This is a genomic window from Herbidospora galbida (genome assembly GCF_005233835.1).
In the GTDB taxonomy this organism is placed as follows: domain Bacteria; phylum Actinomycetota; class Actinomycetes; order Streptosporangiales; family Streptosporangiaceae; genus Herbidospora; species Herbidospora galbida.
Genome location: NZ_SZQA01000050.1, coordinates 1 through 42547, shown reverse-complemented (window position 1 = coordinate 42547; position 42547 = coordinate 1). Strand labels below are relative to the sequence as shown.

Annotated in this window: 42 protein-coding genes; 24 read left to right on the top strand and 18 right to left on the bottom strand. The window is 71.8% G+C overall.

The features are described from left to right. The 3 genes from FDA94_RS34550 to hisG all read left to right on the top strand — a co-directional run. A partial coding sequence (locus tag FDA94_RS34550) for an aminotransferase-like domain-containing protein (protein WP_137251262.1) occupies positions 1-991 on the top strand: 991 nt, incomplete at its 5' end. Positions 992-1143: 152 nt separating this feature from the next. Continuing rightward, entirely contained in the window at positions 1144-1407 is a 264-nt protein-coding gene (locus FDA94_RS34545; RefSeq protein WP_030452281.1) for a phosphoribosyl-ATP diphosphatase, read from the top strand. Positions 1408-1466: 59 nt separating this feature from the next. Next, positions 1467-2312: an ATP phosphoribosyltransferase gene (gene hisG, locus FDA94_RS34540; protein WP_137251261.1), complete on the top strand. Its 846-nt coding sequence runs from the start codon at positions 1467-1469 to the stop codon at positions 2310-2312. A 21-nt stretch (positions 2313-2333) separates the two neighbouring features. On the opposite strand, the gene FDA94_RS34535 is transcribed toward hisG, so the two are convergent. Further along, complete coding sequence (locus FDA94_RS34535) at positions 2334-3575, bottom strand: EAL domain-containing protein (RefSeq protein WP_246060313.1); 1242 nt, start codon at positions 3573-3575, stop codon at positions 2334-2336. A gap of 121 nt (positions 3576-3696) precedes the next feature. Between FDA94_RS34535 and FDA94_RS34530 the strand changes: the two genes are divergently transcribed. The 5 genes from FDA94_RS34530 to FDA94_RS34510 all read left to right on the top strand — a co-directional run bounded on the left by FDA94_RS34530 (position 3697) and on the right by FDA94_RS34510 (position 9421). Next, the gene (locus FDA94_RS34530; protein WP_137251260.1) at positions 3697-4434 is read left to right on the top strand and encodes an acVLRF1 family peptidyl-tRNA hydrolase; all 738 of its coding nucleotides are present in this window, start codon (positions 3697-3699) and stop codon (positions 4432-4434) included. A gap of 136 nt (positions 4435-4570) precedes the next feature. Further along, complete coding sequence (locus tag FDA94_RS34525; RefSeq protein ID WP_137251259.1) at positions 4571-6169, top strand: ABC-F family ATP-binding cassette domain-containing protein; 1599 nt, start codon at positions 4571-4573, stop codon at positions 6167-6169. A gap of 114 nt (positions 6170-6283) precedes the next feature. Further along, a complete protein-coding gene (locus FDA94_RS34520) occupies positions 6284-6499 on the top strand; it encodes a helix-turn-helix domain-containing protein (RefSeq protein WP_030452286.1) in 216 nt (71 codons plus the stop codon). Between the two features lie 142 nt (positions 6500-6641). Further along, positions 6642-7460: an enoyl-CoA hydratase/isomerase family protein gene (locus tag FDA94_RS34515; protein ID WP_425460192.1), complete on the top strand. Its 819-nt coding sequence runs from the start codon at positions 6642-6644 to the stop codon at positions 7458-7460. A 77-nt stretch (positions 7461-7537) separates the two neighbouring features. Beyond that, complete coding sequence (locus FDA94_RS34510) at positions 7538-9421, top strand: ABC transporter ATP-binding protein (RefSeq protein ID WP_137251258.1); 1884 nt, start codon at positions 7538-7540, stop codon at positions 9419-9421. On the opposite strand, the gene FDA94_RS34505 is transcribed toward FDA94_RS34510, so the two are convergent. Beyond that, positions 9399-10274: a sulfotransferase family protein gene (locus FDA94_RS34505; RefSeq protein WP_137251257.1), complete on the bottom strand. Its 876-nt coding sequence runs from the start codon at positions 10272-10274 to the stop codon at positions 9399-9401. The genes FDA94_RS34510 and FDA94_RS34505 overlap by 23 nt on opposite strands. A gap of 73 nt (positions 10275-10347) precedes the next feature. Here FDA94_RS34505 and FDA94_RS34500 point away from each other — a divergent pair, with 73 nt between their 5' ends. Continuing rightward, positions 10348-11223, top strand: a complete 876-nt coding sequence (locus tag FDA94_RS34500; protein ID WP_246060312.1) for a S66 peptidase family protein — start codon at positions 10348-10350, stop codon at positions 11221-11223. 84 nt (positions 11224-11307) lie between these two features. After that, the gene (locus FDA94_RS34495) at positions 11308-12165 is read left to right on the top strand and encodes a hypothetical protein (RefSeq protein WP_246060311.1); all 858 of its coding nucleotides are present in this window, start codon (positions 11308-11310) and stop codon (positions 12163-12165) included. A gap of 115 nt (positions 12166-12280) precedes the next feature. Here the strand turns inward: FDA94_RS34495 and FDA94_RS34490 are convergent, their stop codons facing one another. After that, on the bottom strand, positions 12281-13480 hold the full coding sequence (locus FDA94_RS34490; protein WP_137251255.1) for an MFS transporter: 1200 nt from the start codon (positions 13478-13480) through the stop codon (positions 12281-12283). Continuing rightward, the gene (locus FDA94_RS34485) at positions 13473-14114 is read right to left on the bottom strand and encodes an HAD-IA family hydrolase (RefSeq protein WP_212735641.1); all 642 of its coding nucleotides are present in this window, start codon (positions 14112-14114) and stop codon (positions 13473-13475) included. Before FDA94_RS34485 ends, FDA94_RS34490 begins: the two co-directional genes overlap by 8 nt. 80 nt (positions 14115-14194) lie before the next feature. Between FDA94_RS34485 and FDA94_RS34480 the strand changes: the two genes are divergently transcribed. Further along, a complete protein-coding gene (locus FDA94_RS34480) occupies positions 14195-15394 on the top strand; it encodes an ROK family protein (RefSeq protein ID WP_212735640.1) in 1200 nt (399 codons plus the stop codon). On the opposite strand, the gene FDA94_RS34475 is transcribed toward FDA94_RS34480, so the two are convergent. Together FDA94_RS34475 and yczE are read right to left on the bottom strand one after the other, a co-directional pair. After that, positions 15395-17152 (bottom strand): glycoside hydrolase family 15 protein, encoded by a 1758-nt coding sequence (locus FDA94_RS34475; RefSeq protein ID WP_137251252.1) that lies wholly within the window; start codon positions 17150-17152, stop codon positions 15395-15397. It lies immediately after the preceding gene. A gap of 4 nt (positions 17153-17156) precedes the next feature. Beyond that, on the bottom strand, positions 17157-17720 hold the full coding sequence (gene yczE / locus FDA94_RS34470) for a membrane protein YczE (RefSeq protein ID WP_342778560.1): 564 nt from the start codon (positions 17718-17720) through the stop codon (positions 17157-17159). Positions 17721-17823: 103 nt separating this feature from the next. Between yczE and yczR the strand changes: the two genes are divergently transcribed. Continuing rightward, positions 17824-19209, top strand: coding sequence for a MocR-like transcription factor YczR (yczR, locus tag FDA94_RS34465; RefSeq protein ID WP_137251250.1), 1386 nt, complete (start codon positions 17824-17826; stop codon positions 19207-19209). Here the strand turns inward: yczR and FDA94_RS34460 are convergent. Then, complete coding sequence (locus FDA94_RS34460) at positions 19193-19807, bottom strand: trimeric intracellular cation channel family protein (protein ID WP_137251249.1); 615 nt, start codon at positions 19805-19807, stop codon at positions 19193-19195. The two genes, yczR and FDA94_RS34460, sit on opposite strands and share 17 nt — an antisense overlap. A gap of 79 nt (positions 19808-19886) precedes the next feature. Between FDA94_RS34460 and FDA94_RS34455 the strand changes: the two genes are divergently transcribed. The 3 genes from FDA94_RS34455 (at position 19887) to FDA94_RS34445 (ending at position 24490) form a co-directional block, all read left to right on the top strand. Then, positions 19887-21710 (top strand): AMP-dependent synthetase/ligase, encoded by a 1824-nt coding sequence (locus tag FDA94_RS34455; RefSeq protein WP_137251248.1) that lies wholly within the window; start codon positions 19887-19889, stop codon positions 21708-21710. A 159-nt stretch (positions 21711-21869) separates the two neighbouring features. Continuing rightward, positions 21870-22826, top strand: coding sequence for a hypothetical protein (locus FDA94_RS34450; RefSeq protein WP_137251247.1), 957 nt, complete (start codon positions 21870-21872; stop codon positions 22824-22826). A 167-nt stretch (positions 22827-22993) separates the two neighbouring features. After that, positions 22994-24490 (top strand): PQQ-dependent sugar dehydrogenase, encoded by a 1497-nt coding sequence (locus FDA94_RS34445; RefSeq protein ID WP_137251246.1) that lies wholly within the window; start codon positions 22994-22996, stop codon positions 24488-24490. 45 nt (positions 24491-24535) lie between these two features. Here FDA94_RS34445 and FDA94_RS34440 read toward each other — a convergent pair whose 3' ends face one another. Beyond that, on the bottom strand, positions 24536-25147 hold the full coding sequence (locus FDA94_RS34440) for a TetR/AcrR family transcriptional regulator (RefSeq protein WP_137251245.1): 612 nt from the start codon (positions 25145-25147) through the stop codon (positions 24536-24538). A gap of 79 nt (positions 25148-25226) precedes the next feature. Here FDA94_RS34440 and FDA94_RS34435 point away from each other — a divergent pair, with 79 nt between their 5' ends. Beyond that, a complete protein-coding gene (locus FDA94_RS34435) occupies positions 25227-26177 on the top strand; it encodes an alpha/beta fold hydrolase (RefSeq protein WP_137251244.1) in 951 nt (316 codons plus the stop codon). Here the strand turns inward: FDA94_RS34435 and FDA94_RS34430 are convergent. Beyond that, positions 26140-26913, bottom strand: coding sequence for an alpha/beta fold hydrolase (locus FDA94_RS34430; protein ID WP_170991250.1), 774 nt, complete (start codon positions 26911-26913; stop codon positions 26140-26142). The genes FDA94_RS34435 and FDA94_RS34430 overlap by 38 nt on opposite strands. Positions 26914-27067: 154 nt before the next feature. On the opposite strand from FDA94_RS34430, the gene FDA94_RS34425 reads away from it, so the two are divergent. Further along, positions 27068-27775, top strand: coding sequence for a class I SAM-dependent methyltransferase (locus tag FDA94_RS34425; RefSeq protein WP_137251242.1), 708 nt, complete (start codon positions 27068-27070; stop codon positions 27773-27775). Here the strand turns inward: FDA94_RS34425 and FDA94_RS34420 are convergent. Genes FDA94_RS34420 through FDA94_RS34410 form a run of 3 tightly spaced genes read right to left on the bottom strand, consistent with a single transcriptional unit; the run spans position 27772 to position 30343 of the window. Continuing rightward, positions 27772-28788: an NAD(P)/FAD-dependent oxidoreductase gene (locus tag FDA94_RS34420; protein WP_137251241.1), complete on the bottom strand. Its 1017-nt coding sequence runs from the start codon at positions 28786-28788 to the stop codon at positions 27772-27774. The two genes, FDA94_RS34425 and FDA94_RS34420, sit on opposite strands and share 4 nt — an antisense overlap. Beyond that, complete coding sequence (locus FDA94_RS34415; protein ID WP_137251240.1) at positions 28785-29300, bottom strand: isoprenylcysteine carboxyl methyltransferase family protein; 516 nt, start codon at positions 29298-29300, stop codon at positions 28785-28787. The genes FDA94_RS34420 and FDA94_RS34415 overlap by 4 nt, the downstream gene beginning before the upstream one ends. Beyond that, positions 29300-30343: a type III polyketide synthase gene (locus FDA94_RS34410; protein WP_137251239.1), complete on the bottom strand. Its 1044-nt coding sequence runs from the start codon at positions 30341-30343 to the stop codon at positions 29300-29302. The genes FDA94_RS34415 and FDA94_RS34410 overlap by 1 nt, the downstream gene beginning before the upstream one ends. A 91-nt stretch (positions 30344-30434) precedes the next feature. On the opposite strand from FDA94_RS34410, the gene FDA94_RS34405 reads away from it, so the two are divergent. Next, positions 30435-31205: a UbiA family prenyltransferase gene (locus FDA94_RS34405; protein ID WP_246060310.1), complete on the top strand. Its 771-nt coding sequence runs from the start codon at positions 30435-30437 to the stop codon at positions 31203-31205. On the opposite strand, the gene FDA94_RS34400 is transcribed toward FDA94_RS34405, so the two are convergent. Genes FDA94_RS34400 through FDA94_RS34390 form a run of 3 tightly spaced genes read right to left on the bottom strand, consistent with a single transcriptional unit; the run spans position 31202 to position 33475 of the window. Beyond that, positions 31202-31972, bottom strand: a complete 771-nt coding sequence (locus FDA94_RS34400) for a hypothetical protein (RefSeq protein ID WP_137251237.1) — start codon at positions 31970-31972, stop codon at positions 31202-31204. The two genes, FDA94_RS34405 and FDA94_RS34400, sit on opposite strands and share 4 nt — an antisense overlap. After that, positions 31969-32289 (bottom strand): PadR family transcriptional regulator, encoded by a 321-nt coding sequence (locus FDA94_RS34395; RefSeq protein WP_212735638.1) that lies wholly within the window; start codon positions 32287-32289, stop codon positions 31969-31971. The genes FDA94_RS34400 and FDA94_RS34395 overlap by 4 nt, the downstream gene beginning before the upstream one ends. Before the next feature lie 31 nt (positions 32290-32320). After that, positions 32321-33475, bottom strand: a complete 1155-nt coding sequence (locus FDA94_RS34390) for an RtcB family protein (RefSeq protein ID WP_137251236.1) — start codon at positions 33473-33475, stop codon at positions 32321-32323. Between the two features lie 136 nt (positions 33476-33611). On the opposite strand from FDA94_RS34390, the gene moaA reads away from it, so the two are divergent. From moaA to FDA94_RS34375, 3 genes are all read left to right on the top strand, one after another. Further along, positions 33612-34595 carry a GTP 3',8-cyclase MoaA gene (gene moaA / locus FDA94_RS34385; RefSeq protein ID WP_137251235.1) on the top strand — a complete coding sequence of 328 codons (984 nt, stop codon included), beginning with the start codon at positions 33612-33614 and terminating at the stop codon, positions 34593-34595. A gap of 29 nt (positions 34596-34624) precedes the next feature. After that, complete coding sequence (locus tag FDA94_RS34380) at positions 34625-34858, top strand: DUF6457 domain-containing protein (RefSeq protein WP_137251234.1); 234 nt, start codon at positions 34625-34627, stop codon at positions 34856-34858. Between the two features lie 62 nt (positions 34859-34920). Beyond that, positions 34921-37116: a serine/threonine-protein kinase gene (locus tag FDA94_RS34375; protein ID WP_170991249.1), complete on the top strand. Its 2196-nt coding sequence runs from the start codon at positions 34921-34923 to the stop codon at positions 37114-37116. A 219-nt stretch (positions 37117-37335) separates the two neighbouring features. On the opposite strand, the gene FDA94_RS34370 is transcribed toward FDA94_RS34375, so the two are convergent. Then, positions 37336-37653 (bottom strand): DUF3099 domain-containing protein, encoded by a 318-nt coding sequence (locus FDA94_RS34370; protein ID WP_137251232.1) that lies wholly within the window; start codon positions 37651-37653, stop codon positions 37336-37338. A 54-nt stretch (positions 37654-37707) separates the two neighbouring features. Here FDA94_RS34370 and FDA94_RS34365 point away from each other — a divergent pair, with 54 nt between their 5' ends. After that, a complete protein-coding gene (locus FDA94_RS34365) occupies positions 37708-37923 on the top strand; it encodes a dodecin (RefSeq protein WP_030452318.1) in 216 nt (71 codons plus the stop codon). A 53-nt stretch (positions 37924-37976) separates the two neighbouring features. Here FDA94_RS34365 and FDA94_RS34360 read toward each other — a convergent pair whose 3' ends face one another. Then, on the bottom strand, positions 37977-39344 hold the full coding sequence (locus FDA94_RS34360) for a metallopeptidase TldD-related protein (protein WP_137251231.1): 1368 nt from the start codon (positions 39342-39344) through the stop codon (positions 37977-37979). Continuing rightward, positions 39341-40834 (bottom strand): TldD/PmbA family protein, encoded by a 1494-nt coding sequence (locus FDA94_RS34355; RefSeq protein ID WP_137251230.1) that lies wholly within the window; start codon positions 40832-40834, stop codon positions 39341-39343. Before FDA94_RS34355 ends, FDA94_RS34360 begins: the two co-directional genes overlap by 4 nt. Before the next feature lie 118 nt (positions 40835-40952). Between FDA94_RS34355 and fabG the strand changes: the two genes are divergently transcribed. Together fabG and fabI are read left to right on the top strand one after the other, a co-directional pair. After that, complete coding sequence (gene fabG / locus FDA94_RS34350; RefSeq protein ID WP_137251229.1) at positions 40953-41657, top strand: beta-ketoacyl-ACP reductase; 705 nt, start codon at positions 40953-40955, stop codon at positions 41655-41657. A 2-nt stretch (positions 41658-41659) separates the two neighbouring features. Continuing rightward, positions 41660-42424 (top strand): enoyl-ACP reductase FabI, encoded by a 765-nt coding sequence (gene fabI, locus FDA94_RS34345; RefSeq protein ID WP_137251228.1) that lies wholly within the window; start codon positions 41660-41662, stop codon positions 42422-42424. The last annotated feature ends 123 nt before the right edge of the window (positions 42425-42547 follow it).

Genomic DNA, 42547 nt, shown 5'->3' with positions numbered 1-42547 from the left:
CGAGTGGCGGGCGGCCTGGCGCCGGGCCAGCCACCGCGTGCCCAGCGCCGCCGAGCCGCCGCCCGGCGGCCTGCCCGAGCTGCGGTCGGCCATCGCCGCCCATCTGCGCGACACCCGGGGGCTGGTGCTCGACCGGCACGAGATCGTGGTGACCACCGGCTGCGAGACGGCGCTCCAGCTCGCGATTCCCGAGGGCCGCCCGGTCGTCGGGATCGAGGACCCGGCGCTGCCCCGCCTCAGAGCGGCCCTGACGGGCCACACGGGGCACGTCGTGCCCGTCCCGGTCAGTTCCACCGGGCCGCAGGTTCCGGCCGGTGTGGACGCTCTGGTGCTCACGCCCGACCGCAACGAACCGCTGGGCTACCGGCTGCCGACCGAGCACCGCCGGGCGCTGGCGGCGTGGGCGGCCGACCGGGGGACCTACCTCATCGAGCCGGCCTTCGACGGGCTGTTCAACGCGAGCCTGAACCCCTGCCCGTCGCTGCTGGCCCTGGGCGACCCGGACACCACGATCATGCTCGGGTCGTTCCGCGAGCTGCTGACGCCGGGAATGCGGCTGGCCTACCTGGTCGTGCCGCGCCACCTGGCCGACGGGGTGCGGGCACGGGCCTGCGCGGTGCCGGAGACCTGCCAGCGGGCCGCCGCCGACCTGCTGGCCTCGGGCGCGGTCACCCGGCGGGTCGACCGGCTGTCGGCGATCTTCGCCCGGCGCCGGACGATGGTCCGCCAGGCGCTGGCGGGGGTCCGGCGCGACACCAGGGTCATCGGCACCGAGACCGGCACCACCGCGACCCTGCTGCTGCCCCGGGCGCTCCCGGCCCCCGCGCTGGCCGAGCAGCTGCGGGCGCGCGGGGTCAGGGTGGCCACCCTGGCGGCCTTCCACCACCCGGCCGGCCGGGCCGGGAACGGCGTGGTGTTCGGCTTCGGCCACCTCGAGGAGCCGGCGCTGCGCCGGGCGCTGCGGATCATGGTCCGCACCCTGTCGACGTGACTTTCCCACGCCTTCGATGGAAGCGGTCCCGGGCCGCGAAGCCGAGCGCCACTGACCGGCGTTCCGCCTCGTGAAGTGGCCCGGGGACGACACGGTCTCGCTGAGTGGACGCTGCCGCGATCCAGGCGGTGACCCCCATTAGGCTTGGGCGAGTGACGACGTTCGATGAGCTCTACGACGTGCTGTCCGAGAAGGCCCGCACCCGTCCCGAAGGGTCGGGGACCGTGAAGGCGCTCGACGCCGGGGTCCACTCGATCGGCAAGAAGATCGTCGAGGAGGCCGCCGAGGTCTGGATGGCGGCGGAGTACGAATCGGCAGACCGGACCGCCGAGGAGATCTCGCAGCTGCTCTACCACCTCCAGGTGCTCATGCTGGCCCGCGGGATCGGGCTCGACGAGGTCTACAAGCATCTCTAGGGCACCCCCGGGTGCCCGGACCTCGCTCATCTCAGAGGCCATCCCGAAAGGTTCCAACAATGCTTCGCCTTGCCGTACCGAACAAGGGCGTGCTGTCCGAGGCCGCCCAGGTCATCCTGAAAGAGGCGGGTTACCGCCCCCGCAAGGACAGCAAGGAGCTCGTGGTCGTCGACCCGGAGAACTCCTGCGAGTTGTTCTTCCTCCGTCCCCGTGACATCGCGGTCTACGTCGGCGAGGGCACCCTCGACGCCGGCATCACCGGCCGCGACATGCTGATCGACTCCGGGGCCCCGGCCGACGAGGTGGTGCCGCTCGGCTTCGGCCGGTCGACCTTCCGCTTCGCCGCGCCTCCCGGCGCCTTCTCCAACGTCAAAGACCTCAACGGCAAGCGGGTCGCGACCGCCTACGCCGGTCTGCTGACGAACTACCTGGAGGAGCAGAGCGTCGACGCCCGCGTCATCAAGCTCGACGGCGCGGTCGAGACGGCGATCCGGCTCGGCGTGGCCGACGCCGTCGCCGACGTCGTGGAGACCGGCACCACCCTGCGCAACGTCGGCCTGGAGGTGTTCGGCGACCCGATCACCACGTCCGAGGCGATCCTGATCAAGCAGGTCGGTGCGCCGGAGAACAACGGCTTCCAGCAGCTCATCCGGCGCCTGCAGGGCGTGCTGGCGGCGCGCGACTACGTGATGATCGACTACGACATCCGGGTCGAGCGGATCGACGAGGCCATCGAGGTCACTCCGGGCATGGAGGGGCCGACGGTCTCGCCGCTGCACCGCGAGGGCTGGGTGGCGGTCCGCGCGATGATCCGCCGCAAGGGCCACCAGCAGGTCATGGACAGGCTGTGGGACCTGGGCGCCAAGGCGATCCTGATCACCGACATCTACGCCTGCCGCCTCTAGGCGGCCCGCCGGCCGGTCCCGCTATCTCGGGGCCGGCCGGTTGGCGACGTGCCTGATCAGGTCGCTGACGTGGACCGTGCCCAGGCAGCGGCCCACCTCGTCCACGACCACGAGATCGTCGTAGACCCGCTTGGCGTCCTGCCCGGCGACCTGCATGGCCGCGATCGCCGGCGTCGTCTTGGGCACCAGCCGGGCGGTGTCGGCGATCCGGTGGGCGGGCTTCTTGGCGTGCAGGGCGTGGCCGTACGCCCCCGCCATGTAGAGCAGGAACCGGCTGCGGTCGACCATCGACTGCGGACGCTGGTATTCGTCGACCAGGATCACGCTGGTGATCGAGGCCTCGTTGCCGAACGCCTGCACGACGTCCTCCGAGGTCGCCGTGATCGGCAGCGTCACGGCCGGCATCAGGAACTCCTGCACCCTCGGCCCGAGCACCTGGGCGAGGTTCGGCGAGGTCTCGGTCGCCGGGACCGGCACGTGCACCCGCCCGTCGGCGGGCCGCCAGTCGCCGGGCGCCAGCAGCGGCCCGGTGGCCAGCCTGACCCCCCACGCCCGCACCGCCGCGAGCTGGATCTCGTCCTGGACGCCCGGCGCGAGGATGTGCGCCGCCACGCCCTTGGCCACCGTGACCAGCGCCTCGGCCACGGCCGCCCGGCGGGCGTCCTTGGGGGCGCGCTCCACCAGGTCGGGGGAGATCAGGATGACGTAGGGCGAGGCGTCGGCCACCACGTCGAGGGGGATGTTGCGGACCCCGACCCCGCCGAAGGCGATCAGGTAACCGGCCGCGCGCAGCCCGTCGACCCCGGCCAGCAGCCGGGAGCGGTCGGCCGGGTCGAGGTCGCCCTCGATGGTCAGGATGATCTCGCGCGGCCGCCGCCCGGCGACCCGCATGGCCTCGTGCAGCGGGGCCAGCCCGGCCGAGCCCGCCGAGACGGCGGCGATCGGGATGGGCAGCACGAGGGGGAGCCGCGCGTCCTGCTCGGCGGCGGCGCGGATGCCCGCGACGGTCCCGCCCACGTCGGCCCGCTCGGCGGCGGGCGTGCTCGCGCTGACCTGTATGGCGATCACGCCGCCGGTGTCGAGGTCGACCACGGGGGTGAAGCTGGCGACGGGGCCGAAGGCGCTCGGCGGGCCGCCCATGGGGGTCTGGGGCGCGGCGGCCCACGCCGGCACGTACCCCGACACGGTGAACGGGCCGGTCGTCGAGGACTGCTCACCTGGTGAGACGGCGACCGGCGCCGGATAGGGCATGGGAACCGACACACCACGATTCTCATGGGCCTGTCCGTGGTTGCCGGGACCGGTGATGCGAAATTCACCCACATTTCCCCCTATCGACAACCATGGACGCCCTGCTCAGCCCCAGCCGCTACTCTGGGCAGCCATGAGCGCACGCCCGGCCGCCGGGGGCGGACGGTGGGTGTCGATCCCCCCGTCCCGGCTGCCCCGCTGGCTCACCAACTTCGCCGCCCGCCACGGCGGCCCGCCGTCCGAAGAGGGCGGCCCCGACCTGGTCGTCCTCACGGCCCCCGACGGCGCGGTGGCCGAGTGCCACGTCCCCTTCGGCCCGCTGGCATCCGGCCGGTCCGGGGATCCGGGGATCTCCGGTGCCGACGAGGCCGGTCTCGCCACAGGAGACGGTTCTCCGGGGCCCGGTCCGCTCGCCGGCGCCCTGATCTCGCACGTCTCGCGGGAGCGGCGGGTCGCGGTCCTGCTCGTCCGTCTCGGGGGGTACGCCGCCGGCGTCTTCGAGGGCGACCGGCTCCTCGTGTCCAAGGTGGGGTCCCGGCTCGTCCACGGGCGGAGCGCCGCCGGAGGGTGGTCGCAGCAGAGGTTCGCGCGCCGCCGGGAGAAACAGGCCGACGAGGCCCTGGGCGCCGCCGCCGACGTGGCCGCGCGAGTGTTGCTGTCGGCCATCGAAGAAGGGCTGGCCGGGTTCGTCGTCGGGGGAGACCGGAAGGCGATCGACGAGTTGCGCGGCGACCGGCGCCTCGGGCCCCTGTTCGCCTTGGAGGCCGGGCCGTTCCTGACCGTTCCCGATCCCCGGCTGGCCGTGCTGGAGAAGACGCCCGAGGAGTTCCGGGCGGTGAGGATCAGGGTCGTCGATCCGCCGGAGGTTTGAGAAGTCGGGGATTTCGCCGGGCCCCCATACAATCGAGGCATGCGCACTCCCGATTGATCTCTTCCGTGTGCCCACGGTCCTGAAGTTCTTTCTATCGAGGCAGCGTTTCGCCACTCAGCGGGAGTGTCCCCCAATCATGATCATCGCTACAGACATCGAACTCCGCGTCGGATCGCGGCTCCTCATCGAGGGAGCGTCGTTCCGGGTCAACCCCGGCGACAAGATCGGCCTCGTTGGCCGCAACGGAGCGGGCAAGACCACGCTCACCAAGACCCTCGCCGGCGAGGGCCAGCCCGCGGGCGGCACCGTCACCATCACCGGCGCGGTCGGCTACCTGCCGCAGGATCCGCGCACCGGCGACCTCCAGGTGATCGCCCGCGACCGCATCCTGTCGGCGCGCGGCCTCGACGAGGTCATCCGCGACCTGCGCCGGGCCGAGCTCGGCATGACCTCGGCCGACGTGCGCACCCGCGACAAGGCCGTGAAGGCCTACGGCCGCCTCGAAGACCGCCTCCACGTGCTGGGCGGCTACGCCGCCGAGTCGGAGGCCGCCTCGATCGCCTCCAGCCTGGGCCTGCCCGACCGGGTGCTCGGGCAGCCGCTGGAGACCCTCTCGGGCGGTCAGCGCAGACGGGTCGAACTGGCGCGCATTCTTTTCTCGGGATCGGAGACTCTCCTCCTCGACGAGCCGACAAACCACCTCGATGCGGACTCCATCGGCTGGCTTCGTGATTTTTTGCGTTCCCACCAGGGCGGCTTGATCATCATCAGCCACGATGTTGGTCTACTTGAAGCGACGGTAAACCGGGTGCTCCATCTCGACGCGAACCGGTGCGTGATCGACACGTACAACGTCGGCTGGAAGGCCTACCTGACGCAGCGCGAGACCGACGAGAAGCGCCGCAAGCGCGAGCGGGCCAACGCCGAGAAGCAGGCCGGGGTGCTGATGGCGCAGGCCGACAAGATGCGCGCCAAGGCCACCAAGGCCAAGGCGGCGCAGGACATGCAGCGCCGCGCCGAGCGCCTGCTGCGCGGCATCGAGCCCGAGCGCCGCTCCGACAAGGTCGCCAAGCTGCGCTTCCCGTCGCCCGCGCCCTGCGGCCGCACGCCGCTGTCGGCCGTCGACCTGTCCAAGTCCTACGGCTCCCTTGAGGTCTTCACCGACGTCGACGCCGCCGTCGACCGGGGGCACCGGGTCGTCATCCTCGGCCTCAACGGCGCCGGGAAGACCACGCTGCTGCGCATCCTGGGCGGCATCGAGAAGCCCGACACCGGCGAGGTGCGCCCCGGCCACGGCCTGAAGATCGGCTACTACGCCCAGGAGCACGAGACCCTCGACCCGACGCGCACCGTCCTCGAGAACATGCGCTCGGCCGGGCCCGACCTCGCCGACGTCGACCTGCGCAAGGTGCTCGGCTCGTTCCTGTTCACCGGCGACGACGTCGACAAGCCGGCAGGAGTGCTGTCGGGCGGCGAGAAGACCCGGCTGGCCCTGGCCACGCTGGTGCTCTCCAGCGCCAACGTGCTGCTGCTCGACGAGCCCACCAACAACCTCGACCCGGCCTCACGGGAACAGGTGCTGACGGCTCTGCGCTCTTACACAGGGGCGATCGTCTTGGTCACCCACGACGAAGGGGCCGTGGAGGCGCTGCAACCCGACCGGGTCATCCTCCTGCCCGACGGCGTCGAAGACGCGTGGAGCGAGGAATTTTCCGATCTCGTCGCCCTCGCCTGATCATAAATTTACCGGGTACGGATCTTTTCCCTGGGAGTAGGTAGCCGATCGAGCCGAAATGACTGATCATGGCGTGAGTAACGCTGCGGAAGTCTGGCACTACAGGAGGTACTCGTGGCCGAGACTCTGAAGAAGGGCACCCGGGTGACCGGGGCCGATCGTGAAAAACTGGCCAGCGATCTCAAGAAGCGCTATGCCGCGGGTGAGAGCATCCGCGCCTTGGCCGCTTCCACCGGCCGGTCGTACGGATTCATCCACCGCATCCTCAGCGAGTCGGGCGTGACTCTGCGGGGACGCGGCGGGGCGACCCGAGGCAAGACCAAGCGCTAGTTCCGCCTCGCCGACGCGCGACCGCAGCCGCTCGTGTACCTCAGATCCAGAGCGGTCCGCTCCCGAGCCGACCGGCCGGGGTCGGACAACCGAACAGGGTTCGGTAGGCTCGGGCGTGACCGCCAGGAAGGGGTTGCGGGCTGTGAACGACGCTGTGGAAGCGACACCAAGGGGGAGAGCGGAGCAGATCTCGGCGAGCGCGCTCGCTGAGGTCGGACTGCGCTACGAGGTGGACGGCGAGATCGCGACGATCACGCTGAACCGGCCGGACAAGCGGAACGCCCAGACGTTCGCCACCTGGTCGGCACTGGCCCGGATCGGGGACGACCTCCCCGAAGCCGTGCGGATCGTCGTCGTGAAAGGCGAGGGGCCGTCCTTCTCCGCAGGCATCGACCTGCGACTGTTCACGCCCGGGGGAGTCCCCGGTGAGGGCTCGTTCGCCTCGGTGCTCGGTGAGGGCTTCGAGGAGCGAATCGCCCAGGCGCAGAAGGCCTTTCTGTGGCTGCGTCGTCCGGAGATCATCTCGATCGCGGCCGTCCAGGGCCACGCGATCGGGGCCGGATTCCAGCTCGCACTCGCGTGCGACCTGCGGATCGTGGCCGACGACGTGCAGTTCTGCATGAAGGAACCGGCGCTCGGCCTGGTGCCCGACCTGACGGGGACCAAGCCGCTGGTCGATCTCGTGGGGCTGCCCAGGGCCCTGGAGTTGTGTGTCACCGCCCGGAAGGTCGGGGCGGAGGAGGCCTTGCGCCTCCGGCTGGCCGAGCTGGCCGTACCGGTTGAGGAGCTGGATACGGCCGTGGCCGACCTTGCGGCGGCGCTGCTCGCCACCGAGCGGTCCGCTGCGACGGCGACCAAACGGCTGCTGCAGGGTGCGGGAGGCCGCACACTGGAGGAGCAGGCCGCCGCGGAGAGAGCCGAACAGGTGGTCCGCATCCGGTCGCTGTTCGCCTCGGGCTGACCATGAGACGCGTAGGTGATCTGTTCGCCTCGGGCTGATCCTGGAATCGCCCCCTGCGGTAAAGGGTTGGGCAGGACATGGCGATGATGGGCGGCCCGAACATGGGCTGGCAGATGATGCGGTCGATGCGGCGCGACGGCGACGTCATGAAGGAGCGCCTCGCGCCGGGCACGGTCCGGCGGATCGCCGGCTACGCCGCGCCGTTCAGGTGGTCGATCGTGGCGTTCCTGGCGCTGATCACGATCGGGTCGGTGACCGTGGTCGCCAATCCGCTGGTCGTGAAGCAGATCATCGACGTCGCCATTCCGGCGCGCGACACCGGGCTGGTCGTCGGGCTGGCGCTGGCCATCGCCGGGCTGGCGCTGCTCGACGCGGTGCTCGGCCTGGCCGAGCGCTGGTTCTCGGCCCGGATCGGCGAGGGCCTGATCTACAACCTGCGCACCGAGGTCTTCGACCACGTCCAGCGGATGCCGGTGGCCTTCTTCATGCGGGCGCAGACCGGCGCGCTGGTGTCGCGGCTCAACGGCGACGTCATCGGCGCGCAGCGGGCCATCACCAGCACGCTGTCGTCGGTCGTGTCCAACGTGGTCAGCCTGGTCGTCGTCCTGGTCACGATGCTGGCGCTGTCGTGGCAGATCACCCTGGTCGCGCTGGTCATGGTGCCGATCTTCATCCTGCCCGCCCAGTGGGTGGGCCGCCGGATGTCGAAGTACACCCGCGAGCAGATGGAACTCGGCGCCGAGATGAGCTCGGTGATGACCGAGCGGTTCAACGTGGCCGGCGCCATGGTCGCCAAGCTCTACGGCCGGCCCGACGACGAGGCCGTGCACTTCGCCGGGAGGGCCGCCCGGGTCCGCGACGTCGGGGTCACCGTCGCCATGCTCGGCACGGTGTTCCGCATCGCGCTCGGCCTGATCGCCGCGCTCGCCACGGCCCTGGTCTACGGGCTGGGCGGCGTGCTCGCGGTCGGCGGCTCGTTCGAACTCGGCACGCTGGTGGCCATGTCGGCGCTGCTGATGCGGCTGTACGGCCCCCTCACCGGCCTGTCCAACGTCCACATCGACGTGATGACCGCCCTGGTCAGCTTCGACCGCGTCTTCGAGGTGCTCGACCTCAAGCCGATGGTCGCCGAGAAGCCCGGCGCCGAGAAGGTGCCGTCCGGGCCGGTCACCATCGAGTTCGACGACGTCCGCTTCCGCTACCCGGGCGCGGCCGAGGTGTCGCTGGCCTCCCTGGAGTCGGTCGCCCGCCCCGACCAGGGCGAGTCGGCCGAGGTGCTCAAGGGCGTCACCTTCACCGCCCGGCCGGGCCAGATGGTCGCCCTGGTCGGCCACTCCGGCGCCGGCAAGACCACCACGACCTCGCTGGTCTCCCGCCTGTACGACGTCGACGCCGGCGCCGTCAGGCTCAACGGTCTCGACGTGCGCGACGCCACGATGGAGTCGCTGCGCGACACCGTGGGCGTCGTCATGCAGGACCCGCACCTGTTCCACGACACCATCGCCGCCAACCTCCGCTACGCCCGCCCGGAGGCCACCGACGAGGAGATCTGGGAGGCCCTGCGGGCGGCCCAGATCGCCGACCTGGTCGCGGCGCTGCCCGAGGGGCTCGACACGGTCGTGGGGGAGCGCGGCTACCGGTTCTCCGGCGGCGAGAAGCAGCGGGTGGCGCTGGCCCGGCTGCTGCTCAAGGCCCCGCCGGTGGTGGTGCTCGACGAGGCCACCGCCCATCTCGACTCCGAGTCGGAGGTGGCCGTACAGCAGGCTCTGAAGACGGCCCTGGCGGGCCGGACCAGCCTGGTCATCGCCCACCGGCTGTCGACCATCCGTGAGGCCGACGTGATCCTCGTGATGAACGACGGCCGGGTGACCGAGCTCGGGCGGCACGACGAGCTGATGGTCCTCGACGGCGCCTACGCGGAGCTCTACAAGACGCAGTTCACGAGTAGCCCAGCCGTTTGAGCTCCTCGCGGGCCACCTTGCCGACCAGTTCGGCGTCGGTGTGCGCGAGGCGGCGGCGGGCGCCCACCCGGGGGGCGGCGGTGCCGTAGAGGGCGATCGTGGAGATCTTGGCGCCGAGGAATTCGCCCACCTGGCCGAACGTCTCGGCCGGGGACTTGTGCAGGTCTTCGTACCGGATCGTCAGGAGCTGGTCGGCGGGGAGCTCCTTGCGGAGCACCGCCGACAGGCGGATCGCGGCGCGCCAGCGCAGCGCGCTCTTGCCCGCGACCGGCATCTCCTTCCAGCGCAGCTTGTGCTCGGCGCTGTTGACGCCGAGGAACGGGCTGGGGAACTCGCTGTCGTCGGCCAGCATGTGGGGCTTGAACCAGGCCATCGTCGCCGGGTCGGCCAGCATGTCGGCGACGACGTCGCGGCCGTCGCGGATGACCTGGACGAACCGGGCGTCGGGGAAGGCCTGGAGCAGGACGGGGGCGCTGTAGAGCAGGTCGGGGCTGGCGTCGCCGAACCGGGTGAGCTCGGAGGCGGTCACGCACGGGCCCGCGCCGATGATGCCGCCGGCCTCCTTGCAGGCGCCCGAGCACTCGCCGCACGCGCCCGGCACCACCTGCCAGGCCTCGGCCAGCACGTCGCGGATCACCCGGGGCGCCCCGGGGCTGCGCGCGATCGACGGCCGCCGCGCGAACGCGTAGACGACACGGGACACCGCGCCCCGGCCCATGGTGAGATGCACGCCGGGCGAGCGCTTGATGGCACGGGCGAGCAGGTCCGCACCGCTGTGGGGGGCGGCGAGCACGAAGACCGGCTGACGGACCTTGACGCCGTTTACCACGAGAATGTGGGTCGGTGGTCGCATAGGTAGCGCCTAGTCTGACACTCTTTGGGGGGTGTCCGAACGTACTCCACCCCGTCTCCGGCACGGTGACACCGTGGCCGTCGTCGCGCCTTCGGGTCCGGTCGACCTCGACCGGCTCAACCGCGGCCGCCATGTGCTCACCGGCCTCGGCCTGAACGTCCGGTTCGGGCCCCGCATGCTGATCCGCCGCGGCTACCTCGCCGGGCCCGACCAGGCTCGCGCCGCCGACCTGCAGGAAGCCTGGTGCGATCCGGAGATCGCCGCGGTGATCTGTGCCCGGGGCGGCTACGGCGCGACGCGGGTGCTCGACCACCTCGACTGGGACAAGATGGAGGCGGTCCGGCCCAAACCCCTGGTGGGGTCGAGCGACATCACCGCCCTCCACCTGGCCTTCCAGCGCCGTCTGGGGGTGGCCTCGCTGTTCGGCCCGATGCCGGCCTGCTCGACGATCAGCGACGAGGAGGGGCCCGAGCCGCGGTCGCTGTCCCACCTCAAGGCGTCGCTCATCTCCAGCCTGGAGCCCCGGCCGGTCAAGGGCGACCAGGTGCTGGTGCCCGGTTCGGCGATCGGGCCGGTGACCGGCGGCAACCTGACGCTGCTGGCGGCGCTCTGCGGTACGCCCCACCAGATGGAGTCGCGGGGCCGGATCGTCCTGCTGGAGGACATCCGGGAGGAGCCCTACCGAATCGACCGTATGCTGACCCAGCTACTCCAGGCGGGCTGTCTCGACGGCGCGGTCGGTTTCGCGCTCGGCTCGTGGGTGGAGTGCGGCGAGGCGCTTCCGGTGCTGGTGGAACGCCTCGGACCGCTGGGAGTGCCGATCATCGCGGGGCTGCCGATCGGTCACGGGACACCACAGTTCAGTGTGTGGCTGGGGGCCGATGGGGTTATTGATACCGAATCGTGCTCTCTCACCGGCCTCATCGGCAACCAGGACAAGGCACCCTGAAGCTGGCAACACGCCACGCTTGTAAGGGGATGAGCCTTGGGTCTGTTGCGGCGACTCCGCAGCCGGATTCGGCCTGACCAGCCAGTGCAGCCTGCCTCCCGGCCCGTCGAGGACGTCGATCTTGACTCCCTCCTCGCCCTGGTCGTCGAGACGATGGGCTACAGCTGCGCGTTCGAGGACGACGGCGCCACCCTGATCATGGGTGGCGAGGAGACCTCCCGTACCGTCAACCTGGTCGGGCTCCGCCGTGAGGCGGCCCGCAGGTCGCGCGAAGACTGGCCCATGCTGGTCTCCGAGCACCTGTCCCACGCCGTGTCGGGCGAACCGTTCGACGCGTGCAACCTGGGCCGGATCAAACCGCTGCTGCGCACCCGCCTGCACGCGGCCGACGACCCGGCCATCCCGGATCCCTCGCGCATCATCGGCCGCCACCTGAGCGCCGATCTGATCGAGGTGCTGACGATCGGCGGCCGTCCGGTCCGGCCGGAGGAGGCCTTCTGCTGGCCGATCCCGCCCGCCGAGGCGCTCGACGTCGCGCTCGACAACGCGCTGGCCGACGAGCGGATCACCGCCGAGTACCTCCAGCTCGGCGGGGTGAGCGTACGGATGATCAGCGCGCCCACCGCCGTGGCGCACCTGCGGCGGCTCCCCGGCCCGCCCGACGGGCTGCTCGTCGTGCTGCCCCACCCGGGCGCGATGGCCGTCCACCCCATCGAGGGCATCGGCGTCGTCCGCGCCCTGGAGCGCATGCGCGTGTACGCCCAGCGCGAGTTCGACGACCGCGACGGCGGCCTCAGCCCCCACGTCTACTGGTGGCACCGCGACCGGCTGACCCGCATCCAGGCCGACCTGGTTCCCCAGGACGGCCAGGTCAGGCTCGTGGTGACCCCGCCCGCCGACTTCGCCCGCCTGCTGGCCCGCCTGGCCGGAGACGCGAACTAGCCCACCACGGGTGCAGTCGTTGATGTCGCCGCCGGTGATGACGAAGGCCGGCGGCAGGCCGCGTCCCTCGCACGTGGCCGATTCCCCTCAGTAAGGTGCAACCGCTCGTGGACGGCTACGGTCTGCGCTGCGGAACGAGTCCTCCGGTCACGGCGCGCACGGCTGCGGGACCGGCCAGGGTCACGAAGACGGCGAAGAAGGCCGGGATGAGCAGCGCCGCCCCCAGCGACTCGACCTCGGCGACGTATCCGATGACCGCCGGTCCGGTCAGGGCTCCGCCGAAGCTGATCGTGGTGACCGCCGACAGCGCGCGTCCCGGGCGGCTCACCATCGCCCCGACCGTGCTGAAGATCACCGGAACGACCGTGGCCATGCCGACCCCGACCAGGCTCCAGCCCGCGATCGCGCAGGCGACGGCCCCGGAACCGGCGAAGGAGGCGGCCAGGACGAAGGCGTATCCGGTGGAGGCGACGGATCCGGCGAACCGCATGGTCCGGGCGGGGCCGAGCCGGGCGCGCAGCGGGTCGCCGAGAAACCGGGTCACGGTCATCGCCGCCGCGAAGGCGGTGTAAACGACGGACGCGGTGGCCGGTTCGGCCGCGAGTTCCCATCGGGCGTGCACGGCGGCCCAGTCGGTGGCGGTCGCCTCGCTGAGGTACGCGGCGAAGACCACCCCGCCCATGAGCGCGATCATCCCGGCGCTCAGCGCGATCGAGCCGCCGGTGTCCTGGACGTCGTCCCGGACAGACGTGGGCGCGGTGAGCAGGAACCGGCCGGGCACGAGGGAGACCACGATCACGGCGACCGCGACGGACACCATCAGCGTCCGCACGTCCGCGCCCGCCGCCAGGGCCGCCGTGATCACCGCGCCGCCGACCACCCCGCCCAGGCTCCACACCCCGTGCAGGCTTCCCATGACGGGCTTGCCGAGGCCGCGCTCCACCTCGACGCCGTGCACGTTCAGCGCGATGTTGACCGCGCCCGTGGCGGCCCCGAACGGCACCACGGCGACGGCCAGCACTCCGAAGGACGGCGCGAGCGCCACCCCGCACAGCACCAGCGCGCAGACCGGCGCCGCGACCCGCAGCAACCGGCGGCTGCCCCACCGGTCGGCCGCCCGCCCGGTGAGCGGCATCGTGGCGAGCGCGCCCACCGCCAGCAGGAGCAGCAGGGTGCCGATCCGGCCCGGACCGAGGTCGAGCCGCTCGTCGACGGCGGGCAGGGTCGCCACCCACAACGCGCTGAGCACCCCGGCCAGCCCGTAGAACACCGACAGCGCCACCCGGGCGCGGGAGCCCGTGGATCGCTCAGGCATCGACGCGGTGTTCGTGCGCGCAGCGGCCCGCGACCGTCGCCAGGTCCCGCAGGCTCGCCAGGTCGAGATCGGCGCCCGCGACGCCGCGCACCCCCGCCACCGTCATCCCGGCGGCCTGACCGGACCGGACGCCCGCCGCCGCGTCCTCGACCACCAGGCAGTGCCGCGCGTCGACGCCCAAAAGCTCCGCCCCCAGGAGGTAGCAGGCCGGATCGGGCTTGCCCTGGACGATGTCGTCGGCGGTGACCAGGACCGGGGGCTGCGGCAGCCGGGCGGCCCCGATCCGGGCCAGCGCCAGCGGGCGGGGACACGAGGTCACGATGCCCCAGCGGACACCGAGATCGTCGTAGGAGGTGAGCAGGTCGACGGCTCCCGGCATCGCCGAGACGCCGTCGAGGTCGGCCTCCTCCAGGCGCAGGTTCTCCTGGGAGTCCGCGACGATCTCGGCGGGGGTCAGGCCGACGGCCAGTTCGGCGATCGTCTCGATGCCCGGCCGTCCCGGCGAGACCTTCATGATCACTTCCAGGTCGACGCCGCGTTTGACCGACCAGGCCGCCCAGGCCCTGGCCACCGCGGCATCGGAGTCGACCAGTGTTCCGTCCAGGTCGAACAGCACCGCACAGAAGTCGCGCACGAGCACCTCGCCATACAGGGGACATGTTTTGTTCTAGGCGAGAGCATAATCAGGGGATCATGGATGCCACAATGGGAGGCGTGCACGCGCCCACGACCAGCACCGAGCTGCGGCTCCACAACCTGACCCGGCTGCTGCGCGCCGTGCACGCCGGCGGCGGGGAGCTCACCCGCTCCCAGCTCACCCGCGAGCTCGGGCTGGCCCGGGGCACCGCGACCGTCCTGGTGAGCGAGCTGGCCGCCGCCGAGATGGTGCTGGAACGGCCGCCGGCCGACCGGCCGCGCGGACGGCCGACCCACCTGGTCGGGCCCCACCCGCGAGGGCCGGTCGCGCTCGCCGCCGACCTGCGGGAGGACTCCTGGTCCATCACGGCCGCCGCGCTCGGCGGCGCGTCGGAGACGCTCGAATGCCGCCACCACACCGCCGGGCTCGCCACCGACGTGCTGGCCGAACTGTCCGGCGCGCTACGTCGGCGCATGGCCGAGCTCGACGGACGGGTGGTGGGCATCGGCATCTCGGTCCCGGCCAGCGTTCGTGACGGCCGTGTCGTCGACGCGGTCCACCTGGGCTGGCACGACGTCGACCTGGTCTCCCTGCTGCGGCTCGACGGCCACCCCCTCGTCCGGCTCGGCAACGACGCCACCCTCGCGGCGCTCGCCGAGGCGCGGCGGGGCGCCCTGCGCGGCGTCGGTCTGGGCTTGCACCTGCACGTCTCCCTCGGCGTCGGCGGGGCGCTCGTCGTCGGGGGACGCCCGCTGACCGGCGCGCGCGGCATGGCGGGGGAGTTCGGCCACCTGCCCCTGGCGGGCGACCCCGGCCAGGCGTGCGCGTGCGGGTCGCGCGGCTGCTGGGACCTCGACGTGGGGGCCAACGCGCTGATCCGGCACCTCGGCCAGGACATCCCGGTCGACCGGCGGCTCGACCACGCCGAGCGGCTGATCGCCCTGGCGGCCGATGGTGATCCGGCGAGCGGCCGGGCGGTCGAGATCATCGCGCGGGCGTTCGGCCGGGGGATCGGCGCCCTCGTCAACGCGCACGACCCCGAGGCCGTGACCCTGTCCGGTCTGGGAGCCCGGCTCTACGAGGCGGCCCCCCAGACCGTGACGGCGGGGTGCGAGGAGGCGCTCATGGCGTTCCGGCGCCAGAGCCCCGCCGTGATCACGGCCTCCCACCTCGGCGCCGCGGCGCCGCGCATCGGCACCGCCGAAATGGTCTTCGACGCCTTTCTCACCGCGGAGGGCCTGCGGACCTGGCGCACCCACCGGATCACCAGCGCCTAGCTAGCCGATCGCCTGGGCCGCGTGAATGAGCGGAACGTGGCTGAACGCCTGCGGGAAGTTGCCCACCAGGCGGCCCTGCACGGGGTCGTACTCTTCGGAGAGCAGGCCGACGTCGTTGCGCAGGTCGAGGAGGCGGCGGAACAGGTCGCACGCCTCCTTGCGCAGCCCCATGCGGGCCTTGGCCTCGGCGAGCCAGAAGCTGCAGGCCAGGAACGCGCCCTCCCGGCCGGGCAGCCCGTCGACCGCGTTGTGCTCGCTGGTCGAGTAGCGCAGCACGAACCCCTCGGGGGTCGTCAGCTCGCGCTCGATCGCGTTGATGGTGCCGATCACGCGGTGGTCGTCGGGCGGCAGGAAGCCCATCGTGGGGATGAGCAACGTGGCGGCGTCGAGCTCCTGGGAGCCGTACGACTGGGTGAAGGTGTTGCGCTCCGGGTCGTAGCCCTTCTCGCAGACCTCCTTGTGGATCTCCTCGCGGAGCGCCTTCCACCGGTCGATCGGGCCCGAGCGGCGCTGGGCCTCCATGGTGCGGATGACGCGGTCGCAGGCGACCCAGACCATCACCTTGGAGTGGGTGAACTGGCGGCGCGGGCCGCGCACCTCCCACAGGCCCTCGTCGGGCTGCTGCCAGCCGGTCTCCAGGAAGTCCATCATCTTGCGGGTGAGCTTCCAGGCGTGGTCGTCGGGATGGAGGCCACCCTGGCCGGCCTGGTAGAGGGAGTTGACGACCTCGCCGTAGACGTCGAGCTGGAGCTGGTTGGCGGCGCTGTTGCCGATGCGGGCCGGCAGGGAGTTCTCGTAGCCGGGGAGCCAGTCGAGGGTCATCTCGGGGAGGCGGCGTTCGCCGGCGACGCCGTACATGATCTGGAGGTCCTGGGGACGCCCGGCGATGGCGCGCAGCAGCCACTCGCGCCAGGCCTTGGCCTCTTCGATGTAGCCGCTGGTCAGCAGGGCGTCGAGGGTCATCGAGGCGTCGCGCAGCCAGCAGAACCGGTAGTCCCAGTTGCGGACGCCGCCGAGGTCCTCCGGCAGGCTGGTGGTGGCCGCGGCGACGATGCCGCCGGTCGGGGCGTAGGTCAGCCCCTTGAGGGTGATCATCGAGCGGACCACGGCGTCGCGCCACTGACCGGTGTGGGTGCCCGTGGAGACCCAGTCCTCCCAGATCTCGCGGGTGTAGTCGAGCTCGTCGAGCGGGTCGATCATGGGCGGCGCGGGCGCATGGGAGGGGTGCCAGCTGAACACGAACGGCAGCTTGTCGCCCGCCTCGACCCGGAACGTGCCCTTGTGGCGGTAGTCGCTGCCGTGCAGGTGGACCGGCGAGTGGATCCAGACCGAGTCGGGGCCGCCGACGGCCTGGAGGCTGCCGTCGCGGCGGCGCATCCACGGGACGATCCGGCCGTAGTCGAACCGGATGCGGATCTCGCAGTTCATCTCGACCGAACCGGCCACGCCCTCGACGACCCTGACCAGGCGGGGGTGCTCATGGCGTACCGGCATGAAGTCGATCACCCGGGCGGTGCCGGTGGGGGTGTCCCAGGTCGATTCGAGGACGAGCGTGTCGCCCCAGTAGCGGCGGCTGGAGGCCGTCTCCATACCGGAGGCCCAGACGCGCCAGGCACCGTGGCGCTGGTTGCCCAGCAAGGCCGCGAAGCACGCGGGGGAGTCGAAACGGGGCAGGCAGAGCCAGTCGACCGAGCCGTCGCGGCCCACCAGGGCCGCCGACTGCATGTCGCCGATCAGCGCGTAATCCTCGATCCGCATGTGATCAAGCTACCCACCGGGCCTTCATGAAGAACTGGGTGACGGGTCCGATCATCAGCGCGAACACCAGCGTGCCCACTCCGGCGACGCCGCCGAGCAGCCACCCGATCGCCAGCACGGTCAGCTCGATGATCACCCGGGCCAGCCGGATCGACAGGCCCAGCCGGTGGAGGCCCGTCATGAGCCCGTCTCGCGGCCCGGGGCCATAACCGGCGCCGATGTAGAGGGCGGTCGCGCCGCCGACGGTGACCACGCCGGTCAGCAGGTACGCCCACTGGACGGCCCAGTGGTCCGGTGTGGGGGCCAGCCAGACCGTCAGGTCGAAGAACCAGCCCAGCAGCAGCACGTTGCTGATCGTGCCCAGGCCCGGCCGCTGGCGCAGGGGGATCCAGAGCAGCATCACGGCCGCCCCGACGATGACGACCCATGCGCCGATGCTGAGCCCGAAGTGGCGGGACAGGCCCTGGTGGAAGACGTCCCAGGGGGCGCTGCCGAGGTTCGACTCGATCTGGAGGCCGGAGCCGGCGCCGTACAGGAACAGACCGGCGTAGAGCCGGACGAGCCGCATAGAGGTGGGATGAGTGGATGTTTGTACCATAGTCGCCCCAGTCTGGCGGCGGCCCGGCAGTGGGAACAGAGCCAATCGCGGAAATTGGCCTTAGGGTGGCGGCATGACGCGCACCATGGCCCCCGAGCAGCTCGCCCGACTGCTCGCCGTCCCGGCCGGAGCCCGCCCCTACTACCGGGCGCTGGCCGAGGCCCTGCGGGGCCGGGTGCACGACGGCGCGATCCCGGTCGGGGTGCGGCTGCCCGCCGAACGCCACCTCGCCGCCGCGCTCGGCGTCAGCCGGACCACCGTGACCGCCGCCTACGACCTGCTCAAAGACCACGGCTACGTCACCGCGCGGCAGGGCTCGGGCAGCACGACCGCGCTGCCCGTCGGCGGTGACACCCCCTGGACGATCCCCGTCCCCGGCGACGGCATGATCCCGCTGCACGTCGCCTCCATGCCGGCCGCCTCCCAGGTCGCCCCCGCCGTGGCGGCCGCCGCCGCGAGCTACCACCGCCACCTGCTCGGCATCGGCTACGACCCGGTCGGCCTGCCCGTCCTGCGCGAGGCGGTGGCCCGGCGCTACACCGAACGCGGCGTGGCCACCCGGCCCGAGCAGATCCTCATCACGCCCGGCGCCCAGCAGGCCATGCACCTGCTGTTCGCGCTGCTCGTCCGGGCGGGCGACCCGGTGCTGCTGGAGTCGCCGACCTACGCCCACGCGATCCAGTCGGTCCGGCTCCACGGGGCCAGGGCGGTGGCGGCGGGGGAGCTGATGGAGAGCTCGCTGCGGCAGGCGAAGGTCGCCTACGTGCTGCCCGACTTCCACAACCCCACCGGCACGCTGATGGACGCCGCCCACCGGGCCGCCCTGGTGGCCGCCGCGCGCCGCCACGACGTGACGCTCATCTGCGACGAGACCTGGGGCGAGGTGGCCGTCGACGACGTGGTCATGCCGCCGCCGCTGGCCCGCTGGGACACCGACAACCGGGTGATCACCATCGGTTCGGCGTCGAAGCTGTGGTGGGGCGGGCTGCGGGTCGGGTGGCTGCGCGGGACGGCCGAGCTGGTGGAGCGGCTGTCGGTGCTGCGGTCGGGCGTCGACCTCGCCACGGCGGTGTTCGACCAGCTCGTGGTGGCCGAACTCTTTCCCCGGCTGGAGGAGTCCCGGGCCGAGCGCCGCGCCTGGCTGGCGACCTCCCGCGCCGCCCTGACGGCGGCGCTGGCCGAGCACCTGCCCGGCTGGACCTACCCGCACCCCGTCGGCGGCGGGTCGATCTGGGCCAGGCTCGACGTGCCGTCGGCGGGCCCGGTGGTCCAGGCGGCCGCCGCGCGGGGGGTCCGGCTCGCGCCCGGACGGTGGTTCGGGGTCGACGGCGCCTGCGAGGGCTACCTGCGGCTGTCCTACTGCCATCCGCCCCACGTGCTGGCCGACGCGGTCGCCCGGATCGCCGCCGGGCCGGGCCGGGTGCCCGTCACCGACAACCGGCTCACGCCGAGTCTTTGACGCCCCGTGCCAGCGGCGCCCGCCAGCCCTTCCGCATCGCCAGGAACCGCAGGGTGAAGGCCAGCACCGCGGCGGCCAGGACGGCCAGCGGGCCGCGTACGCCGAACTCGAACAGCGCGGCGAGCGTGAACGCGCCCAGGAACGCGGGCACCGCGTAGAGCTGGCGGTCGTAGAGCAGCGTGGGCCGCTGGCCCGACAGCATGTCGCGCAGCACGCCGCCGCCCACCGCCGTGACCACCCCGAGCAGCACCGCGTGCAGCGGCGAGAGGCCGAACAGCAGCGCCTTCTCGGTGCCGGTCGCGCAGAACAGGCCCAGGCCGGCCGCGTCGAAGATCAGGATGCTCGGCAGCAGGCGGGTCACCTGCGGGTGCCAGAAGAACACGATCGCCGCCGCCACCAGCGGGACCAGGACGTAACCGGCGTCGTGCAGCGCGGCCGGCTGCACGCCGAGGAACACGTCGCGCAGGATCCCGCCGCCCACCGCGGTGAAGAACGCCAGCACCGCCATGCCCACGACGTCGAGGCGGGTGCGGACCCCGGCCAGCGCGCCGGAGATGGCGAAAACGAAGATCCCGGTCAGGTCGAGCACCCATGTCACCAGGACATCTTGTCAGGGTTGACTTACCGATGATGTGATGCGGGTCACTCTGTCCAGCATCCCCCTGAGGAGACGCGGAATGGTTCTTGAAGAGCGGGCGGCGATCGAGGAGAGCATCGCCGGTCGGACCATCTGTTCTCAGCTCGACGAGACCGCCGAAGCCCATCCCGACCTACCCGCCTATTCCGACCCCGTTGAGGGCGGCTGGTCCACCCTGACCTACCGGGAGGCCCGGCAGCGGGTGCTGGAGATCGCCGCCGGGTTCGCCGCTCTGGGCGTCGACCCGGGCGACTCGGTGGCCCTGATGATGGTCAACCGCAGCGAGCACGTGCTCGCCGACCTCGGCGCCGTGCACGCCGGGGCGATCCCGTGCTCGGTGTACGCCACCTTCGCGCCCGACCAGGTCGCCTATGTGGCCAACGACGTCGGCGCCAAGGTCGCCGTGCTGGGCGGACCGGCCGAACTGGCCCGGTGGGCGCCGATCCTCGACCAGGTGACCGGCCTGGAGAAGATCATCTTGCTGGAGGGCGCCACCGGCGACCAGCTCTCGTGGGCCGACTTCCTGGCGCTGGGCGCCGAGGCGCTGGCCGCCGACCCCCAGTCGGTCGAGGAGCGCTGGCGCTCGGTCACCCCCGACGACACCCTCACCGTGCTCTACACCTCGGGCACCACCGGCATGCCGAAGGGCGTCCCGCTCACCCACCGCAACGTGCTCTTCGAGGTCGGCGCGACCGACCGGATGACCTCGCTGCCCACCCAGGGCACCCAGATCTCCTACCTGACCTACGCGCACATCGCCGAGCGGGTGCTGAGCCTCTACCTGCCCCTGTTCAAGGTCTCCCACGTGCACTTCTGCACCGACCTGGCGAACCTCGGGCCGACCCTCGCCGCGGTGAAGCCGGTGCTGTTCTTCGGCGTGCCGCGCGTGTGGGAGAAGATGATGGCCAAGCTCAGCGCCCTGCTGGCCATGTCGCCGGAAGACCAGCAGGAGAACGCCCGCAAGGCGATGGCCGCCGGGCTCGCCTGGGTCGAGGCAGGGCAGGTCGGCCACTCGATGACCCCGGAGGTCGAAGCCGCCTACCAGGCCGCCGACGCCGCGCTGCTCTCGATCATCCGCGGCATGATCGGCTTCGACAACGCGGGGTGGCTGGCCACCGCCGCCGCGCCGATGCCGCTGGAGGTGCAGCGCTTCTTCGCCGGCCTCGGGCTCAAGGTCCTGGACGTCTACGGCATGACCGAGACCACCGGCGCCTTCACCGCCAACAGTCCCGACGCCTACCGGCTCGGCACGGTCGGGCGTCCCGAACCGGGCGTCGAGGTGCGCATCGCCGACGACGGGGAGATCCTCACTCGCAGTCCCCTCAACACCACGGGCTACCTCAACCGCCCGGAGGCCACCGCCGACCTGTTCGACGACGAGGGCTGGCTGCACACCGGCGACGTCGGCTCGCTCGACGAGCACGGCTTCGTCCGCATCGTCGACCGCAAGAAGGAGCTCATCATCACCGCGGGAGGCGAGAACATCTCCCCGGCCAACATCGAGAACTACCTGAAGGAGCACGCCCTCATCGGCCAGGCCCTCGCCTTCGGCGACGGCAAGCCCTACCCGGTCGCGATCCTCACCCTCGACGGCGAGATCGCCCCCGGCTGGGCCCAGGCCAACGGCATCACCTTCACCGACCTGGCCGACCTGGCCGAGCACCCCGACGTGCTGAAGACCGTCGAGGCGGCGGTCGAGGCCGCCAACGAGAAGCTCGCCCGGGTGCAGCAGGTCAAGCGCTGGCGGCTGCTGCCGGTCGAGTGGACGGCCGAGACCGAGGAGCTCACCCCGAGCCTGAAGCTCAAGCGCCGGGTCATCCACGCGAAGTACGCGGAGATCATCGAGGAGATGTACGTTCAGTGATCAGCTGACCCCGACGCGCGAGCGCTTGATCCCGTTGCCAAGTTGTGATCACTTTTTCTACGACTTACCCGCAACTTTTGGCGGAGATTTTCCGTCTATGACGTAGGCGCGCTTCATGCCGGAAGCGCGCGTTGTAACGGGGAGAGGAAGCACCCTCTTATGATCAAGCGCATCGCCACCGCTCTGGTGGCGGCCGCTGCGATGGGCGCCTCGGCGCTCGTCTCCGCGGCCCCCGCCTTAGCGGACCCGGGTCACGGGCACGGTCACCACGACGGGCCCAACCCGAGAATCACGAATGTCTGGGTCAACCCCGGCCAGGTTGTCCTGAAGGGCAAGTGGGACTCCGAGGTCGTGTCGATCAACGTCAAGGGCGTGGACATCAAGCACGCCAAGATCGTTGTCGACCACAAGGGTAGCTGGGGCCGCGACGACTGGGACGGCCACGGCTGGGACGACAAGTCGGCGGACAGCACCACCTCCGACGCGTCGGAGGAGAAGAAGGCGCCGTGGAAGCCCGTGTGGTTCTCCACCTCCGAGAGCGTGAAGATCGACACGAAGGACCCGAAGGGGTTCTACGCCGTGAAGGTCTACGCGCGCGGGTTCGACGGCAAGCTCTACACCAGCTCTTCCGGCTTCACGGTCAAGCACATCAGCTATGACCCGCCGAAGCCGCCGAAGGGCCCCAAGGCGACGCGGATCGTCGACTTCAACGCCGGCCCCGAGCCGGTGAAGAAGGGCCGCCACGTCACCCTGACCGGGCAGCTCCAGGTCGCCCAGTGCTACGGCGACTGGTACTACGACTACAAGAAGCACGACCGCGCCTATGTCGAACTCGACGGTAGCGTCAAGCCCGTCGACGACGGCTGGCACGGCTGCTACGACTCTCGCGACTACTGGCACGGCTGGTACAAGCTGGGCTGGCAGGACATCGACGTCTACTTCCTCCCCGCGGGTTCGCACAAGTGGAAGTACGTGAAGACCATCGAGACCAACCCCAACGGGTCGTTCTACACCAAGGTCAAGGCCTGGGGCAGCGGCACGTGGGGCGTCCGTTACGACGGTAGCCACGGTTTCGGCTCTTCCGAGGCGAGCGACTACGTGAAGGTCGTCAAGTAGTTTTCTCTACGAGCCCGGGCCTCCCCTCCACGGAGGCCCGGGCTTCCCCGTCTCCGGGGGCGAAACATTGCGGTCTGCTCCTGAAACTTTCTTCGGGGCGCGCAGGTCAGCGGGCGGGCCCGCTCATGATCGTTGGCAGGGGTTTCCGGGCCTCGTATGGTTCCGCAATGTCCAGACACGTTAGGCACGTCATCGCCGCGGCGATCCTGCTCCTCGGAGTCATGATCGCCCTGCCGGCCCGGGCCGCCGTGGTCGGCGGCTTCGACTTCGACCGGGCCCAGGTGTCGGTCACCGGGCTCCAGGTCCCGTGGGGGTTCGCCTTCCTCCCCGACGGGAGTGCCCTGGTCACCGAACGCAACACCGGCCGCGTCATGCAGGTGCGGCCCGGCCAGACCCCGGTCGCCGTGGCGACCATCAGCGGCGTGTCCGCCTCGGGCGAGAGCGGCCTGCTCGGCATCGCCGTCTCCCCGACCTACGCCCAGGACCAATGGGTCTACGTCTACTTCACCACCGCCTCCGACAACCGCCTGGCCCGCTTCCGCCTGAGCGCGCCCACCACCCAGAACGTCCTGCTGTCGGGCATCCCGCGCGCGACGATCCACGACGGCGGTCGCATCGCCTTCGGCCCCGACGGCCTGCTCTACCTGGCCACCGGCGACGCCGGGACCACGTCCAACGCCCAGAACCTGAGCTCGCCCGCCGGGAAGATCCTCCGCATGAACCCCGACGGGAGCATCCCCTCGAGCAACCCCATCGCCGGCTCGCGGGTCTACAGCCTGGGTCACCGCAACGTCCAGGGCCTGGCCTGGGACGGCCAGGGCCGCCTGTACGCCACCGAGTTCGGCCAGAACACCACCGACGAGATCAACCAGATCGTGGCGGGCGGCAACTACGGCTGGCCGACGTGTGAGGGCAACTGCAACAACTCGTCGTTCCGCAACCCGATCATCACCTGGACGACCGCCGAGGCCTCCCCGAGCGGCCTCGCCTACGCCAACAACACCCTGTTCGCGGCGGCCCTGCGCGGCAACCGCCTGTGGGCGGTCTCCCTGAACGGCTCGGGCGGCTCCGCCGGCGCCTCGGCCCAGTTCCAGGGCCAGTACGGCCGCCTCCGCGCCGTCGCCGTCGGCCCGGACGGCTGGCTGTGGGTCGGCACCAGCAACCGCGACGGCCGGGGCAGCCCGGTCGCGGCCGACGACCGCATCATCCGGGTCCCTCCGGCGGGCGTGAACCCGTCGCCGTCGCCGTCGCCCAGCCCCTCGCCGTCGCCCAGCCCGTCGCCGTCCCCGTCTCCCTCGCCCAGTCCCTCGCCTTCGCCTTCGCCGTCGCCTTCGCCGAGCCCGCGGCCCGGTGGGCCGTGTTCGGTGACCGGGACCGTGCAGACCCAGTGGGGCAACGGCTACGTCGTCCAGCCCGTGACGGTCACCAACACCGGCACGTCGGCGCTGAGCGGCTGGCGCGTGACGTTCACGCTCCCGTCGGGCCACACCCTCTCGGGCTCGTGGAACGCCACGCTCACCGTGTCGGGCCAGACCGTCACCGCCACCAACCTGAACTACAACGGCAACCTCGGGCCGAACGCGAGCACCACGTTCGGATTCCAGGTCACCCGCCCGACCGGCAACACCGCCACGGCGAGCGGCTTCACCTGCGCCTCCCCGTGACCTGACCACGACCACCTCACCCTCCCGGGCCCCGGCCCGGGAGGGTCAACGGAGCCTGGCGGCCAGCCCTTCGAAGTAGCTGCGGTGCACGGCGGCCAGGTCGACCCGCTCAGGGTCGAGCAGCCACACCAGGTGGGCCCCCTCGACGAACGCGGCCGTCTCGGCCGCCAGGGTCGACGCGTCGAGGCCGGCGCGGGCCGAGCCGTCGGCCATCGCGCGCGCGAACAGGGAGACCAGGTGGGCCCGCAGCGCCCGGCCGCGGTCGCGGAACCAGGTGTGGAGCGCGGAGCCGGGCTCCAGGTTCTCCGCCGTGAGCGTGGTGTGCAGGGCGGCCAGGTCGCGTTCGGCGGCGGCGGTGTGCTCGGCGTCCCGGACGAACCAGTCGAAGGCCTGGTCGAGGGTGGGTTCGGCGCCCGACGGGACCGACAGCCGCTCCAGGGCCCGCCGGTCGGCCTCCTCCAGCACGGCCCGGACGAGCCCGTCCTTGCTGCCGAAATGGTGGATGAGGGCCGAGGGGGTCGCGCCGGCGCGCTCGGCGATCGCGGCCACTCCGGTGCCGCGCACCCCCTGGCGCGCGAACAGCTCGATCGCGGCGTCCACCATGGCGCGGCGGCGCTCCACGCCCCGCTTCTGCACCTGTCCCTTGACTCCGGCCATGGGGATCAGGGTGCCGCCGGAGGGCGGGGAGTTCAACTCGGATGCGCGCGCACGGGCCGATCCATTATCTTGAACGACCATGCAGGAAAATAATCACGAGCGGATCGTCCACGCCGGCGACCTCGAACTGTGGGCAGAAGAGTCGGGCGACCCGGAGCACCCGGCGGTGCTGCTGGTCATGGGCGCGCAGGCGCAGGGCGTCCAGTGGCCCGACGGGTTCGTCCGCCGCCTGGTCGGCGGAGGCCGCCGGGTCATCCGCTACGACCACCGCGACACCGGGCGCTCCTCCACCGTGGACTTCGCCGCCCACCCCTACGCCGTCGCCGACCTGGCCGCCGACGCGCTCGCGGTCCTGGACGCCTTCGGGGCCGCACGGGCCCACCTCGTGGGGGCCTCCCTCGGCGGCCTCATCGCCCAGCGGCTGGCCGTCACCCACCCCGAGCGGGTGCTGACCCTGACGAGCCTGTCGTCCCAGCCGCTCGGCACCGACACGGCGGGCGCGGTGCGGCGCGTCATGGAGGGGGCGCCGCCCCGCCCCGGCGAGTTGCCGCCGCCCACGCCCGAACTGCTCGCCGCGCTGGTCTCGTCGTTCCCCGGACCGGGGGCGCCCGTGGAGGACTACCTCGCGGCCCGGCTGCCACTGTGGCGGGCCCTGCACGGCCCGGTGCTGCCGTTCGACGAGGAGGAGTACCGCGCGATGGAGCGGCGGGTCCACGCGAGGGCGCGCGACCTGGGAGCCGCGCTCAACCACACGCTCGCCGGGGCCGAGACGATGTCCACGGCGGACCTGGCCGCCGTCACCGCGCCGACGCTGGTCGTGCACGGCACGGAGGACCCGATGTTCCCGCCCGCGCACGCCGAGGCCACCGCCGCCGCCATCCCGGGCGCCCGGCTGGTCATGATCGAAGGGCTGGGGCACACCCTGCCCTCGGCGGTGCACGATCGCCTGGCCGAGGAGATCCTGCGCCACACGCGGCGCTCCCAGAGCGGGGTCAGCCCGCCAGGAACGCGCGCACGATCGGCCCGGTGACCTCCGGGTCGATCGTGTGGGTCTGGCCGTCGAGGGCCACCACGTGGGCGCCGTCGACCGCCGTGCCCAGGGCCCCCACCATGCCGCGCAGCCGGTCGGGGCTGGCCGCGCCGTCGAGGACCAGCGTGGGCGGCGGGCGCAGGCCCGCCAGTTGGTCGGGCAGCTCACGGTCGGTCACGAGCAGGGCGTCGTAGACGGACGAGGGGGCCAGCGCTTCGAGGCGCCGCCAGAAGGGGGCGTTCTTGGCCTGCTCGACCATGTGGGGCGGCATGCCGATGATCTTCAGCTGGAAGTATTCGACCGCCTCCTCGCGCCGCCCCTGGGTGACCAGTTCGGTCAGGTGGCCGGGGTGGTCGGCGGGGGAGGGGTTCTCGTTCTGGTAGGGCGGCTCGTAGAGGGCCAGCCGCGTGATGCGGGCCCCGGCGAGCAGCGCCTTCAGCGCCAGCAGCCCGCCCGAGGAGTAGCCGAACACGGCCGCCTCGCCGCCCGCGACCTCGATCATGGCCTTCAGGTCGTCGACCTCGTCGGCGATCCGGAAGGGCACGGCCACCTCGCCGCTGCCGCCGCGCCCCCGCCGGTCGTAGACGTAGACCGTGAAGTGGTCGGCCAGCGCCTCGGCCAGCGGCAGGCCCGCCTCGCGCTCGTTGAAGACGCCCAGCACGACGATCACCGGCGGCCCCTCGCCGAGCTGGTCGTAAGCCAGCGTGGTGCCGTCACGCGAGGTCGTAATCATCATGACAACCGTTCTATCAGCCGCTACCGTCATAACCAGTCCAGCGAAACGAGGAGAGGCCATGGCTGCCCGCCCGGTGTGACCGGGGTGGTCCAGCGCTGCCCCGGTCAAGACGAGAACAGCATTTTTCGTACGTCTGACTGGAGCATTTTTCCCAATGCCGTGGTACACGGATTTCTTCACCGAGCTGCCCAACACCTTCTGGCGGGCCGCCGTCCCCATCGAACACACGACCGCCGAGATCGACTTCCTGATGTCCCTGCCGGGCGACCACGTCCTCGACGTGGCCTGCGGCAGCGGGCGGCACGCCCTCGAACTGGCCGCGCGCGGCCGCCGGGTGACCGGCGTCGACGTGTCGGCCGAGGCCGTCGCCCACGCCGCCGGGGAGGCGTCCCGGCGCGGCCTCGACGCCGTCTTCAAGGTCGGCGACATGCGCGCGCTGCCCGAGACGACCGCCGACACGGCGATCTGCATGGGCAACGCCTTCGGCTACCTCGACCACGACGAGACGATCGCCTTCCTGAACGGGCTGACCGCCGAGACGCTGGTCCTCGACTACGGCTTCGTGGCCGAGTCGTTCCTCCCGGGCCTGACCCTGGAGGAGGAGCCGATGACCATCGGCGGCGTCACCGCCGAGTCGGTCAACGAGTACGACGTGACGGGCAGCCGCTGGCTCACCCACTTCACCTTCACCAGAGGTGACGAGGTGCACCGGGGGACCTCGGTCCAGCACGTCTACACCGTCGCCGAGGTCCGCCGCATGGTCGCCCAGGCGGGCTTCACGACGATCGACCTGTACGCAGGCCCAGACGGCGCCCCCTACGAGGTCAGGTCGGGCCGCCTGATCCTGGTGGCCCGCCGCTAGGCCAGGAGTGCGACGGCCGCGCGGAAGGCCCACGGGAGCCGCCGCGCGGCCGGCGCGATGAGGTCGCCGGTGACCCGGTTGCCCCTGACGGCCACCAGCGCCTCCGTGAGCGCCCGCTGCCGCCGCGACAGCCGCCGCCAGGCGCGTTCGTACGAGCCGGGATCGCCGGTCCGCAGCGCCGCGACCAGCGCCCCGGCCGAGCGCGCCGCCAGGGAGATCCCCTCCCCGGTGAGCGCGTCGACGTATCCGGCGGCGTCGCCGACGAGCAGCACCCGCCCGGCCACCCGCGCCTTGGCCCCCTGCCGCAGCGGCCCCGCCCCCCTGACCGGCGAACACGCGGCGCCGAGCCGCTCGCGCAGCGCCGGGAAGGCCGCCAGGTGCTCCTCATAGGGCGCCCGCCGCGAGCTCAGCACCGCCACCCCGATCAGGCCGGCCCCGACGGGCGTCACGTAGGCCTCCGCGCCCGGCGACCAGTGCACCTCGACGTGGGAACTCCACGGGGCGACCGCGAAGTGGCGGCGCAGGCCGTGGCGGCGTACGTGCCGGGACGGGACGCTCAGCCCCAGGGCGGCGCGTAAGGGGGAGTGCAGCCCGTCGGCCGCGACCAGCCAGCGGGCCCGGCCGAACCCGTCGGCCTCGACGTCGCCGAGCCGCTGCCGGAACCGCTCCACCCGCCCGGCGACCACGCGCACCCCGAGGTCGGCGGCCCGCTTGGCGAGCGCCTCGTGCAGAATCGTGCGCCGGACGCCGAGCCCGGCCGCCCCGCGCGGGAACGGCGCGGTCACCGAACCGACCGCGTCGAGGTAGGCGATGCCGCGCAGCGGCCACCCCTCGGGCCGCACCCCCAGAGCCCGCAGCGCCTCGGCCCCCGTGGGCATCAGCCCCTCGCCGCACGCCTTGTCGACGGGGGTCGACCGGGGTTCGACGACGACGGCCTCCAGCCCGGCCAGCGCGGCGTGGCAGGCGGTCGCCAGCCCGGCGGGCCCGCCGCCCGCGATCAATAAGTCGATCACGCGGTTTCCAGCCGGGCCAGCGCGGCCTCCTCACACCGGATCCGGACCACCATCAGCCCCGCGTTCAGCACCGTGAAGACCAGCGCCGTGACCCAGGCCGAATGGACGAGGGGGAGCGCCAGGCCCTCGACGGCCACCGCGACGTAGTTGGGGTGGCGCAGATGGCGGTAGGGCCCGCCCGTGACCGCCGTGAGCCCCGGCACCACCACGACCTGGGTGTTCCACTGGTGTCCCAGCGTCCGGATGCACCACCAGCGGAGCGCCTGGGAGGCCGCCACGAGCGCCAGCATCGGCCACCCGAGGGCGGGCACGAAGGGGCGGTCGGCGGCGTACACCTCGACGAGGCACCCGGCCAGCAGCCCGGTGTGCAGCACGACCATGAACGGATAGTGGCCCTGGCCCGCGACGATCCCGCCCCGGGCCAGGCTCCAGCGCAGGTTGCGCTTGGCCACGACGAGTTCGGCCAGCCGTTCGACCCCGACCAGGGCGACCAGCGCGGCGTACCAGCCCATCACCACTCCAGGAGGACGAGTTCCGAGCAGAACCCCGGGCCCATCGCGATCATCAGGCCGGGGGTGCCCTTCGGGGGCTTCTTCGCCATCGTGTCGGCCAGCACGCGGAGCACCGACGACGACGACAGGTTGCCGACCTCGGCCAGCGACCGCCACGTCACGTCGAGGGCGTCGGACGGCAGGCCGAGGGCCTCGACGACCGCCTCCAGGACGCGCGGCCCGCCGGGGTGGCAGACCCAGGCGGTGACGTCCGACCTGGTCAGTCCGTGGTCGCCGAGGAAGCCGTCGACGTCGCCCGGCAGGTAGGTGCGGACCACGGCCGGGACGCTGGCGTCCAGGACCACCCGGAAGCCGCCGTTGGTGATGTCCCAGCCCATGACCTGGTCGGAGTCGGGATAGAGGTGGGAGCGCGAGTCGATCACGCGGGGGCCGGGGCCGTCGGAGGTGGTGGCCACCACGGCGGTCACGCCGTCGCCGAACAGGCCGCCCGCGACCAGGTTGGCGATCGAGCGGTCGTCGCGCTGGATGGTGAGGGAGCAGAACTCCACCGAGAGCAGCACCGCGACCTGGGCGGACTTCGCCGACAGGTAGTCGTGCACGCGGGCGACCCCGGCCGCGCCGCCCACGCAGCCCAGGCCGAACAGCGGCAGGCGTTTGACGTCGGGGCGCATGCCCAGGCGGGAGGCGATGCGGGCCTCGACCGAGGGCGCCGCGATGCCGGTCACGGTGGTGAAGAGGAACAGGTCGACGTCGCGGGGGGTCAGGCCGGCCGCGTCGAGGGCCTCCGCGACGGCCTGGGAGCCGAGGTCGACCGCCGCCGCGACGAACACGTCGTTGGCCGCGCCGAAGCCGTCGAGTTTCACGTAGTCGTCGAGGGGCAGTACGAGGTGTCGGAAATCGACTTGGGCGTGCTGATGGAGTCGTTCGAGAACGCGGCGTTCCGTGGCGTCGAGGAAGCCCAGCCGGGCGATCGCATCGGTGATCTCAGCCTGCGCGTAGCGGTTCGGCGGCAGGACGCCATGAACGGCGGCGATACGTGACATCGCACTCCCAGATCGGCAGAAATCCATCCCCTTCCGATCTCTGCCCACCCCTCACGGGTTCATGTGCGTCCCCTTGGGAACCCCAACCTCTGTGCTCCTGGGATTAGCGCTCGCCTGCCACCCCGGGCCGACGCTGGCCGTCACCGCCCTCGTGACCGCGCTGGCCGCCGGATCGGGCCGGGGTCCGGCCGGGTGCCTGCTCGTACTGGCCGCCGTGCTGACCGGGCAGCTGTCGGTGGGCTGGTCGAACGACGCCGTGGACGCGCGGCGCGACCGGGCCCTGGGCCGTACCGGCAAGCCGGCGGTCTCCGGGCGGGTCCCGGTTCCGGCCTTATGGGCGGCCGCCGTGGTCGCCCTGGTGGCGTGCGTGCCGCTGTCGCTGGCGAACGGGGCGGCGGCGGGCGGGTTCCATCTGCTGGGGGTGGCGGCCGCGTGGGCGTACAACCTCGGGCTGAAGGCCACGGTCCTCTCCTGGGTGCCCTACGCCATCGGGTTCGGGCAGTTCCCGGCGTTCGTGTCGCTCGGACTGCCCGGCCAGCCGTGGCCCGCCTGGTGGTCGGTGGCCGCCGGGGCGCTGCTCGGGATCGGCGCCCACCTCGCCAACGTGCTCCCCGACATCGACGGCGACCTGAAGACGGGGGTGCATGGCCTGCCCCAGCGGCTCGGCCCCCGCCGAACCCTGGCGCTCACCCCCGTCTTCCTGGTCGCCGCCGTCGCCGTGCTCTGGTGGCCCGCGGCGCCGCTCGCCGCCGCGCTGGCGCTCGCCCCCCGGCTGGTGCGCCGTCCCGCCGCCCCGTTCCAGAGCGCGGTCGCCGTCGCCGCGCTGGCCGTCGCGCTCCTGCTCGTGCGCGGAACCGGCTAGACGACCTTCCTTCTCCGGTACGCCACCGCGAACGCCGCCACCACCAGCAGCGCCGACGCCCCGAAGTAGAGCCAGTCCCGGGTGCTGTACCAGGCGAGCTGCTCGGACAGGTGGAACCTCGCCACCTCGACGCCCATCCAGATCGCGGCGGCCAGCGCCCACCGGTAGTCCCGCGACATCGCCGTGGCCGCGATGGCCAGCAGCAGGAACGCGCCCTGGACGGCGACGGATATGAGCACCTTCCGGATGTCGGCGTACAGGTAGAACATCGGCACCGGGAAGGTCACCATGACGGCCGGCACGGCCAGCCAGAGCCACGACCGCCGCCCGACGTGGCGGCGGGGCAGCAGGGCCAGGACGAGCAGCCCCGCCAGCACCACCCAGGGCCCGGGATCCGGCGGGAAGTAGTCGTGCCCGACCCACATGCTCGCCGCCGCGGCCGGCAGGGCGAGGCGAGGCCGCCCGAGGATCATGAGCACCAGCGTCAGCATGATCAGCCAGGCGTCGATCCCGCCGTCGACGCCCATCAGCTCCCCCGACTCCCGGTGAAGCGCGATCACGAGGATCCCGAGGTGCAGCCCGTCGGCCTGCCAAGGGGTGGTGCGCGACCTGGCGTGTGCCGCGAAGGCCCCCGTGAGCAGCGCCACGACTTCGCGGAACCCGCCGCCGGTCTCCCGGAGCGTGGTGATGATCTCCTCCCCGCGCCCGGCGCGGTAGGAGGCGGGGTAGAGCCGTAAGATCCGGCGGTAGAGGGTCTCGTCGATCACGCGAACCCCATCCCCGGGCGGCGGATCACCAGGTCGGCCGCGGCGCTGAGCCGCCGGGCCTCCTCGGCGAGGGCCTCGGTGCCCTGGTCGGTGATCCGGTAGTAACGCCGGGCCCGGCCGTCGACGATCTCCTCGCGGTCGGGCACGACGAGCCCGGCCTCCTGGAGCCGGTCGACGGCCCGGTAGAGGGTCGCGACGGGGATCTTCACCCGTTGTCGCGACTGTTCGGCGGCCCGCTGGATGATCCCGTAGCCGTGCAGGGGACCGTCCAGCAGGGCGGCCAGGATGAAATAGGTCGCCTCCGACATCGTGGTCATACGGCGACCATATATCCACTGTGGCTATATATCAGCCCTTGTAGTTGAAAACCTGGCGGAGCGTGTGCTGCACGGTCACCAGATCGGCCTGGTCGGCCATGACCTGGTCGATCGGCTTGTACGCCTCCGGGTGCTCGTCGACCAGCGACGACGCCCGGTCGGCGTTCCACGTCCGCCCCTCCATCGCCTTCTTCAGCGACGACGCGGTGAGCGTCCGCTTGGCCTGCCCGCGCGACATCCGCCGGCCGGCCCCGTGCGAGCACGAGTGGTAGGAGTCGGCGTTGCCCTTCCCGCGCACGATGTAGGACCGCGTCCCCATCGAGCCCGGGATGACGCCCTCGTCGCCGGTGTCGGCCTTGATGGCGCCCTTGCGGGTGATCCACAGCGACTTGCCGTGGTGCGTCTCCTTCTGGGTGAAGTTGTGGTGGCAGTTGATCGTCCGGACCCGGCGGCCCTTCCCGACCACCGAGAACAGCGCGTTCGACAGCACCGCGTCCATTCGCGCCCGCGAGGCCATCGCGTAGGCCTGCGCCCACAGCATGTCGTCGATGTAGGCGGTGAACTCGGGCGTCCCCTGGACGAAGTAGGCCAGGTCGGGGTCTTCCAGCCCGATCGCCGCCTGCTTCATCGCCTTCTTCGCGTCGGCGATGTGGCGGGTGGCCAGCTGGTTCCCGATCCCGCGCGAGCCGGAGTGGAGCACCGTCCACACGCGGTCGCGCTCGTCGAGGCAGACCTCCACGAAGTGGTTGCCCGACCCGAGGGTGCCGAACTGCGTCGCCACCGTCCTGTCCTGCTTCTGGGTCAGTTCCGTGTACGGCCGCCCGATCGCCTCCAGCGCCCGGTCGACGGCCCGGTCGTCGTGGCCCCGGCCCACGCCGGCCGGGATCCGCCGCTCGACCAGCGGCATCAGCGCGTCGAGGTGCTCGGGCAGGTCGGCGGCGGTCAGGTCGGTCTCGGTCGCGATCATCCCGCAGCCGATGTCGACCCCGACGGCGGCGGGGATGATCGCGCCCTCGGTGGGGATGACCGAGCCGACGGTCGCGCCGATCCCGATGTGCGCGTCGGGCATGAGCGCGACGTGTCCGGACACGAACCGCAGGCGCGCGGTCCGGGCCGCCTGCTCGATCGTTCCGGCGTCGATCTCGCTGGCCCAGGACAGCAGGTTGTGGGCGACTTCCTTCGGCATGATGATCTCCTGTTCAGTGCGATCAGTGTGCCGAACCGGGGTTAAGCGTTCCCAATGGTTTTCCTCTGGAGGAATCCCCGTTGATCGGGCGCGGTTGTATCTGCTCTAAGCTGGCATACAGAATGGAGATGGTTACGTGCTGGTCGACTCGTTCGGGCGTGTCGCGACAGACCTGCGGGTGTCGCTGACCGATCGATGCAACCTCCGGTGCAGCTACTGCATGCCGCCGGAAGGTCTCGACTGGCTGCCCAAACCCGACCTGCTGACCGCCGACGAGATCGTCCGCCTGGTCACCATCGGGGTGCGCGACCTGGGCGTCACCGAGGTCCGCTACACCGGCGGCGAGCCGCTGCTCCGCCGCGAACTGGTCGACATCGTGGCCCGCACCTCCGGCCTGGGAGCCGAGGTCTCCCTGACGACCAACGGCATCGGCCTGGCGAGACTGGCCGTCCCGCTGGCCGAGGCGGGCCTGCACCGGGTGAACGTGTCGCTCGACACGATCGACCGCGAGACCTTCAAGAAACTGGCCCACCGCGACCGGCTGGCCGACGTCCTCGACGGGCTGGCCGCCGCCGACGCGGCGGGGCTTCGCCCCGTGAAGGTCAACGCCGTCCTGATGCGCGACGTGAACGAGCACGAGGCCGCCGACCTGCTGCGCTACTGCCTCGACCGCGGCTACCAGCTCAGGTTCATCGAGCAGATGCCCCTCGACGCCCAGCACGGCTGGCGCCGCGAGAACATGATCACGGCCGACGAGATCCTGGGCCTGCTCGGGGCCGCGTTCAAGCTCGAAGACGCCGACCCGAAGGAGCGCGGCAGCGCCCCCGCCGAACTGTTCCTCGTCGACGGCGGCCCCGCGACGGTCGGCGTGATCGGCTCGGTCACCCGCCCGTTCTGCGGCGCCTGCGACCGCGTCCGCCTGACCGCCGACGGCCAGATCCGCAACTGCCTGTTCGCCACCGAGGAGTCCGACCTCCGCAGGGCGATGCGCGACGGCGCCTCCGACGCCGACCTCGCCGCCCGCTGGACCGCCTCGATCGCGCGCAAGAAGCCCGGCCACGGCATCGACAACCCCGAGTTCCTCCAGCCGTCCCGCCCGATGAGCGCGATCGGCGGCTGACCCGTTTTCCACTGATCTGGAGGCCGCCCGTGAACGTGCTGGAGGAATGGACCGCCCTGGTCTGCCGTGAACTCGGCATCGACCCGGCCGTCGTCGACCGCGACATGGTGCTCGACATGACGCGCGACGTGGCCCATGGGGTCGCCCGGCCCGCCGCGCCGTTGACGGCCTACCTCCTCGGGCTGGCCCAGGGCGCCGGCACCGCACCGGCCGAGGCGGCCGCGGTCATCTCGGCCAAGGCGGCCGAATGGAGCCGCGACTAGGGGCCGCCGGTCCTAGGATGCCTCGGGTGGGCGCAGGGCCCTCGGATAGGGGTTCGCCGACCTTGGATCAACTGCTGCCCGACGACCCCGACCTGATCGGCCCCTACCGGCTCGAAGGTCGGCTGGGCGCGGGCGGCATGGGCGAGGTCTTCCTCGCCCGCTCACCGGGCGGCCGGGTCGTCGTGGTCAAACGCATCCACCGCCACCACGCCCGCGACCCCGAGTTCCGCGTCCGCTTCACCCGCGAGATCGACGCCGCCCGCCGGGTCGGCGGCCACTTCACCGCCCAGGTGATCGCCGCCGACCCCGCCGCCGACCTCCCCTGGATGGCCGCCGCCCACATCCCCGGCCCGTCCCTCCAGGCGCTGGTGTCGCAGCGCGGCCCGCTCCCGGTGGAGACCGTGATCGCCCTGGGGGCGGCGCTGGCCGAGGGCCTGGCCGCCATCCACGACTGCGGGCTGATCCACCGCGACCTCAAGCCCGCCAACGTGATCTGCGCCGACGACGGCCCGCGCATCATCGACTTCGGCATCGCCCGCCCCCTCGACGCCGCCGCCCTGACCGAGACGGGCGCCCTCGTCGGCACCTACTCCCACATGTCCCCGGAGCGGATCAACGGCCATCCCGCCACCCCCGCCGCCGACGTCTTCTCCCTCGGCTGCGTCCTGGTCTTCGCCGCCACCGGCCAGAGCCCCTACGCCGCGAGCACCCTCCCCGCCGTCATCCACCGCATCACCAGCGGTGACCCTGACCTGACCCGAGTCACCGCCGACCTACGCCCCCTCATCACCGCCTGCCTGACCACCGACCCCGCCGCCCGCCCCGCCGTCGCCGAGATCCTCGCCACCCTCGGCCCGGCCGCTCACCGACGACCACCGGGAAATCCGTGGCCAGCGGCGCACCAGCCACCGCCAGGGATTCTGCCGCTGGACGGGCACCAGCCACTGCCTGGAGATCCGTGGCCTGCCGCACATCAGCTATCGCCCGGAAACCCTTCGCGAGTCGCGCACGAGCCACTGCCGGGAGATCCGTCGCTGGCCGCGCACGGGCCACCACCGGGAAATCCGCCGCTGGCCGCTCACCGGCCAGCGCCGGGATATGCGTCGCCGGCTGCTCACCAGCAGCCGTCAGGCGGTCCATCGCCATCCGGGCGATCATCGCGGCCGGGATACCTCTCCGAGGGCTTCTCGCCGCCCTCGCAGGGCTCACCGTCCGGGCAGCTCTCCCAGGGTGAACGACCCCTGCCGCTGCTGTCGCGGATACTGCCCCGCCGCGCCCTTCTGGCCGGTGGGGTCGCGGTGGGGGCCACGATCGTGGTTGTCGGGGCTTCCCGGATCTTCGGTGGGGAGGAGCCCGTGGCCGTCACGAAGGTCTCGGCGCGGCTCGTGAAGACCCTCACCGGGCACGAGGGGGAGGTCTACTCGGTGGCGTCCAACCCCGACGGGACCCTGCTGGCCAGCGGCGGGGCCGACAGGACGGTGCGCCTGTGGGATCCCGCCGGTGTGGCGCGGCCCGGGACGCTCGCCGGTCACGAGAGCAATGTCTACGCGGTGGCGTTCACCGGTGACGCCCGGCTGCTGATCTCCGGCGGGGGCGACCGGCTGGCGCGGCTGTGGGACGTGGCCGACCGCGTCACCCTGACCAGTCTCCCGGGCGGCGACGACGGGGTGAACGCGGTCGCGTCCACCGACGACGGGACCGTGATCGCCACGGGCGGCGGCGACGGGACGGTGCGGCTCTGGGACCCGGCGAGCGGCGCCCGGACCGCCGTGCTGACCGGCCACGGGGGAGCGGTCATGGCGGTGTCGTTCAGCCCCGACGGGAAGCGGCTGGCCACCAGCGGCACCGACGAGACGGTGCGGATCTGGGACGTCGCCCGCCGCGCCCTCCTGCACACGCTCACCGCGCACGAGGGCTGGGTCTCCGCGGTGGCGTTCAGCCCCGACGGAAAGCTGCTGGTCAGCGGGGGAGCCGACCGGGTGGTGCGGCTGTGGGACCCGGCCGACGGCACCGAAACGGGCACCCTGCCCGGCCATGACGCCGGAATCGCCGTGGTGGCGTTCAGCCGCGACGGGAGGGTGCTCGCCACCGGCAGCGGCGACCGCACGGTGCGGTTGTGGGATCCGGCCGACCGCACCCGCCTGGCCACGCTCACCGGCCACACGGCGGCGGTCGGCGCGGTGGCGTTCAACCATGACGGAACCCTGCTGGCCACCGGGGGCGCCGACGCCACGGTCAGGCTGTGGGAGATTCGCTGATCTTTTTCCGCGAAGGCGGCCAGAGTATGCCGCGAGTAAAGGCGACAGAAAAGGTCTGGAAATAGGGCGACGCCGGGTGGTTACGGGGGCAAACCACCCGGCGTCGCTTCATCGGCGTTCCGACGGGGGCCCGGAACGCCGGCACCAGCGCTCCGACGGGGGACCAGAGCGCTTGGCTAAACTGTACACCTACCACCCTTAGGATGCGTCAAGACTTAGTCACGACCCGATCTCGCGTCGATGCCGTGGTATCTCGTTTTGGTTAGCTTCATCCATGTCCTGAAGTGGGGGAAGGTCCTTTCCCCGCTCGTTGGCCCCGATGACGGCAAGGTACGGCAAAAGCACCGCGCCCGCGATGAAGAGCCCGCGCAGCCACAGGGGCGCCCCGGGCCACGTCACGGCCAGGATGAGGCACACGACACGGATCGACATCTTGATCACGTAGCTGATCTCGCGTCTGCGGATGTCGGCCGTCAGAGACGGCTGCGCGTCGGTCACCTGGTGAACGGTCGTCTTCCGCCGATGAAACAGCTTCACGATGCAACCCTACGCCCGGGGCATATGATCGTTTCGCGACGACAGGGAGGCACGATGTCTGACCGCACCTACCGGGTGACCGAGATCGTGGGAACGTCGGGGGAGTCCGTCGACCAGGCCATACGCAACGGGATCAGGCGGGCGTCGCAGACGCTGCGCCATCTCGACTGGTTCGAGGTGACGGAGGTCCGCGGCCACATCCAGGACGGCGAGGTCGCCCACTTCCAGGTGGGCATGAAGGTCGGTTTCCGACTGGAAGACTCCGAGTAGCAGAAAGGGGCGGCCCGTGCAACACGGGACCGCCCCTTGACAGCTTTGTCAGATCAGTTGGCCTGGCTCACGGTCGACATGTTGAAGTCGGGGACCCGCAGCGGCGGCATGATCGTGCGGGTGAAGTAGTCGTTCCACTCGCGCGGCAGGGTCTGCGACGCCGCGCCGACCTCGGTGACCCGTCCGAGCAGGTCGACCGGCGACTCGTTGAAGCGGAAGTTGTTCACCTCGCCCGTGACCTCGCCGTTCTCGACCAGGTAGACGCCGTCGCGGGTCAGGCCGGTGAGCAGCAGCGTCTGGGGGTCGACCTCGCGGATGTACCAGAGGCAGGTCAGCAGCAGGCCGCGCTCGGTGGCGGCGATCATCTCCTCCAGCGACCGCCCGCCCGCCGGGCCCTCCATGATCAGGTTGTCGATCGCGGGGGTCTCGGCGAGGCCGGTGACCTCGGCCGAGTGGCGGGTCTGGATCAGGTTGGCGAGTTTGCCGTCGGCGATCCACTTCGTCGGGCCCAAAGAGAACCCGTTGTCGAAGACCGACGACTCCCGGCTGGAGGCGTGGGCCACGGTGAAGCCGCCGCACTCGATCCCGGCCCGGCCGGGGTCGCTGGACAGGTCGATCGGCAGCTTGGCCAGCTCCTCGCCGACGCGGGTGCCGCCACCCGGCTTCGAGAAGACGGTCCGGCCGTCGAAGGCGTCGCGGGCGCCCGCCGACCAGTACAGATAGATCATCAGGTCGGCCACCGCGCCCGGGGGCAGCAGCGTCTCGTAGCGCCCGGGGGCCAGGTCGATCCTGCGCTTGGCCCATTCGAGGCGCTGGGCCAGCGTCGCGTCGAGGGCGGCGATGTCGACGTCGGTGAAGTCGCGGGTGGCCGCGCCGACCCACGCCGAGCGGGTCATGTCGGGTGACTTGGCGTTCAGCTCCAGGCGGCCGGTCGGCTGGTCGTGGCGGCGGCGCAGGCCGGTGCTGGTGCCGACGAACACCGAGTTGACCAGGTGCTCGGCGAAGCCGTAGAGCCGGCGGCCCCCGGCCTCGGCCGCCGCGAACGCCTCGCCGAGCGCGGGGGCCAGGTCGCGGAAGACCGCGATCGAGGTCTCCTCGGCCGGGCGGTCCCAGTCGGCGGCGGCCTCTCCGGCCACCAGCGGGCGGGCGTCTTCGGACGGCTGCGCGTCGCGCGCCGCCCGGTCGGCCGCGCCCACGACGTCGGCGATCTGGTCGGGCGTGACGCCCGACCGGGAGACCACGCCGGTGCCGCTGCCGGCGATCGAGACGACCGTCAGCCGCGAGCCCCGGGCGACGCCGTTGGTCGTCAGGGTGTTGCCGGCGAACCGGAGGTTCGCGGTGGTGTCCTCGTCGACGATGACGACGCGGTCGTCGGCGCCGGGCAGCGCCAGCGCGCGTTCGACTACTTCCTGCGGGGTCACTTGCCGCCCTCCTGCACCGTGTTGAGGATCTTCACACCGCGGAACCGGGCGGCCGGGGTGCCGTGGCTCACCGGCGCCACCTGGCCGGGCTGGCCCTTGCCGCAGTTGAACGCGCCGCCGAGCACGTAGGTCTGCGGGCCGCCGACGGCGTCCATCGAGCGCCAGAAGTCGGTGGTGGTGGCCTGGTAGGCGACGTCGCGGAGCTGGCCCGCGAGCCGGCCGTTCTCGATCTTGTAGAAGCGCTGGCCGGTGAACTGGAAGTTGTAGCGCTGCATGTCGATCGACCAGCTCTTGTCGCCCAGGATGTAGACGCCGTCGTCGACGCCCGCGATCAGCTCCTCGGTGGAGGGGCCGCCCTCGGCGGGCTGGAGCGAGACGTTGGCCATGCGCTGGATCGGGGTGTGGCCGGGGGAGTCGGCGAACGCGCAGCCGTTCGAGCGGCCCAGGCCCTTCAGCAGGGCCATCCGCCGGTCGAGCTGGTAGCCGACCAGGGTGCCGTCGCGCACGATGTCGAACCGCTGGCCCTGCACGCCCTCGTCGTCCCAGCCGACGGTGGCCAGGCCGTGGTCGGCGGTCCGGTCGCCGGTCACGTTCATGATGGGGGAACCGTAGGTGAGCTCGTGCAGCTGGTCGAAGGTGGCGAACGAGGTGCCCGCGTACGCCGCCTCGTAGCCCAGCGCCCGGTCGAGCTCGGTGGCGTGGCCGATCGACTCGTGGATCGTCAGCCACAGGTTCGAGGGGTCGATCACCAGGTCGTAGGAGCCCGCCTTCACCGAAGGGGCGGCCAGCTTCTCGGCCAGCAGGTCGGGCAGTTCGGCCAGTTCGGCCGGGAAGTCCCAGCCCGTGCCGGTCAGGTATTCGTAGCCCCGGCCCACCGGGGGCGCCAGGGTGCGCATGTCGTCGAAGGCGGCGCCCTCGGACTTCATGGCGGTCAGGGACGGGTGGACGCGGACCCGCTGCTGGGTGGTGACCGTGCCGGCCGAGTCGGCGTAGAACTTCTGCTCCTTGACCTGCATCAACGAGGCCGACACGTGGTCGACCCCCTTGGCCAGCAGGCCGGCGGACCAGTCGCCCAGGAGCGCGACCTTGTCGCGCAGCGGCACGTCGAACGGGTCGACGTCGTAGAGGGACACCCAGACGCCCTCGTGCACCGGCTCGGCGGCCAGTTCGACGGGCTCCCGGTTGAGGGGCGCGCTCACCTCGGCCACCTGGACGGCCTGCGCCGCCACCTCGGCCGCGGCCTCGGGCGTGAGCGTGATGCCGCCGGCGAATCCCCAGGTGCCGTTCTTGACCACCCGTACGGCGAAACCGAGGTCGTCGGCGTCGCTGGAGCCTTCGAGCCGCGCGTCGAACAGGCGGAGCGTCTCGGCGCGCACCCGTTCGAGGCGGAACGCGGCGAACTCGGCGCCCAGCTCGCGGGCCCGCTGGAGGGCGGCGTCGGCCAGCCGCCGCAGCGGCAGGGCGAGGAAGTCGGGATCGATCTGACGCATGCAGGGATCCTAGTCCGCGCCACGCGAGTTGATCTGGAGTAACCCCACCACGCGGCAGCCGCGATCTTGTCTCCGGCGGACAAGAGGCTACCCGCCGGTAACTAGTAACGTCGGGTACATGCCTCGTTCTGTACTCGTCACCGGCGGCAACCGCGGCATCGGCCTCGCGATCGCCCGGGAACTCTCGGCGGCCGGAGACCTCGTCGCCGTCACCCACCGATCCGGCCAGGCCCCCGAAGGCCTCTTCGGCGTCCAGTGCGACGTCACCAGCCAGGAGTCGGTCGACGCCGCCTTCGAGAAGGCCGAGGCCGAGCACGGCCCGGTCGAGGTCGTCGTGGCCAACGCCGGCATCACCAAAGACACCCTGCTGGCGATGATGAAGGAAGAGACCTTCACCGACGTCATCGACACCAACCTGACCGGGGCCTACCGCGTCGCCAAGCGCGCCGTCCGCCCGATGCTGCGTCTCAAGCGCGGCCGCATCATCCTCGTCTCCTCCGTCGTCGGCCTCCTCGGCTCCGCCGGGCAGGCCAACTACGCCGCCTCCAAGGCCGGGCTGGTCGGCTTCGGCCGGTCGCTGGCCCGCGAGCTGGGCTCGCGGAGCATCACCGTCAACATCGTCGCCCCCGGCTTCGTCGAGACCGACATGACGGCCGTCCTCACCGAAGACCAGCAGGCCGCCATCCAGAAGCAGATCCCGCTCGGCCGCCAGGCCAAGGTGGGCGAGGTCGCCCGCGTCGTCCGCTTCCTCGCGAGCGACGACGCCTCCTACATCACCGGGGCCGTGATCCCCGTCGACGGCGGCCTGGGAATGGGGCACTGACCATGGGAATCCTCGAGGGCAAGCGCATCCTCGTCACCGGCGTCCTGACCGACGCCTCGATCGCCTTCAGCGTGGCCAAGCTGGCCCAGGAGGAGGGCGCCCAGATCGTCCTCACCGGGTTCGGCCGCCTGAGCCTGGTCGAGCGCATCGCCAAGCGGCTGCCCGAGCCGCCGCCGGTGCTGGAGCTCGACGTCAGCAACACCGAGCAGCTCGACAGCCTGGCCGAGCGGGTCGGCGAGCACCTCGGCGGGCTCGACGGGGTCGTCCATTCCATCGGGTTCGCGCCGCAGGCCGCCCTGGGCGGAAACTTCCTCAACACCTCGTGGGAAGACGTCGCCACCGCCTTCCAGATCTCCACCTTCTCCTACAAGTCGCTGTCGATGGCCTGCCTGCCGCTGATGAAGCAGGGCAGCTCGGTCGTCGGCCTCGACTTCGACGCATCCAAGGCGTGGCCGGTCTACGACTGGATGGGCGTGGCCAAGGCCGGTCTCGAGGCGACCAACCGCTACCTCGCGCGCGACCTCGGCAAGCACGGCATCAGGGCCAACCTGGTGGCCGCCGGCCCGCTGCGCACGATGGCCGCCAAGAGCATCCCCGGCTTCAAGGAGTTCGAGGACTCCTGGCCGGCCAAGGCTCCTCTGGGCTGGGACCTGGCCGACACGGTTCCGGCCGCGAAGGCGTGCGTGGCCCTGCTGAGCGACTGGTTCCCGGCCACCACCGGCGAGATCGTCCACGTCGACGGCGGCGTCCACGCGATCGGCGCCTAGGGCCTGTTTCGAAGTAGGTATGCGCTGCGGCGTGTCGTGGCCGGGTACGCGAAGAGGTCTCCGGTAAGTGGGTTGATCGACCAAGAAAAACCTGATCACCGGAGACCTCGTGGCCACCTTAGC

Bases quoted from the DNA above. Each gene is read 5' to 3' on its own strand.
- hisG (WP_137251261.1), top strand. From the start codon at position 1,467: ATGCTTCGCCTTGCCGTACCGAACAAGGGCGTGCTGTCCGAGGCCGCC.
- FDA94_RS34530 (WP_137251260.1), top strand. From the start codon at position 3,697: ATGAGCGCACGCCCGGCCGCCGGGGGCGGACGGTGGGTGTCGATCCCC.
- FDA94_RS34525 (WP_137251259.1), top strand. From the start codon at position 4,571: ATGATCATCGCTACAGACATCGAACTCCGCGTCGGATCGCGGCTCCTC.
- FDA94_RS34510 (WP_137251258.1), top strand. From the start codon at position 7,538: ATGGCGATGATGGGCGGCCCGAACATGGGCTGGCAGATGATGCGGTCG.
- FDA94_RS34505 (WP_137251257.1), bottom strand. From the start codon at position 10,274: ATGCGACCACCGACCCACATTCTCGTGGTAAACGGCGTCAAGGTCCGT.
- FDA94_RS34490 (WP_137251255.1), bottom strand. From the start codon at position 13,480: ATGCCTGAGCGATCCACGGGCTCCCGCGCCCGGGTGGCGCTGTCGGTG.
- FDA94_RS34475 (WP_137251252.1), bottom strand. From the start codon at position 17,152: ATGCGGATCGAGGATTACGCGCTGATCGGCGACATGCAGTCGGCGGCC.
- yczE (WP_342778560.1), bottom strand. From the start codon at position 17,720: ATGCGGCTCGTCCGGCTCTACGCCGGTCTGTTCCTGTACGGCGCCGGC.
- yczR (WP_137251250.1), top strand. From the start codon at position 17,824: ATGACGCGCACCATGGCCCCCGAGCAGCTCGCCCGACTGCTCGCCGTC.
- FDA94_RS34455 (WP_137251248.1), top strand. From the start codon at position 19,887: ATGGTTCTTGAAGAGCGGGCGGCGATCGAGGAGAGCATCGCCGGTCGG.
- FDA94_RS34450 (WP_137251247.1), top strand. From the start codon at position 21,870: ATGATCAAGCGCATCGCCACCGCTCTGGTGGCGGCCGCTGCGATGGGC.
- FDA94_RS34445 (WP_137251246.1), top strand. From the start codon at position 22,994: ATGTCCAGACACGTTAGGCACGTCATCGCCGCGGCGATCCTGCTCCTC.
- FDA94_RS34440 (WP_137251245.1), bottom strand. From the start codon at position 25,147: ATGGCCGGAGTCAAGGGACAGGTGCAGAAGCGGGGCGTGGAGCGCCGC.
- FDA94_RS34435 (WP_137251244.1), top strand. From the start codon at position 25,227: ATGCAGGAAAATAATCACGAGCGGATCGTCCACGCCGGCGACCTCGAA.
- FDA94_RS34430 (WP_170991250.1), bottom strand. From the start codon at position 26,913: ATGATGATTACGACCTCGCGTGACGGCACCACGCTGGCTTACGACCAG.
- FDA94_RS34425 (WP_137251242.1), top strand. From the start codon at position 27,068: ATGCCGTGGTACACGGATTTCTTCACCGAGCTGCCCAACACCTTCTGG.
- FDA94_RS34415 (WP_137251240.1), bottom strand. From the start codon at position 29,300: ATGGGCTGGTACGCCGCGCTGGTCGCCCTGGTCGGGGTCGAACGGCTG.
- FDA94_RS34410 (WP_137251239.1), bottom strand. From the start codon at position 30,343: ATGTCACGTATCGCCGCCGTTCATGGCGTCCTGCCGCCGAACCGCTAC.
- FDA94_RS34395 (WP_212735638.1), bottom strand. From the start codon at position 32,289: ATGACCACGATGTCGGAGGCGACCTATTTCATCCTGGCCGCCCTGCTG.
- FDA94_RS34390 (WP_137251236.1), bottom strand. From the start codon at position 33,475: ATGCCGAAGGAAGTCGCCCACAACCTGCTGTCCTGGGCCAGCGAGATC.
- FDA94_RS34365 (WP_030452318.1), top strand. From the start codon at position 37,708: ATGTCTGACCGCACCTACCGGGTGACCGAGATCGTGGGAACGTCGGGG.
- FDA94_RS34355 (WP_137251230.1), bottom strand. From the start codon at position 40,834: ATGCGTCAGATCGATCCCGACTTCCTCGCCCTGCCGCTGCGGCGGCTG.
- fabG (WP_137251229.1), top strand. From the start codon at position 40,953: ATGCCTCGTTCTGTACTCGTCACCGGCGGCAACCGCGGCATCGGCCTC.
- fabI (WP_137251228.1), top strand. From the start codon at position 41,660: ATGGGAATCCTCGAGGGCAAGCGCATCCTCGTCACCGGCGTCCTGACC.